Annotated in this window: 42 protein-coding genes (1 of these 42 cut by a window edge); 20 read left to right on the forward strand and 22 right to left on the reverse strand. The window is 63.6% G+C overall.

Annotation, left to right across the window (positions count from 1 at the left end):
- Both ACWTU7_RS25840 and ACWTU7_RS25845 read right to left on the reverse strand, forming a co-directional pair.
- A protein-coding gene (locus ACWTU7_RS25840) for an ABC transporter substrate-binding protein (protein ID WP_455840839.1) crosses the window boundary here: on the reverse strand, positions 1 to 1104 show its 5' portion. The gene continues 60 nt to the left of window position 1, outside the view; only the first 1104 of its 1164 coding nucleotides appear in the window; its start codon is at positions 1102 to 1104; its stop codon lies off the left edge, out of view.
- Positions 1085 to 2221, reverse strand: a complete 1137-nt coding sequence (locus tag ACWTU7_RS25845; RefSeq protein WP_095520116.1) for an ABC transporter ATP-binding protein — start codon at positions 2219 to 2221, stop codon at positions 1085 to 1087. Before ACWTU7_RS25845 ends, ACWTU7_RS25840 begins: the two co-directional genes overlap by 20 nt.
- Positions 2222 to 2334: 113 nt before the next feature.
- Here ACWTU7_RS25845 and ACWTU7_RS25850 point away from each other — a divergent pair, with 113 nt between their 5' ends.
- The gene (locus ACWTU7_RS25850) at positions 2335 to 3147 is read left to right on the forward strand and encodes a LuxR C-terminal-related transcriptional regulator (protein ID WP_455840840.1); all 813 of its coding nucleotides are present in this window, start codon (positions 2335 to 2337) and stop codon (positions 3145 to 3147) included.
- Positions 3148 to 3180: 33 nt separating this feature from the next.
- On the opposite strand, the gene ACWTU7_RS25855 is transcribed toward ACWTU7_RS25850, so the two are convergent.
- From ACWTU7_RS25855 to ACWTU7_RS25875, 5 genes are all read right to left on the reverse strand, one after another.
- Complete coding sequence (locus ACWTU7_RS25855; protein WP_455840841.1) at positions 3181 to 5250, reverse strand: 3-hydroxyacyl-CoA dehydrogenase NAD-binding domain-containing protein; 2070 nt, start codon at positions 5248 to 5250, stop codon at positions 3181 to 3183.
- Between the two features lie 151 nt (positions 5251 to 5401).
- Positions 5402 to 6349, reverse strand: a complete 948-nt coding sequence (locus ACWTU7_RS25860; protein WP_455840842.1) for an ABC transporter permease — start codon at positions 6347 to 6349, stop codon at positions 5402 to 5404.
- A gap of 3 nt (positions 6350 to 6352) precedes the next feature.
- On the reverse strand, positions 6353 to 7333 hold the full coding sequence (locus ACWTU7_RS25865) for an ABC transporter permease (protein WP_455840843.1): 981 nt from the start codon (positions 7331 to 7333) through the stop codon (positions 6353 to 6355).
- 1 nt (position 7334) lies between these two features.
- Entirely contained in the window at positions 7335 to 8855 is a 1521-nt protein-coding gene (locus tag ACWTU7_RS25870) for a sugar ABC transporter ATP-binding protein (RefSeq protein ID WP_455840844.1), read from the reverse strand.
- Between the two features lie 45 nt (positions 8856 to 8900).
- On the reverse strand, positions 8901 to 9914 hold the full coding sequence (locus ACWTU7_RS25875; protein ID WP_455840845.1) for a substrate-binding domain-containing protein: 1014 nt from the start codon (positions 9912 to 9914) through the stop codon (positions 8901 to 8903).
- Between the two features lie 193 nt (positions 9915 to 10107).
- Here ACWTU7_RS25875 and ACWTU7_RS25880 point away from each other — a divergent pair, with 193 nt between their 5' ends.
- From ACWTU7_RS25880 to ACWTU7_RS25905, 6 genes are all read left to right on the forward strand, one after another.
- On the forward strand, positions 10108 to 12510 hold the full coding sequence (locus ACWTU7_RS25880) for a glucan 1,4-alpha-glucosidase (RefSeq protein WP_455840846.1): 2403 nt from the start codon (positions 10108 to 10110) through the stop codon (positions 12508 to 12510).
- Positions 12511 to 12628: 118 nt separating this feature from the next.
- Complete coding sequence (gene gnd / locus ACWTU7_RS25885; protein ID WP_455840847.1) at positions 12629 to 13645, forward strand: phosphogluconate dehydrogenase (NAD(+)-dependent, decarboxylating); 1017 nt, start codon at positions 12629 to 12631, stop codon at positions 13643 to 13645.
- A 16-nt stretch (positions 13646 to 13661) separates the two neighbouring features.
- Positions 13662 to 15038, forward strand: coding sequence for a glucose-6-phosphate dehydrogenase (gene zwf / locus ACWTU7_RS25890; RefSeq protein ID WP_455840848.1), 1377 nt, complete (start codon positions 13662 to 13664; stop codon positions 15036 to 15038).
- A gap of 17 nt (positions 15039 to 15055) precedes the next feature.
- Complete coding sequence (locus ACWTU7_RS25895; RefSeq protein WP_455840849.1) at positions 15056 to 15760, forward strand: ROK family protein; 705 nt, start codon at positions 15056 to 15058, stop codon at positions 15758 to 15760.
- 147 nt (positions 15761 to 15907) lie between these two features.
- Positions 15908 to 16369, forward strand: coding sequence for a MucR family transcriptional regulator (locus tag ACWTU7_RS25900; protein ID WP_029349266.1), 462 nt, complete (start codon positions 15908 to 15910; stop codon positions 16367 to 16369).
- A 207-nt stretch (positions 16370 to 16576) separates the two neighbouring features.
- Positions 16577 to 17809 (forward strand): MFS transporter, encoded by a 1233-nt coding sequence (locus tag ACWTU7_RS25905; RefSeq protein ID WP_455840850.1) that lies wholly within the window; start codon positions 16577 to 16579, stop codon positions 17807 to 17809.
- Positions 17810 to 17907: 98 nt separating this feature from the next.
- On the opposite strand, the gene ACWTU7_RS25910 is transcribed toward ACWTU7_RS25905, so the two are convergent.
- Positions 17908 to 18510, reverse strand: a complete 603-nt coding sequence (locus ACWTU7_RS25910) for a TetR/AcrR family transcriptional regulator (protein WP_455840851.1) — start codon at positions 18508 to 18510, stop codon at positions 17908 to 17910.
- 220 nt (positions 18511 to 18730) lie between these two features.
- Between ACWTU7_RS25910 and ACWTU7_RS25915 the strand changes: the two genes are divergently transcribed.
- Positions 18731 to 19087, forward strand: coding sequence for a hypothetical protein (locus tag ACWTU7_RS25915; protein WP_455840852.1), 357 nt, complete (start codon positions 18731 to 18733; stop codon positions 19085 to 19087).
- An 89-nt stretch (positions 19088 to 19176) separates the two neighbouring features.
- Positions 19177 to 19992: an oxidoreductase gene (locus ACWTU7_RS25920; protein WP_455840853.1), complete on the forward strand. Its 816-nt coding sequence runs from the start codon at positions 19177 to 19179 to the stop codon at positions 19990 to 19992.
- A 250-nt stretch (positions 19993 to 20242) separates the two neighbouring features.
- Here ACWTU7_RS25920 and ACWTU7_RS25925 read toward each other — a convergent pair whose 3' ends face one another.
- The 6 genes from ACWTU7_RS25925 to hemC all read right to left on the reverse strand — a co-directional run bounded on the left by ACWTU7_RS25925 (position 20243) and on the right by hemC (position 26560).
- Positions 20243 to 20959: a glutamine amidotransferase gene (locus ACWTU7_RS25925; RefSeq protein WP_455840854.1), complete on the reverse strand. Its 717-nt coding sequence runs from the start codon at positions 20957 to 20959 to the stop codon at positions 20243 to 20245.
- Between the two features lie 11 nt (positions 20960 to 20970).
- Positions 20971 to 21450 carry a tellurite resistance TerB family protein gene (locus tag ACWTU7_RS25930; protein WP_455840855.1) on the reverse strand — a complete coding sequence of 160 codons (480 nt, stop codon included), beginning with the start codon at positions 21448 to 21450 and terminating at the stop codon, positions 20971 to 20973.
- Between the two features lie 45 nt (positions 21451 to 21495).
- Positions 21496 to 23097 (reverse strand): heme biosynthesis HemY N-terminal domain-containing protein, encoded by a 1602-nt coding sequence (locus ACWTU7_RS25935; RefSeq protein WP_455840856.1) that lies wholly within the window; start codon positions 23095 to 23097, stop codon positions 21496 to 21498.
- Between the two features lie 10 nt (positions 23098 to 23107).
- Positions 23108 to 24604, reverse strand: a complete 1497-nt coding sequence (locus ACWTU7_RS25940; protein ID WP_455840857.1) for a COG4223 family protein — start codon at positions 24602 to 24604, stop codon at positions 23108 to 23110.
- Between the two features lie 311 nt (positions 24605 to 24915).
- Positions 24916 to 25632, reverse strand: coding sequence for a uroporphyrinogen-III synthase (locus ACWTU7_RS25945; RefSeq protein ID WP_455840858.1), 717 nt, complete (start codon positions 25630 to 25632; stop codon positions 24916 to 24918).
- 1 nt (position 25633) lies between these two features.
- Positions 25634 to 26560 carry a hydroxymethylbilane synthase gene (hemC, locus tag ACWTU7_RS25950; protein ID WP_455840859.1) on the reverse strand — a complete coding sequence of 309 codons (927 nt, stop codon included), beginning with the start codon at positions 26558 to 26560 and terminating at the stop codon, positions 25634 to 25636.
- A 105-nt stretch (positions 26561 to 26665) separates the two neighbouring features.
- On the opposite strand from hemC, the gene tsaD reads away from it, so the two are divergent.
- The 6 genes from tsaD to ACWTU7_RS25980 all read left to right on the forward strand — a co-directional run bounded on the left by tsaD (position 26666) and on the right by ACWTU7_RS25980 (position 30717).
- The gene (gene tsaD / locus ACWTU7_RS25955; protein ID WP_455840870.1) at positions 26666 to 27751 is read left to right on the forward strand and encodes a tRNA (adenosine(37)-N6)-threonylcarbamoyltransferase complex transferase subunit TsaD; all 1086 of its coding nucleotides are present in this window, start codon (positions 26666 to 26668) and stop codon (positions 27749 to 27751) included.
- Positions 27748 to 28758 (forward strand): NAD(P)H-dependent glycerol-3-phosphate dehydrogenase, encoded by a 1011-nt coding sequence (locus tag ACWTU7_RS25960; protein ID WP_095520100.1) that lies wholly within the window; start codon positions 27748 to 27750, stop codon positions 28756 to 28758. Before tsaD ends, ACWTU7_RS25960 begins: the two co-directional genes overlap by 4 nt.
- 24 nt (positions 28759 to 28782) lie before the next feature.
- The gene (locus ACWTU7_RS25965; RefSeq protein WP_065007224.1) at positions 28783 to 29079 is read left to right on the forward strand and encodes a YciI-like protein; all 297 of its coding nucleotides are present in this window, start codon (positions 28783 to 28785) and stop codon (positions 29077 to 29079) included.
- Between the two features lie 27 nt (positions 29080 to 29106).
- A complete protein-coding gene (locus tag ACWTU7_RS25970; protein WP_029349291.1) occupies positions 29107 to 29532 on the forward strand; it encodes an EVE domain-containing protein in 426 nt (141 codons plus the stop codon).
- Positions 29533 to 29585: 53 nt separating this feature from the next.
- Complete coding sequence (locus tag ACWTU7_RS25975) at positions 29586 to 30185, forward strand: class I SAM-dependent methyltransferase (protein WP_206073394.1); 600 nt, start codon at positions 29586 to 29588, stop codon at positions 30183 to 30185.
- 109 nt (positions 30186 to 30294) lie between these two features.
- Positions 30295 to 30717, forward strand: a complete 423-nt coding sequence (locus ACWTU7_RS25980) for a DUF1761 domain-containing protein (RefSeq protein ID WP_095520098.1) — start codon at positions 30295 to 30297, stop codon at positions 30715 to 30717.
- A 52-nt stretch (positions 30718 to 30769) separates the two neighbouring features.
- On the opposite strand, the gene ACWTU7_RS25985 is transcribed toward ACWTU7_RS25980, so the two are convergent.
- Positions 30770 to 31711, reverse strand: coding sequence for a LysR substrate-binding domain-containing protein (locus ACWTU7_RS25985; RefSeq protein ID WP_455840860.1), 942 nt, complete (start codon positions 31709 to 31711; stop codon positions 30770 to 30772).
- A gap of 165 nt (positions 31712 to 31876) precedes the next feature.
- Here ACWTU7_RS25985 and ACWTU7_RS25990 point away from each other — a divergent pair, with 165 nt between their 5' ends.
- Positions 31877 to 32113, forward strand: a complete 237-nt coding sequence (locus tag ACWTU7_RS25990; RefSeq protein WP_029349299.1) for a hypothetical protein — start codon at positions 31877 to 31879, stop codon at positions 32111 to 32113.
- 110 nt (positions 32114 to 32223) lie between these two features.
- Here the strand turns inward: ACWTU7_RS25990 and ACWTU7_RS25995 are convergent, their stop codons facing one another.
- The gene (locus ACWTU7_RS25995; protein ID WP_455840861.1) at positions 32224 to 32820 is read right to left on the reverse strand and encodes a L,D-transpeptidase family protein; all 597 of its coding nucleotides are present in this window, start codon (positions 32818 to 32820) and stop codon (positions 32224 to 32226) included.
- Between the two features lie 84 nt (positions 32821 to 32904).
- On the opposite strand from ACWTU7_RS25995, the gene ACWTU7_RS26000 reads away from it, so the two are divergent.
- Positions 32905 to 33588, forward strand: a complete 684-nt coding sequence (locus tag ACWTU7_RS26000) for a response regulator transcription factor (protein ID WP_029349304.1) — start codon at positions 32905 to 32907, stop codon at positions 33586 to 33588.
- A 230-nt stretch (positions 33589 to 33818) separates the two neighbouring features.
- On the forward strand, positions 33819 to 34274 hold the full coding sequence (locus ACWTU7_RS26005) for a cyclic nucleotide-binding domain-containing protein (protein ID WP_127319503.1): 456 nt from the start codon (positions 33819 to 33821) through the stop codon (positions 34272 to 34274).
- Positions 34275 to 34487: 213 nt separating this feature from the next.
- Here ACWTU7_RS26005 and ACWTU7_RS26010 read toward each other — a convergent pair whose 3' ends face one another.
- Positions 34488 to 35294 carry an exodeoxyribonuclease III gene (locus tag ACWTU7_RS26010; protein WP_128343145.1) on the reverse strand — a complete coding sequence of 269 codons (807 nt, stop codon included), beginning with the start codon at positions 35292 to 35294 and terminating at the stop codon, positions 34488 to 34490.
- 127 nt (positions 35295 to 35421) lie between these two features.
- On the opposite strand from ACWTU7_RS26010, the gene ACWTU7_RS26015 reads away from it, so the two are divergent.
- A complete protein-coding gene (locus ACWTU7_RS26015; RefSeq protein WP_455840862.1) occupies positions 35422 to 35586 on the forward strand; it encodes a hypothetical protein in 165 nt (54 codons plus the stop codon).
- A gap of 90 nt (positions 35587 to 35676) precedes the next feature.
- Here the strand turns inward: ACWTU7_RS26015 and ACWTU7_RS26020 are convergent, their stop codons facing one another.
- From ACWTU7_RS26020 to tesB, 5 genes are all read right to left on the reverse strand, one after another.
- Complete coding sequence (locus tag ACWTU7_RS26020; protein WP_455840863.1) at positions 35677 to 36360, reverse strand: outer-membrane lipoprotein carrier protein LolA; 684 nt, start codon at positions 36358 to 36360, stop codon at positions 35677 to 35679.
- Positions 36361 to 36527: 167 nt separating this feature from the next.
- Positions 36528 to 39182 (reverse strand): DNA translocase FtsK 4TM domain-containing protein, encoded by a 2655-nt coding sequence (locus ACWTU7_RS26025; RefSeq protein WP_455840864.1) that lies wholly within the window; start codon positions 39180 to 39182, stop codon positions 36528 to 36530.
- A gap of 274 nt (positions 39183 to 39456) precedes the next feature.
- Positions 39457 to 40884: an ammonium transporter gene (locus ACWTU7_RS26030; RefSeq protein WP_455840865.1), complete on the reverse strand. Its 1428-nt coding sequence runs from the start codon at positions 40882 to 40884 to the stop codon at positions 39457 to 39459.
- Between the two features lie 31 nt (positions 40885 to 40915).
- Complete coding sequence (locus ACWTU7_RS26035) at positions 40916 to 41254, reverse strand: P-II family nitrogen regulator (RefSeq protein WP_023800571.1); 339 nt, start codon at positions 41252 to 41254, stop codon at positions 40916 to 40918.
- Between the two features lie 219 nt (positions 41255 to 41473).
- On the reverse strand, positions 41474 to 42349 hold the full coding sequence (gene tesB / locus ACWTU7_RS26040; RefSeq protein ID WP_029349314.1) for an acyl-CoA thioesterase II: 876 nt from the start codon (positions 42347 to 42349) through the stop codon (positions 41474 to 41476).
- A 95-nt stretch (positions 42350 to 42444) separates the two neighbouring features.
- Between tesB and ACWTU7_RS26045 the strand changes: the two genes are divergently transcribed.
- Positions 42445 to 43707: a ubiquinone biosynthesis hydroxylase gene (locus ACWTU7_RS26045; RefSeq protein ID WP_455840866.1), complete on the forward strand. Its 1263-nt coding sequence runs from the start codon at positions 42445 to 42447 to the stop codon at positions 43705 to 43707.
- The last annotated feature ends 112 nt before the right edge of the window (positions 43708 to 43819 follow it).

Here is a 43819-nt window from a genome sequence, read left to right on the forward strand (position 1 = left end):
CGCACCGAATTCCAGCGGCTTCAGCAGATCCGCCGCCGGGTAGAGGATCGGATTAGCCAGCACTTCCTTTGGCAGCAGCGCATTGACCCGGGCATCGGTGGAGGGCGCACCGTTGGCCAGGTGCTCCTTGACCGCGACTTTTGGGTCCATCAGGTAGTTGAGCAGGGCATAGCCGGCGGGCTTGTTGGGCGCATCCTTCGGAATGGCGTAGAAGTCGGTCCAGATCTCGCCGCCCTCCTTGCCAAGCACATAAGCGATCTCGGGAATGTCGCGGTGAAGCTGCGCCCCGTCATTGGTCCAGCACATCGTCATCCAGGCGTCGCCGGCACGCATGGACGGCTGATAATCGCTGGAAACCGCAAACAGATGCGGCTTGACCTTCAGCAGCAGTTCCTCCGCCTTGGCGAGTTCGTCCTGCTTCAGCGAATTGAACGAGAAACCGAAATATTTCAGCGCATTGCCGATCGTGGTGAGCTGGTAGTCATGAACCATTGTCCGGCCGTCGCCTTCGGCCATGGCCGTGTCCCAGAATTCCTTCCAGCTCGTCATCGGCTTGGTGAGCTTCTTGGTGTTGACGGCAAAGCCGGTGGTGCCCCAATTCTTCGGCACTGCGTAGGCCACGCCGTCGATCGTGCCTTCCCCAGTGAAGCGTGGGTCCTGTTGCGAGCCGTCGAAATTGGCGAGCTTGGCCATGTCGAGCGCTTCGATGATGTCGAGTTTCTTATAGGTGGAGATCGTGTAGTTGGTCGGCACGAAAAGGCTCCAGCCAGAAGCGCCGGCCTGCAGCTTGGCCAGCATCTCCTCGTTTGACCCGAACACATTGACTTCGACGGCGACGCCCGTCTCGGCCTTGAAATTCTCGAACGTCGCCGGATCGTGGTAATTGGGCCAGGTGGCGATCGACATGCGGTCGCCAAGACCCTCTTGGGCGAAGGCCGGCAAGGGCATAATGCCGAGCTCGCGGGCCATCACTGCCGTTGCGATGCCAAGACCGGTGAGGCCAAGGAATTCGCGGCGGCCGATGGAACCGCGCTTGAGGCGCATCAATTGATCGACGAATTTTTCGGGGCTTATCGGCAGTCCGTCACGATATGATTTCGACATGTTTGTTTTCCCTCTGGTTGGTCCCGTTGTTCTTGGGGTCCGGAAACGCGAGCGGCGTTCCGGCTGTAAAGCCGATGGCGACGGGTTCACCCGGCTTGAAGAGATTTTTACTGCCGATCAGGTGATCGGCCTTGGCGAGCAGCGTTCCGATACCCCCGACCTCGATCGCATATTCCGCGGTCGAGCCCAGAAAGATCCGGTTGCGGATAATGCCGTTGAGCCGGCCGCTTCCCGGCGCGCCGAGGCTTAAAGATTCAGGACGCAGGCTGACCGCAACGGCTTCGTCCTGCCGCAGCGAAGTCCGCTTGCGCGCGGCTATGACGGTACCGTCGGCAAGCGCTACCTCGACGAGGTTGCCCGAGTGCCCGGCGACCTTGCCGCTCAAGAGATTGGTCTTGCCGACGAAGTCGGCGACGAACAGGTCGGCGGGCTCGTCATAGATTTCGCTGGGCTGTCCGAGCTGGACGATGCGCCCGCCATTCATGACGCAGACGAAATCGCTCATCGACAGGGCTTCTTCCTGGTCGTGCGTGACAAGGACGAAGGTGATGCCGATCTCGCGCTGCAGGTTCTGCAACTCTATCTGCATGTCTGTGCGCAACTTCTTGTCGAGCGCCGCCAGCGGCTCGTCGAGCAGCAGCACCGCCGGCTTGTTGACCAGCGCCCGCGCCAGGGCGACACGCTGCTGTTGGCCGCCGGAAAGCTCGTGGATCTTGCGGCGGCCGTAGCCGGCAAGCCGCACCATGGCGAGCGCCTCGCCTGCCCTCAGGCTGATCTCCCGCGACGCCAACCGCGGCCGCGCCTGGCGCAGCCCATAGGCGATGTTGTCCTCGACATCCAGATGCGGGAACAGCGCATATTGCTGGAACACCATGTTGACCGGCCGCCGGTAGGGCGGCGTGCCGGCCATATCGCGGCCGCGGATGAACACCGCACCTTCGCTCGGCTGTTCGAAGCCGCCGATCATGCGCAGGCAGGTTGTCTTGCCGCAGCCGGACGGCCCGAGCAGAGCGACAAAGGCAGACGGCGGGATGGCAAGATCGATGCCGCTGACCGCAGTCACGCTGCCGTAGCGTTTGGTGACCCCGCGAAACTCGATATCTGGCACTGCGGTCAAAGCTGCGGGCTCCAGCGAAGGCGATTTTCACGACGCTATCAGAGCCAACGGTGACTAGTATATACCTCGCAGGTGGTATATCCAGTCTATTTTCTCGTTTAAAGGGGTATAAATTGAGCGGATCGCGCGGCGACGAATACAATCAGCTCGCTGCGCTCATCGCCGCGACACGGGAGACGAGCGGCGAGCTTTTCGGCAAGGCGATGGTCGCCTGGCTGCGGCAGCATGTCAGCTTCGATCACTGTGTGGTCTTCGGGTATCGCGGCGCCTCGCGGCCGCCGCTGCTGTTCGAGACGTTCTCGCCTACCGAAAGCCACGTCTTCGTCGCGCTCTATCAGGAGGGGCCTTATCTGCTCGACCCGTTCCACCATGCGGCGGTCGAGCGCAAGGAAGGTTTTTGGCGCATGCGCGAGCTGGCGCCGGACCGCTTCTATGCCAGCGAATATTACCGCTCCTACTATAGCCAGACCAAACTGGCCGAAGAGGTCGGCTTCTTCGTGCCGCTGCCGGGAAAGGACGCGCTGGTGGTCTCGCTGATGCGACTGCATGCTTCGGGACCCTTCGGAACCGCCGATGCCAGATTGCTGCGCGACATGGCGCCGGCGGTGATCGGTTTCGCAAGGCTGCGCTGGCCGGCCCTTCCGGCCGACGAACCGGCAGAGACGAAGCAGGACGAGGCGATTGCGCCGGTCAACGAGTTCGAACGTGCTCATATCTGGAAGAGCCTTTCGCTCACACCGCGCGAAAAGCATGTCGTCGATCTGGTGCTTCAGGGGCATTCGACGGAATCGATAGCCAGGGCGATGCGCATCGTACCGGGAACCGTAAAGGTCCACCGCCGCAACATCTATCGCAAGCTCAAGATCAAATCGCAGGCTGGTCTTTTCGCGCGTTTTGTCGAGATCATGGACGCGCGGATTCGGTAGTCCACGATTTTCTAAAATGGCCTCGCTCAGAGTTTAGCTGGCGACGCCTTCCCAGGCGCCGGTTTCAGCCATCTGTCTGAGCAGCGGCGCCGGCTTAAAAAAATCCTTGCCGGTCCGCTCGTGCCAGTGGTCCAGCCGTCCGATGATCTTGTCGAGTCCTTCGAGGCCCGCCCAGAACATCGGCCCGCCCTTGTCCAGCGGAAAGCCGTAGCCGTTTACCCAGACGACATCGATATCGGAGGCGCGGGCAGCTATCCCTTCCTCGAGGATCTTCGCCCCCTCATTGATCATCGGATAGAGCGTCCGCTCGATGATCTCGTCAGCGCCGATCGCGCGCGGCGCGATGCCCTTCTCGGCAGCCTTGTCGCGGATTAGCGCTTCGACCTCGGGATTGGGAGCCGGCGTACGCGAGCCGTTCTCGTAGAGATAAAAGCCTCTGCCGGTCTTTTGGCCGAAATGCCCCTGTTCGCACAGCGTGTCGGCGATCATTGCCGTCTGGCCGCGTGCCTTGCGGTTGCGCCAGCCTATGTCGAGGCCGGCGAGATCACCCATCTGGAACGGCCCCATCGGCCAGCCGAAATCGGTGAACACGCGGTCGATCTGCTGTGGCGTTGCACCTTCCAGCAAAAGCGCCTCGGATTCCGTGCCCCGCGCAGCCAGCATGCGGTTGCCGACGAAGCCATGACAGACGCCGACCACGACCGGCACCTTGCCGATCCGACGCGCCAGTTCGACGATTGTCGCCAGCACATCGGGCGCGGTCTTCTCGGCGCGCACGATTTCCAACAGCTTCATGACGTTGGCCGGCGAAAAGAAATGCATGCCGACGACATCCTGCGGGCGCGAGGTCGAGGCGGCGATTTCGTTGACGTCGAGATAGGAGGTGTTGGTGGCCAGGATCGCGCCTGGTTTGGCCACCGCGTCGAGCCTGCCGAACACCTCCTTCTTGACCGCCATCTCCTCGAACACCGCCTCGACGATCAGGTCGCAATCGGCGAGGTCGTCATAGGCGGTGGAACCCTTGAACAGGCCGAGCCGCTGACGCTTGTTGTCTTCGCTGAGCGAGCCGCGGCTGACCGACACGGCGTAGTTCTTGTCGATCATCGCCAGCCCGCGTTGCAGCGCTTCCTGCGTCGCCTCCAGCACGGTGACGGAGAAACCGCTATTGGCGAACGCCATGGCAATGCCGCCGCCCATGGTGCCGGCGCCGATGACGCCGACCCGCGCGATCTTGCGCCTGACAATATCCTTGCCGGCAACCTTCGCCGCCTCCCGCTCGGCGAAGAACAGATGACGCTGCGCGCGCGACTGGTCGCCTGCAACGAGCTTGGCGAACAGTTCGCGTTCCGCCGCAAGCGCTTCTTCGAACGGCAGCGTCATGGCGTTGCGAACCGACTGCGCGCAGGCGATCGGCGCGTCGAGGCCGCGCGCCTTTTTGGCGAGTCCCGCCGCCGCCTTGTCGAATGCAGCCAAGTCAGCCTTGTCGAGACGGCCATCACGGTCGCGCACCGGCGTGAACGGTCCACCTTTGCCAGCCATTTCGCTGGCGAAACGAACCGCCTGCCCGGTCAGGGCGCCGTCGAAGACAGCGTCGATCAGGCCGGCGGCAAGCGCCTCGGCCGCGCCGATCGGCGTTCCCGAAACGATCATGCTGAGCGCCTTGAGCGGCCCGACGAGGCGCGGCAGCCGAACAGTGCCGCCTCCGCCAGGCAGCAGGCCGAGCTTGACCTCCGGCAAGCCGAGCGTGGCCTGGCTGTCGGCAATGCGAAAATGGCAGCCGAGTGCCAGTTCCAGGCCGCCGCCGAGCGCGGTGCCGTGAATGGCGGCAACCGTCGGCTTGGCAATGGTTTCCAGCATGGCAATGATGGCGCGCAGATCCGGGTGCTGCACCGGCTTGCCGAACTCGGTGATGTCGGCGCCGGCGACGAAGGTCCGCCCGGCACAGGCGATGACGATGGCCGCGACATCGGGCTCGTCGCGCAAGGAAACAAGCGCCTGCATCAGCGGCTCACGAACATGGAAGCTCAGCGCGTTGACCGGCGGATTGTCGATGGTCACGACCGCGACGCCGCCGTCCCTTGTAACGCTCACGAAATTGGACACGCAAATCTCTCGCAATGATGACGGCCGAACCGCGCCGACCGATTTACAGGGCCGATGCCCGGACCGATTTACAGGGCCGATGCCCGGATGGGAACCGGGATGTTTTGCAGCAGGCTCTCGTCAGGACCGGCCGACAGGGACTGACGCTACTTCAGCGCAGCGCCTTCTGGCCGCCCGCGGCGGTGATGACGCCGACGATGATCAGCCCCGTCAGCAGCAGCCGGACGCCGGCGCTGACGCCGAAAGTGTTGAGCATCGTCAGGAGCAGCACTAGGAATAGGGCCGCGCCCCAGACACCCGGCACGTTGGCCTTGCCGCCGGCCACCGACGTGCCGCCGATGACGACGACGGCGATCGAGGCCAGCAGGTACTCGTTGCCGATGTCGACATTGGCGCCGCGGAAATAGCCGGCAAGCAGCGCCCCGTCGAGGCCGCCGAGCGCGCCCGACAGCGTGTAGGTAAGGAAGCGGATGCGGCCGACATTGACGCCGGCCAGCCATGCGGCGCGGATGTTTTGGCCGATCGCCAGCACCGAACGGCCATAGATCATGCGCTGCAGCGCGATTGCAGCGCCGATGGTGAACAGCACGGTGAGGATCGCCAGCACCGGAATGCCCAGAATCTGCCGGTTGGTGAAATCGGCGAAGCCCGGCGGCGGCTTGATCTGCAAACCGCGGCCATAGCTGATGTCGATCGACTGGATGATGAAGCTCGCCGACAATGTGGCGATGATCGGCGGAATGCGCAGCGCCCAGATCAAGAAATAATTGGCGGCGCCGACGGCCATGCCGCAGGCCACCGCCGCCAGCAGCCCGACAGCGATCATCGCATCATTCCCGTCCATCACCTTCATGGCGACGGCGCTGGCGAGGCCGATATTGGCCGGCAGCGACAGGTCGACATTGCCTGGTCCGAGCGTGATGACGAACATCTGGCCGACACCGACAATGACGGTGAAGACGGCCAGAGAAAGTGCCGCCGTGATCATGCCGCCGCCGCCATATCCGCCGGTGAAGGCAATCGTCGCCAGCCACACCAGCAGCGCGCCGATGAAGGACCAGATCCAGGGTTTGGCGAGCAGCAATCGCAATGATGCCATCGCTCACCTCTCCCTGCGGCTGATGAGCACCCGGGCCGCCAGCACGATGATGAGGATGGCGCCATTGGCGGCAACCTGCCAGTCGGGCGGGATGTGCATGAAGGTGAGCAACGGCGACGCGGCGAGCGCCAGCGTCAGCGCCCCGATGACCGCGCCGATCGGCGATACCCGGCCGCCGACGAATTCGCCGCCGCCGAGGATGACGCCGGCGATCGCAAGCAGCGTGTAGCCATTGCCGATATTGGCGTCGGCCGAGGTGGTGATGCCGATCAGGGCCATGCCGGACAGCACCCCGAACAGGCCAGCGAGTGCGAACAGCACGACCTTGGTCTTGAGCAGCGACCAGCCGGCGCGTTCGAGTGCGGCGGCATTGCCGCCCGATCCGCGCAGGATCACGCCATAGGAGGTGCGCATCAGCCCGAAATGGACGACCGCCGCGATCAACAGCGCCGCAATGATCGGAAAGGGGATGAGAGGCGGCTTGAAGGCCATGAGCGACAGCAGCCAGTCCGGCGCTTTGCCGCCGGGCTTCGGCAGGATGAGGATGGCCAGACCCTGCCAGACAAAGCTCATGCCGAGCGTCACGACGATAGAAGGCAAATTGCGCAGATAGATCAGCGCGCCGAGCAGTGCATAGACGCCGATCGACCCGAGCAGGATCAAGACGCCGACCAGCGGCGCATCCTTCAGCCACGTCGCCGTGACGCAGCCGACGAAACCGACAAAAGTGCCGATCGACAGATCGAGTTCGTTGCCGGCGATGACGAACATCTGCGCGATCGTCGCCAGGGCGATCGGGATCGCCAAATTGAGCATCAGGCTGAAGCCGAAATAGCTGATGGCGCGCGGGTTGAGCCAGGCGATCGCCAGCAGCACCAGTACCAGCGACAATGCCGGCAGCAAGCCGCGCAGCAGGCGCGCCCGCGCCAGCCTGTCACGCTCGGAGGAACCTTTGAGGCCGGTCTCGATGGGTGTTGCCGTCATCTCAGGCAGCGTCGCCGAACGAGGACTGGATGATCTTTTTCTCCGTCAGCTCGTCGCGACGAAGGTTGGCGACAATCCGGCCGTTCTTGAAGACGTAGATTCGGTGGCAATTGTCGAGCTCTTCGGTTTCCGTGGTGTACCAGAGGAAGGTGCGGCCGCGGCCGGCCTCTTCGCGCACGAGGTCGTAGACCTCGAGCTTGGTGCCGATATCGACGCCGCGCATCGGGTCATCCATCAGCACAATCTTTGCGTCGGAACCGAGCGCCCGGGCAAACAGGGCCTTCTGCTGGTTGCCGCCGGACAGCGAGAAGATGTTATTGTTCATGTCGGGGGTGCGGATGCCGATTTTCTTTTGCCAAAAGTCGGCGAGTTCGGCTTCGCGCTGCGGCGAGATCAGCAGGCCGTTGCGCAATCGCTTCAGCGAGCGGATGCCGATGTTTTGCGCAATCGACCATTGCGGGAAAATCCCGTCCGACTGCCGGTCCCCGGCCACCAGGGCCACCGGCGCGGTGACCTCGATGCCGGTTTTGGAGCGCGCGGCGGCGGCGAAAATCGCCAGCAGCAGATCGGTCTGTCCATGGCCGGCCAACCCGGCAAGGCCGATGATCTCGCCAGCATGCGCCACAAGTTCGTTGCCGTCCTCTTGGCGCGCTGGGCGGGCCCGGACCCGCAACGGGCCGGTCTCCGGCTTTTGGGTCGCGATCTCGGCCGCTATCTTCTCACGCGCTTCCGCTCCACCCATGGTCGTCACCAGCCTGTCGCGATCGAAAGCCTTCGCCGCATCTGACGCAACGACCTTGCCGTCGCGCATCACCACGATGCGGTCGGCATGCTGCAGCACCTCGCCCAGAACATGCGAGATCAGGATGCAGCTCCGGCCAGTTGCGACAAAGCGCCGGACGAAGGCCAGCAACTGGCCGGCCGTATGCGCGTCGAGCGAGGACGTCGGCTCGTCGAGGATCACCAGCTCGAGCGGATCCTGCGTCACCGTGAAGGCACGCGCCACCTCGACCATCTGCCGCCTGCCGATGGAAAGGTCGCTGGCGATGTCGGAGGCGGAGATGCTGTGGCCCGGAAATATCTCGTCGAGCTTGGCCGCGATCAGATCGGCAGCCTTGCGCCGCCAACCGAGGCCGCGCAGCGCCGGGTGGTTGATACGCGTGTTCTCGGCGACGCTGAGGTTCGGGCAGAGCGAGAGTTCCTGGAACACGCAGCGTATGCCGAGCTGTTGCGAGCGCGGCACCGAATAATTGTCCTCGACATGGCCGCGCACCGCGATCCGCCCGCTGTCGGGCACGAGTGTGCCCGCCACCATATGCATGAGCGTCGACTTGCCCGCGCCATTATGGCCGACGAGGCCGACGCACTCGCCGGCGCCAACGTGGAAATCGACGCCGGCGAGCGCCCTGACGGCGCCGAAATGTTTTTCGGCTCCGTCCAGTCTGATGATGTCCATATTGGCGGCGCCGAAACGTTTTTCGGCGCCGTTCAGTCCGACGATGTCTGCGTTACCCCTAGGCATCCCTAGCGACATCCAGTTAGCAATGCAGCTGACAACGTGCCACGCTCACTTGATGTTGGCTTTGATCGCCGCGATGGCGTCTTCCTGCGTGTATTCGTGGCTGGCCACACCACCCTTGGGGATTTTCGGCAGCGCGGCCTCGAAAGTATCCTGGGTGAAGGCGAGGTATGGTACCAGGAGATCATGTGGCACATCCGTGCGGCCGTCGAGCACCTGTTGCGCCACCCAGAAGGCCAGCGACGATACGCCTGGCGCAATGGATGCCGACCAGGTCTGGTAGCCGTCCTTGTCCTTCTGTTCCTTCCACCATTGCAGCTCATCCTGACGATTGCCCATGATGATGGTCGGGCGCGGTTTGCCGGCGGCGGCAAAGGCTTGTGCCGCGCCATAGCCGTCGCCGCCCTGATCGACGACGCCGACGATTTCAGGCAGCGACGGCAGGATTGTCGCGACAGCCTTCTGTGCTGTGGTCTGATCCCAGTCGCCGGTCACCGAACCGACGATCTTGAACTTGGGATGAGCGGCGACGCCTTCCAGAATCCCGGCATGGATGGCGTCATCGATCGATGTGCCGGCAAGGCCGCGGATTTCCAGCAGATTGCCGCCCTCGGGATGGAACTTGGCCATCTGCTCGACTTCCTGCCTGCCCATGTCCTTGAAGTCGACGACCACTCGATAAGCGCAGGGCTCGGTAACGATGCCGTCAAAGGAGACGACGACGATGCCGGCATCGCAGGCCTGCTTGATGGCGCCGTTGAGCGCGTCCGGCGAGGCGGCGTTGATGACGATGGCGTCATAGCCTTGCAGGATCAGGTTCTGCACCTGGGCCGCCTGGGTCGGCACCTCCTTGTCGGCCGTCGTGAAGATGTCCGCGGCCGCGACCACCCCGTCGGCGACCGCCTTCTTGGTGACGATGGCATAGCTGTCGAGCATTGCCTGCCTCCACGAATTGCCGGCATAGTTGTTGGAAAAGGCGATCTTCTTGTCGCTTGTGTCGGCCAGCGCGGTGCCGGACGCTAGCATCGCCGCGAAGGCGGCCAAAACGAATATTCTCTTCATGTCATACTCCTCCCATAGATTGATGGTCTTACTGATGGCTGATACGTTCACGACGTTGTTTTTTATCTATTATCAGACAAATGCAGATAGGCAGCAAGCTGTCAACAGCAATCCGTCCCGACGATCAACTTGCGGTGCAATGATTGAAACGGGTTCGGCTCCTGGTCTAGGGATGGCGCTGGAGTCCGATTGAATGGCAGCGACGCCAAACCTTGCCCCGGGTGCACCCGGCATTCCGGCGCGCTGGACGTCGAGCGCCAAGAGCGGCGTCGGAACCGCGCTTTCTCGGGCCTGCCCTATCTGGTTCACGATCAGCCACGGCATTCTCAACGAGGTCTATTATCCCAGCCTCGACAGCGCCTGCACCCGCGACATGGGGCTGGTCGTCACCGGCCCCGGCGGCTATTTCTCGGAAGAAAAGCGCGATGCCGTGCACAGCGTCGAGCCGTTCGAGGATGGAGTGCCCGCCTACAGGCTGGTCAACACCGCCGCCGACGGCACCTACCGGATCGAAAAGCGTATCATCACGGATACGGAACGCCCCGTTTTGCTGCAGGAAATCAGCTTCACGCTGCTGAGAGGCCCGGTTGCCGACCACCGCGTCTACGCACTGCTGGCACCGCACCTGGTCAACGCCGGCATGGGCAACAGCGCCTGGGTCGGCGACTACGAGGGAAGGCCTGTCCTGTTTGCGTCCGGGCGTCGCGTCTGCCTGGCGCTGGCCTCGTCGCTGCCCTGGGGAGCATGCTCGGCCGGCTATGTCGGTGTCTCCGACGGCTGGCAGCAACTGCGTCGTGACGGCCGGCTCGACCCGGCCTGCCGCAGGGCCGAAGACGGCAATGTCGCGCTGACCGGAGAGATCGGCTTTTCGGCTGTGAACCCAAAGGCCTTGCTGGCCCTGGGTTTCGGAACGACGCCGCAAGAGGCGGCGGAAAATGCCTCGGCCAGCCTGAAGCGGGGTTTTGAGCCCGCAGCCAAATCCTATGTCGAGAAATGGCGGGATTGGCAGGCTGGCTTGCTGCCGCTGGACCGGCATGTAGCAGGGATCAACACCTATCGCGTCAGCACAGCGGTTCTGGCGACGCACCGGTCGTCCGACGGAGCAGCCGTCGCCAGCCTGTCGATCCCATGGGGCTTCAGCATGGGCGACGACGATCTCGGCGGCTATCATCTGGTCTGGCCGCGCGATCTGGTCGAAACCGCGGGCGGCTTCCTGGCCGCCGGCGATCCGGCGCAAGCGCTTGAGATCCTCGCCTATCTCCGCGCTATCCAGCAGCCGGATGGGCATTGGCCGCAGAACGCCTGGCTCGACGGATCAGCCTATTGGCCCGGCATCCAGATGGACGAATGCGCCTTTCCATTGCTGCTCGCCGACGCGCTCCGCCGCGCAGGGCACCTGGCAGACGCCGCGTTGCTCTCCTTCATGCCGATGATCGAGCGCGCCGCTTCCTATGTCGTGCGCAACGGTCCCGTCACCGGCGAAGACCGCTGGGAAGAGGATGCCGGGTACAGTCCGTTCACGCTCGCGGTCGAGATCGCAGCACTGCTCGCCGCGGCCGACATATTCGACGTTTGCGGCAAAGAAGAGCCGGCAAACTATTTGCGTGAAACCGCCGATGTCTGGAACGACCAGATCGAGCGCTGGACCTATGTCACCGGCACTCCACTCGGGGAAGACGTCGGCGTCGCGGGCTACTACGTCCGCATCGCACCGCCCGACACCGCCGGTGCGGCGTCGCCGAAGGACGGCTATGTGCCGATCAAGAACCGGCCGCCCGGCGATACCGACCGGCCGGCCGAGGCGATCGTCAGCCCGGATGCGCTGGCGCTTGTCCGCTTCGGCCTCAGGGCTGCCGGCGATCCGCGCATCGTCGACACCGTCAAGGTTATCGATGCGCGGCTGCGTTGCGACCTGCCGCAGGGGCCCGTCTGGTATCGCTATATCGGCGACGGCTATGGCGAACATGCCGACGGCGCGCCGTTCGACGGGACCGGCCAGGGCCGGCCCTGGCCGCTGCTGGTCGGCGAGCGCGCCCATTACGAACTGGCGGCGGGCCGCAATGACAAAGCAGCGAGCCTGCTGAAGTCGTTTGAAGGCTCGGCCGGGGCTGGCGGCCTGCTGCCGGAGCAGGTCTGGGATGGTCCCGACATGCCGGAACGCGAGCTGTGGCACGGCCGACCATCGGGCAGCGCTATGCCGCTGGTCTGGGCGCATTCGGAGCACATCAAGCTGGTGCGTTCGCTCAGTGACGGCGCGGTCTTCGACATACCGCCGCAAGGCGTGAAGCGCTACATTGATGACAGTAGCGTGGCGCCGCGCCGGACATGGCGCTTCAACAACAAGGCCCGCACTATGCCCGCCGGCAAGATGCTGCGCGTCGAGCTGCTGGCGCGGGCGGTGGTGCATTGGAGCAGCGACGATTGGGCGACCGCCCATGATGCCGCGACGATCGAGAATGCCTTCGGCATCCATTTTACGGACCTGCCCGTTGCCGATGTTTCGCCGGGCAATACGATCGTCTTTACTTTTTTCTGGTCCGATGCCGGCCGTTGGGAGAATGTCGACTTTTCCGTCGGCATCGGCGAGCCGGACTAGAGCATGATCCCGAACCGAAGGTCAGCGTAGCAACAAGTGGAAACCGGTTTCGGAAAAGATCATGCTCCAACGACAGAGCCAGTAGATCTTCTATCCCTCAAGAACCAGGACGAGAAACATGCAGATCGGAATGATGGGACTGGGCAGGATGGGCGCCAACATGGTGCGGCGCCTGCTGCGCGATGGCCACGAATGCGTGGTCTACGACATCAACCCGGCCAGCGTCGCCGCCCTTGTGACGGCTGGTGCGATCGGAGCGGCCTCGATGGAGGAGTTCGTCGGCAAGCTGACCAAGCCGCGCACCGCCTGGCTGATGCTGCCGGCGGCGATCACCAGCCGGATCGTCGACCAGGTCGCCGACCTTATGGAGCCGGGCGACATCATCGTCGACGGCGGCAATTCCTATTATCACGAGGCTGTCGACCATGCAGCCCGCCTGGCATTGAAAGGCCTGAACTATGTCGATGTCGGCACCAGCGGCGGCGTCTGGGGCCTCGAACGCGGCTATTGCCTGATGATCGGCGGCCCTGACGGCGCGGTCCAGCATCTCGACCCGGTCTTCGCCACCCTGGCGCCGGGTGCCGACGCCGGAGGGCCCGCCCCCGGCAAGGATGCAGGAACGGCCCCCTTCGGCTATCTCCATTGCGGACCGAGCGGCGCCGGCCATTTCGTCAAGATGGTCCACAACGGCATCGAGTACGGCGTCATGGCCGCCTATGCCGAGGGCATGAACATCCTGAAGTCGGCAAATGCGGGCAAGAGACAGCGGACGGCCGACGCTGAGACCAGTCCATTGGAAAACCCGCAATACTACCAGTTCGACATCGATATCGCAGAGGTGGCCGAGGTCTGGCGGCATGGCAGCGTCATCGGCTCCTGGCTGCTCGACCTTACGGCCGGCGCCTTGAAGGCCGACTCGGCGCTGACGCAGTTCGGCGGACGAGTCTCGGATTCAGGCGAAGGCCGCTGGACCTTGAAGGCGGCGATCGACACCGGCGTGCCGGCGCCGGTTCTGTCCTCGGCCCTGTTCGACCGCTTCTCCTCGCAAGGCGAATCCGAATTCGCCGACAAGCTGCTGTCCGCCATGCGCTATGCCTTTGGCGGCCATGTCGAAAAGCCGAAGACCGGCTCGTGACAGGGAAGGCACGCTCATGAACCAGGAACGGTCCGACACGCTGGTGCTTTTCGGGGCGACCGGCGACCTCGCCCACAAGAAGATATTCCCGGCACTTTACACCATGGTCGCCAAGGGAACGTTGACCGAGCCGGTGATCGGCGTCGCTTTCGACGCCTGGGACGTGAAGCAGTTGCAGGCGCGCGCCCGCGACGGCATCGTCAAGGCCATCGGCAAGGTCGACGAAAAGATCTTCGCGAAACTTGCGTCGCTGCTTCGTTATGTCAGCGGCGACTACCGTAGCGCCGCGACCTTCGAGAAGCTGAAAAGCGCGCTGGGAACCGCACAGCACCCGCTGCATTATCTGGCGGTGCCGCCGACCATGTTCGAGACGGTCATCCAGGGGCTGGAACAGTCGAGCGCGGCCCAGGGCGCGCGCCTGATGGTGGAAAAGCCTTTCGGCCACGATCTGCAATCGGCGCGCTGGTTGAACCGGGTCCTGCACCTGGTATTCGAAGAGCAGTCGATCTTTCGCATCGACCATTATCTCGGCAAGGAGGCGATCCAGAACCTGCTCTATTTTCGCTTCGCCAATTCTTTTCTCGAGCCGATCTGGAACCGCAATTTCGTCGAGAGCGTGCAGATCACCATGGCCGAGGATTTCGGCGTCGAAGGCCGCGGCCGCTTCTATGACGAGGTCGGCTGCATCCGCGACGTCATCGAGAACCATCTGCTCAACATCCTGCTGCTGCTTGCCATGGAGCCGCCCGTTGGCCGCTCGGCCGACGATCTGATCGACGAGAAGGTGCAGGTGCTGCGGGCGATCCGGACGCTGACCAAGGACGATGTCGTGCGCGGCCAATTCAGGGGCTATCTCCGCGAGCCGGGCGTCGCGCCGAATTCGCCGGTCGAGACCTTTGCGGCGGTGCGGTTTTTCGTCGACACCTGGCGCTGGCAGGACGTGCCCTTTTTCATCCGCGCCGGCAAATCAATGCCGGTGCACGCCACTGAGGTCATCGTCCGGCTGAAGCGGCCGCCGCTTAATGTCTTCGACCCTATCAAGCCCGACGATGCCAACTACGTGCGCTTCCGCATCGACCCGCAGGTGGCGATCTCGATCGGCGCCCAGCGCAAGGCTGCCGGTGACGACATGATCGGCGAGCAGGTCGAACTCACCGCGCTCGACGACAGCAAGGGCGACATGCCGCCCTATGAGCGGCTGATCGGCGACGCGATGAACGGCAACGGCCAGTTGTTCACCCGCCAGGACGCCAGCGAACTCGCCTGGCGAATCGTCGGCCCGGTGCTCGGCGACACCACGCCGCCTCATCTCTATGAGCCGGGGACATGGGGGCCCGCCGATGCGATGGCCGGGTTCGGACCGCCGAACGGCTGGATCAATCCGGCGAAATGAACTCGAGAGGCGACGCAATGGCCAAAGCGGCGAAAAGGCCTGCACCGGACAGCGAGAAGATCGTACTTGCGATCGATATTGGCGGCTCCCATGTCAAGATCCTCACCAGCGCCGGCGGCGAGGAGCGCAGAACCGATTCCGGGCCGGGTCTGACGCCGCAGCAGATGATCGCGGCCGTGCAGACGCTCGCCGACGGTTTGCCCTACGACGTCATCTCGATGGGTTATCCCGGCCCGGTGCACCACAACAGGCCGCTGACCGACCCCGCCAATCTCGGCAAGGGCTGGGTCGGATGCGACTTCGCAACGCAGTTCGGCAAGCCGGTAAAGGTGGTCAACGACGCGCTGATGCAGGCCGTCGGCAGTTACGAAGGCCGGCGGATGCTGTTCCTCGGCCTCGGGACGGGGCTCGGTGCTGCGATGATTGTGGACAATGTCGCCCAGCCGATGGAACTCGCGCATCTTCCCTACAAGAAGGGCGGCAGTTTTGAGGATTATGTCGGCGAACGCGGCCTTGAAAAGCGCGGCAAGAAGAAATGGCGCAAACACGTGTTCGACGTCGTCGAGCGGCTGCGCGCCGCCATGCAGCCTGACTATGTGGTCATCGGCGGCGGCAATGTCGACAAACTGGACGAATTGCCTGCCGGTTGCAGGCGGGGCGACAACACACGCGCCTTCGAAGGTGGATTTCGACTGTGGCGCGACAAATCCCTGATCGTCTGATATTATGGGGGTTTAGGGCCAGACCTGTTGATCTGGCCCAGCCGTTAGTATTGTTATTCAAAATAATGTGTGGCGTGGTGCGCCGTCATTGCGTTACGCAGATTTGCCGACTAGGAACTCTGCGACCCCACTAACGGAGAAAATAGATTGACCGACGACAGCAACAAAGCCCGCAAGGACATTGACCTTCTCGAGTTGACCGCTCACATCGTGTCCGCTTACGTCGAGAAGAACCGCTTGCCCGCTTCCGGCCTCGGCGATCTCATCGCCAGCGTCAGCGCGTCGATAGGTGGGCTCGGACAACCCGCCGCTCCGGTGGCAGCGCCGCTGATTCCGGCGGTCAATCCCAAGAAATCGGTGACGCCGGACTACATCATCTGCCTCGAAGACGGCAAGAAGTTCAAATCCCTGAAGCGCCATATTGGCGTTCATTTCGGGCTGACGCCGGATGCCTACCGCGCCAAATGGGGCTTGCCGGCCGACTATCCGATGGTTGCCCCCACCTACGCGGCCTCGCGCTCGCAGTTGGCGAAGGCGATCGGCCTTGGCCGCAAGGCCGCCCCGCCGGCGCCGGTCAAGAAGACCAGGAAGCCCAAGGCGACGGTCTGACACGTCATTCGAAGCCCGGCAAATGGAAGCCTCGAAGATTGGCGCAAAGGACCTCGACCTGTGCGCCAAAATAACCTCTCCACCTCCGCCATTTACAATTAGCATGGTAGCGCGAAATCCTTGATCCAGAGCCGATTTTTGCGCGCGCCCCACACCGAACTGCGCTAAAAGCGCTGTGGTCGGACCAGCGCCCGGGGCCATTCACAAATGACATCGGAACCCGATGCATCGCGCTATGCCGCCTTCCGCCACAAACCCTTCCTGAGCTATTGGGCGGCGCGCTTCCTCTCCACATTCGCCACCCAGATCGTATCCGTCGCCGTCGGCTGGCAGGTGTACGACCTGACCCGCGATCCGTTCGATCTCGGACTTGTCGGCATTGTCCAGTTCCTGCCTTCGCTGCTGCTGGTGCTCGTCACCGGGGTGGTCGCCGACCGTTTCGGCCGCCGGCTGATCATGGCGCTGACGGCGCTGCTGGAGGCGATCTGCGCGTTGGCGCTGCTGCTGCTGACGCTGCGCGGCCTTAGCGGGCCGGGGTTGATCTTCGGCGTGCTCGCCATGTTCGGCATCGCGCGCGCCTTCTTCGGACCGGCCGCGGCGTCGCTGTTCGCCAACCTCGTGCCGCCAAAGGATTTCGGCAACGCGATCGCCTGGAATTCGTCAGCCTGGCAGACGGCGACCATCGTCGGACCGGTCGCCGGCGGCCTGCTCTACGGGCTTTCGGCGGAAGCGGCATACGGCACCGCAGCCGTCCTGATGTTTGTCGCCGCAGTGCTGGTCTTCAGCATCCCGAAGCCTGCCCAGCGCAGCGAGACCGATAGGCCGACGATGCAGACCCTGTTTGCCGGCTTCGGCTATATCTGGAACGAAAAGATCGTGCTCGGCGCCATTTCGCTCGATTTGTTCGCCGTGCTTTTGTCCGGCGCCACGGCACTGCTGCCGGTCTACGCGCGCGACATCCTAGAACTCGGCCCCTGGGGTCTCGGGTTGTTGCGTTCGGCGCCGGGGATCGGCGCCATCTGCGTTGCCATCTGGCTGGCCGGACATCCGATCCGCAATCATGCCGGCGTGGTCATGCTCGGCTTCGTCGCGCTGTTCGGCGCCTTTACCGTGCTGTTCGGCCTCTCCACCATCACCTGGTTGTCGATCGCAGCGCTCGCCTTGCTCGGCGCCACCGATATGTTCAGCGTCTACATCAGAGAGACGCTGATCCAGCTGTGGACGCCGGACAAGGTGCGCGGCCGCGTCAACGCCGTCAATCAGGTTTTCGTCGGCGCCTCCAACGAGCTCGGCGAATTCCGCGCGGGCACCATGGCGGCATTGATCGGCACCGTGCCCGCGGTGGTGATTGGCGGCGTCGGCGCAGTCGTTGTCGCCGGGCTGTGGGCGGTGCTGTTCCCGCAACTGCGCAAGGTGCGGCACCTGAATGGCCGAAACTGATCCGGGGCACACTGATCCGAGATACGGGACCGCGAGTCCCGAATGACCCCGCGCTCGCCACGTAGCGCCTCTTTCCAGCAGCTCCCAACCATAAATAGTCAGTTCTCCAGACCTTCGAGCAGCGTGAGGAGGGCGGCGTCCAGGGGATTTGGGCCGACTTTTTCGAGTTGGAACAAACCTTCCATGGTCAACATGGTGATGCCATGGACTTGCGCCCAACAGGCTGCCGCGCGACCCCGCACGTCGCGCTTGCGCAGCACGCCCTCGGCCTCGCCCCGCTCCAGCAATGCGATCACCACGCCAAACACAGCGAGCGCCCTCTCGCTCAGATGCACGTCCGCTGCCTTGCCGGCCTCCGCGCTGAACATGAGCCGGTAGAGACCCGGATTTGAGGTTCCAAACCGAACATAGGCCCGGCCGACGGCGAGAAATTCGTCCCGCCAGGAATTTGCCCCTCTTGGCTTTGCCGTCGTCATCGCCTCATGCAGCCTGTCGAATCCCAGCAGCGCCATTTCGGCAAGCAGGGCGGCCTTGTCCGGAAAGTGCTTGTAGGGAGCGGCATGGCTGACGCCGGCACGGCGCGCCACTTCCCTCAGAGTGAACTGCCAGCCCTTTTCCTCGTGCAGCATGGCCATGGCGGTCTCGATGATCGCGTACCTCAGATTTCCGTGGTGGTAGGGACGATCGGTGGCTTCTTGCATGCTGGCTCACAAAGTTATCATCAGAAACATTGTTGACATTGCCTACTTTCGGGCTTATGTCAATGCCTGAAAGTTAACGCTGTCAACATTGGAGCCTGCTATGAACACCGTTGCAAATGAAGTCGGAACCCGCCTCGCCCTTGCTCATCAGCGCGCGCAATCGGCGCATCCTGCCCTCCCGGACCGGCCGAGAGCGGCACAGTCCAAACGGAGCCTCGCGATGATCAATCTCATCGGTGGTGTGGTGGCATTCGGCCTGGCCGCGTCTCCGCTGCATGCCGGTGAGCTGCCGGCCATGGCGGGGGAGAGTATCCGTATCGGCGGCCTTCATGGCGTCCTCTACTACACCAACGACAATGACGGCTATCGGGTGATCGCAACGATGGCGGATGGTGAGGCCGGGGCTCCGGTGCGCTTCTCGGCCACCCTCGCCGAAGGGCAGTCAGCCACCATATCGGTGCCGGGAAAATTGGGCGAACCTGACCAAAGCCTCGAGATGTCGCGCTCGGGCGACAAGCTTACCGTCACCGAGGTGGGATCGGTGTCCGACCAGAAAACTGGGGCCATTGCCGAGTAATGGCTTCACTAGGTCGCCGGGGCGTGCGCCACATCTCCATTTGTGCGCACGCCTGCAGCCGGTAATCCAGCACAAGGAAAGTGATTTCCATGAACAAGACCAATCTTGGCGTCGCCCTGGTGACGGGCGCATCCACCGGCATCGGCCACGCAACGGCCAAAGCCCTGCAGAATGCCGGCTTTCGCGTGTTCGGAACCAGCCGTCGCGCGGTCGCCGAACGATCCGACGGCATTACCATGCTGACCTGCGACGTCACCGATGACGCGTCCGTGGCGAAACTGGTCGATGACGTTCTGGCCGAGGCCGGGCGTATTGATCTGCTCGTCAACAATGCCGGCATGGGTCTGCTTGGCGGCGCGGAAGAGTCCTCGATGGCCCAGGCTCAGTCGTTGTTCGACGTGAACGTCTTCGGCGTTTTCCGCGTGACCAACGCGGTGTTGCCGACAATGCGCCGCCAAGGAAAGGGCAGGATCGTCAATTTGAGCTCGGTGCAGGGTTTCATCCCAGCGCCCTATTTCGCGCTTTATGCGTCGACCAAACATGCCATTGAAGGCTATTCCGAATCGCTCGACCACGAACTGCGCCCGTTCGGAGTTCGCGTCGTGCTGGTCGAGCCCGCCTATACCCGTACGTTATTCGAAGACAATCTCGCCAAGCCGGATCAGTTGCTTGATATCTATGACTCTGCGCGCGCTGGCATGAATGTAGCCGTGCGGAAGGCGATGGAAAAAGGCGATGCGCCCGAAGTGGTAGCCAAGACCGTATTGGCGGCTGCGACCGATCCCGCTCCTAAGAGGCGCTATCCGGCGGGAAAAATGGCGCGCCAGGTCAGTTTCCTGCGCCGTTTCGTCCCGGCATCCGCATTCGACAAAAGCCTGCGTAAGCAGAACGGGCTGCCGGTCTGACGTCCATGTCAACGACTGCTGCTTCCGTCGAACCGGCAAGCCAGGCTGCTGTCGCTCGGTTCACCGCTTCGGCAGGCAGACCTTGCCGTCCGGTGGGCTGACGAAACTCTTGGCGCATTGTCGGCTCCGGCGGTGGCGGGACTTGGAATCGGTGGCACGACTCCGGACACCTGAAGCCGCAGCGCCTCGTCCCCAAAAACGGCGATACAAAATTAGATCAATAGTTTGCGTTTATAGACGCAAAACTAGATCAGGACAGCGCGGGCTTACCGAAGATCGTCTGCAGGAATTCGCCGAGCCAGCGCTTCAGATGCATGTCCCAGATTAGCCGGCCGCCGAGATGGTCGCGGCCGGGCTGCGCGCCGGGCAGTTCGAAGCGATGCGCGCCGCGAACGACCCAGCGCTGCATCATCGCCCTGGTCAATTCGCCATGGAACTGGATGCCCCAGGCATTGTCGCCATAACGAAAGGCCTGGTTGGGATAGGTTTCGGCCGTCGCCAGCAGCGTCGCATCCTTCGGCAGCGAGAAGCCCTCGCGGTGAAACTGGTAGACCATCTCAGGCCAGCGCATCAGCTTCCTGCCATCCTCCGTCGCTTTCAGCGGATACCAGCCGATCTCGACCAGCCCCTCGCCATGCCCCTCGACCTTGCCGCCAAGATGTTTGACCAGCATCTGCGCGCCGAGGCAGATGCCGAGCAACGGCCGGTTCTCCCGGAGCGGAACTTTCAGCCAGTCGGTCTCGCGGCGGACGAAGTCGTCCTCGTCATTGGCGCTCATCGGTCCGCCGAACACCACGGTTCCGGCATGACCGTCCAGTGTTTCCGGCAAGGCGTCGCCGAGCGGCGGGCAGCGGAGATCGAGGTCGAACCCCTCTTCGATAAGCATGTGGCCGACGCGCCCGGGGCTCGAACTCTCCTGATGCAGCACGATCAGGATTTTTGGTCTCGGCCTCGGCGTGGATGGCATGGGTATCCTGTCTATTCGTCGCTCGACGTTCCAGTAGCACCCGGCGCTTCGGCGGCCGCCTTGCGGCGAGCCTCGACGCGGTCGTGGCGTTCGACATCCATCAGCTCGGCGACCCGCCAGACGATATTGTCCTCGAGTTCGTGCAATTCGCCATCGGCATAGACGATCTCCCACATCAGGCCAATGAAGGCTTTTCGCGCGTCCGGATCGAGCTGACGCTTCAAAACACTGGTGAAGGCGTAGAGGTCGATCGCCTCATTGTCGGCCCGCTCGCCGGCAGCGGCAAGCGCGTCGAGCTCGTCGCCGCTGATCGAATAGCTTTCCGCCAGCACCGCCTTGAACCGCTCCCATTCGGCATCCTGACGCACGCCGTCGGCACTCATCACATGGTAGAGAAGGGCGGAAGCGGCAATGCGCGGATCATCGGCGTTGTTGCGGGCGCTGCCAGCTGCCGGCAGGTCCTTCAGAAACGACAGAACGCGTTCGAACATGTGATTCCTACTTCCCATCGGCCAAAACTATCAAGCTCAGCCGAATCAAAACAATCGAAACTTGCGTGGTGATTTTTGGTCTTGGTCGTCCGGATCGACGCCGGGATCGTCGGGCAGCCGGGCCAGTTCCTCCGCCGGTTCGACAGCTTCGGCATCCGGCGGCACCGCGGCAAACGCCGTGGCGTTGACCGGCGCAACATCGTCTTCGCCACTTTCCGAGGCCGCCGCGGTGGTCGGTCTTTCGGCCGAACCAGCGGGGTTCAGCTCGATCACATTTTCTTTTGCCGGCTCGATGGGCGCCGCAATCGTCGGCACTGCGGCGTCCGGCGCGTCCTCATCACTGTCGATGAGCTGGCCGAGCCGCTCCATCGGCGCCCGCCACTCAAAGGCGTCAAGCTTGCCGGTGATCGGCGACACCGGCGCCCAGCGTTCGGAGACGACGCCGTCGGCAACCCAGGCCGGATCGCGCGGTGCACGCACTGCCTTGGACAAAAGTTGCCGAATCTTGCCCTGATCGCCGGTCTCGGCCTCCTCAATGTCGGCCAGAAGCAGATAGGCGCCTTCGCGGCGATCCATGCGTATGGCTGCCTCGGCCTCTTTGCGGGCGGTTGAAAAGTCCTGCGCGTCGAGTGCGGCGCGTGCCACCGCCAGCGATGATTCGGCGTGGTTCTTCTTCATCTCCTGCAGCTTCTTCGCCCGGTTCAGGCGGTCGAGCACGGCATCGCCCGGCCGGGCGTGGGTGTAAAGCTCCGCGATCTCCGGATGCGGCTCGGCTTTCCACGCCGCTTCCAGTATCTTCGCGCCCTTGCGCACATCATTCTGTCTGAACAGCAGTTTGGCTGCGATCACCGCCGCCGGCGCGAAATCCGGCCGCAGCCGGTTGGCCTCGAGAGCAGCGGTTTTGGCGGCATTGGGATCGCTGTCGATCAGCGCCTGCGCCTTGGCAGTGAGCAGCACGGCGCGACGCCGGTTGGCGGCGTCGCGTTCGATCTGGCGCGTCGATTTCTGCGCCTCAACCAGTTTCAGCGCGCCGTCCCAGTCGCCGCGCCCGGTCAGATCTTCCAGCGTCGATTCGGCGGCCCAGGCCAGCTGCGGCGCCATCGCCGCTGCGCGGCCGGCATAGTGCCGCGCCGCGTTGCGATCGCCGAGGCGCTCGGCCTCGAGGTAGAGCCCGCGCAGGCCGAGCAGCCGCATTTCGCGATCGTCGAGCATGGTCTCGAACTTTTCGCGGGCACCCTCATGGTCGCCTTCGAGCAGCGAGGCTTGCGCCTCGAGCAGGTGGATCAGCGGCTCCTGGTCGGAGCGAATGAGCTTTGCCGCTTCCTTGGTCTTCTTGCGGGCGAGCGCTCCGTCACCGGCGCCGGCGGCGATCATGCCGGTCGACAGCGCCTGATAGCCACGGTCGCGACGGCGTACGCGGAAATAGCGCGATATGGTGTAGGGGCTGTTCCACAGCGCCTTGAGCAACCACCAGACGATCATCACCGCGGCGACCACGGCGACAACTGCCACCGCCGCCACCATCAGGCTGACCTGGTATTGATAGCCGCTGAAGGTGACGACCATCTCGCCCGGCCGGTCGGCCAGCCAAGCGAAACCCAGCCCGAGCACGAAAACGACGGCGAGGAAAAGCAGAATGCGAATCATCGGGTTTTCCTCACGCCTTCATCGCACTGGCGATCAGCGCCTCGATCTGCGTCTCGACTTCGGTCCGCGCCTTCAGTTTGCCGGCAAATTCGGCGCCGGCGGCCTTGGCCGCCTCGGGCAGTGTGTCGTATTCGCTGAGCGCCTTGGCGTAGTCGCCCTGGTTGACCGCCACCTCCATACGCGCGACGGTTTCCGGCGCCCCGGCGCCTTCGACGGCGCCGATCGGCCGGACCTTGACCAGCGATTCGGCGCTCGACAACAGGTTTTGCAGGAAGCCGGCATTCTGGTCGACGGGCTCCGAGGCAGCGACCATGGCATTGGCCGCGGCGGGCATTTCGGCGGCGATCTCAGCCCGGGTCGGAACGCCGTTCTCGGCGTAGCTACGCAAGGTCGCGAGCTCCGGCGCATCGGGTGAAATCGCCGCAAAGGTTTCGAGTTCGGCCGCGAAAGGCGCACCGCGGTCGAGTGCTGCCTTCAGCGCCGATGCGGCAATGGCGAGCGCGATCTTCGGTTGCGCTGCCTGTGCCTCGAGCTTGCCGGAAAGCTGCGACACGGATTGTTCCAGCGCCGCAAGCCGACCTTCCTGCGCTTTCGCCGTCTCGCCGGCGGATTTCACCAGTGCGTCGAGCCCGACCAGCTTTTCGTTGAGCGGGCCGAGATCGACCGGCGTCGTATTGCCGGTCTGGCCAAGAGCCGCAATCTCCGTCTCGATCTGCCTGACCTTGTCGCCAAGGGCTGCAAGCCCGGCACTGTCGCCTGCTCCACCCTGCTCGACCGCCGATTTCAGCGCAGCGACATCCGTCTTGACCTGATCCAGGGCCGACGACAGCCCGTCCACCTTGGCCGATGCATCATTGTTGCCGCCTGTGTCCTTGAGCCCGGCGATCTCGCTCTTTAGCGAAGCGATTTCGCCATTGATGCCATCGAGCGATACGCCGCCCGAGGAGACATCGCCAGCCCCTGGCGCGCCGAGCAAGCCGGCAAACTGCAGCCCTCCGGCGGCGGCGAGTGCGATGACGCCGCCGATAATGCCGGCAGCGATGCCGTTGATGCCGCCACGCTTCGGCTGCGCCATGTATTCATTCCCTGTCTGGGCTTCCCTCGGCGCTTCATCGGTCCCGCTGCTGGTCCCCGTCCCGCTGGCTTTGGCGGATGCATCGTCGAAACTGTAGTCGAAGGCCCGGTTCGCCGACGCCTCCGAGCCGGCCGGATAAGTCGGTTTGGGTCCTTCGGCACCTTTGGCGCCACCCTCTGCCGACTCTTCCGAGCCGGCCGGCGGGGCCGCGTCGGCATGTTCCCACGGCTCGATATCGGTCTGATCGGCATGCACGGGTTCATCAGGCGCTTCCGGCTGCGACGCGTTTGCCGCTTCCTCCGCCTTCGCCTCGTCGGTCCGCCCGTTGGCGGCATCCTCGTCGGCAACGCGCGAGACGGCGCCGGGTTCGAGCTCGATGGTCACCGGCTCACGACGGCTTTTCGAATGCCGCATCTTCGGCGTCTTGACCATGCTTGGGCTCCACAAAATTCGCTTCGGGATGGTTCAGAAAGGGTCTAGCACATCACCAAGCGATGAAAAGGGCGGCGTGATGACGCCGTGGCTTCGGGGTCGGTTTTGGCGAGACGCCAGGGCGCGTGTCTGCGCTTCAGGGAGATCAGAAACAAAAAAAACCGCCTTGGCGGCGGGTCGTCGGCGCGAATGGGCACGACAAGCATTTGTTAGCACAGCTGCCGGCACAAAGCAAGAACAAACATGCCGATCCAGGCAGTCGCCCCCGCGCTGACGCCCGGGACGGGCAGGCAAGCAACGGCAGGCGCCGGTCAGCGCCGCGCCTGCAAAAGGCCCAGCAGCGCATCTTCGCTGGGCTCAGGCGCTATCCGGAACCTGTCGCCGGCGACATCGTCCAACGCCGCGGCAATGCGCGCCGACAAAGCGAAAAAAACCGTCCTCTCAAAAACGCCAAGCAGCGCCGGCCGGCCGGCCAGTGCCTGCATCGCTGTGGCCGCGTTGGCCGAATAGAGCAGCACCGCCTCGACCGGCAGGCCGGACAAGCGCGCAAGAACGGCTTCGTCGGAATAGTCCAGCGCGACGGTGTCATAGGTCTCGACGGCGCGGACGTGAACGCCTGCCGCCTGCAGCCGCTGCTCGAAACCCGGAAACCGCACGCGCCCGCACAGATAGACGATGGTCTGTCCGGCGTAATCGCCGGCAAGCGCATCCGCCAGCGCCTGGGCATCGCCGGGGCCTTCGCTGACGGAGAAGAATCCCGCAGTGTGGGCCGCTTCCGCGGTCCTTTTACCGACGGCATGGCAGGGCAAGCCGGCGAGCGCTGCGATGATTTCCTTCGGCGCGTGACGCACGGCATTGGCGCTGGTGACGGCAACGGCCACGGCATTGTCTGCGACCCCGTCCGCATCGACCGGCAGAGCGACCGTTTCGGTCAATGGCAGCAGGATCGGCTGAAAACCCTGGTCCAAAAGCCGCAGCGCCGTGCGCGAGGCGCCCGGTTCCGGCCTCGTCACCAGGACACGAACCATGTCAGGCCCAGCCGTCGAAGAATTTTTCGCCGGCCTTGGCCCGTACGGTCCTGGCGGCATCCTCGCCGATGTGGGCGGCGTCCTGCACCGGACCTTCCGCCTTCACCTCATGGGACTGCGTACCGTCCGGCGAGATTATCAGGCCGGCAAAGACAACCGTTCCGCCCGATATCGTCGCATGGCCGGCGATCGGCGTGCGGCACGACCCGTCGAGCGCTGCCAGGAAAGCGCGTTCGCAGGTCAGCGCCTGTCCGGTCGGCACGTCATGGATTGCCGTCAGCATCTTTTCTACATCGAGGTCGCCGATGCGACTTTCGATGCAGATCGCGCCCTGCCCCGGCGCCGGCGGAAAGGTGTCGAGCGGCATCAGGTCGGTGATGACATTTTCGAGCCCGAGTCGCTTCAGCCCGGCATAGGCAAGGATGGTGCCGTCGGCGACGCCCTCGTCGAGCTTGCGCAGCCGCGTCTGCACATTGCCGCGGAACATCACCACGTCGAGGTCCGGCCGCATCCGCCGGATCAGCGCCTGGCGCCGCAGCGACGACGAACCAACCTTTGCGCCGTGCGGCAATCCGGCGATCGTTTTCGCCGCCTTGCCGACGAAAGCGTCCCGGGCGTCCTCGCGTGGCAGGAAGGCGGACAGTTCCAGCCCGTCGGGCAACACCGTCGGCATGTCCTTCGACGAATGCACGGCGATGTCGATACGGCGCGCCAGCAGCGCTTCCTCGATCTCCTTGGTGAACAGGCCCTTGCCGCCGGCTTCCGACAGCGGCCGGTCCTGGATGCGGTCGCCGCTGGTCGAGATGACGACCACTTCAAATGCCTCAACCGGCATGCCGTGCGCGGCCATCAGTCGCGCCTGCGTTTCATGCGCCTGCGCCAGCGCCAGCGGGCTGCCGCGTGTTCCGATTTTCAAGGTTGTTTGCATGGCGCGCCGTCCGTGATAACCCCCGGCAGATTGAGGCCGTTTTCCGGCCTTCCTCCTAACGGGGAAAGACTGGTTGCACAATCTCTAGGGGATAGCGACGAATTGATCCGCGTTCTGGGCATTGAGACGAGTTGCGACGAGACCGCCGCGAGCGTGGTGGCGCTGGACGGCGGCGGCGCGCCGAAAATCCTGTCCGATATCGTGCTCAGCCAGATCGAGGAGCATGCCGCCTTCGGCGGCGTCGTGCCGGAAATCGCCGCGCGCGCCCATGTCGAGGCGCTGGACGGCATCATCGAGGCAGCGCTCGCCGATTCGAGCGTCGATCTCGCCGACATCGACGCGATCGCCGCGACCGCCGGGCCCGGCCTGGTCGGCGGGCTGATCGTCGGGCTGATGACGGCCAAGGCGATCGCCGCCGCGGCGAACAAGCCGCTGATCGCCATCAACCATCTCGAAGGCCACGCGCTGACCGCGCGGCTGACCGACGGGCTCGATTTTCCCTACCTGTTGCTGCTGGTGTCCGGCGGCCACACGCAGATCGTCGCGGTGCGTGGCGTTGGCGACTATCAGCGCTGGGCGACAACCATCGACGATGCGCTCGGCGAAGCCTTCGACAAGACGGCCAAGATGCTCGGCCTGCCCTACCCTGGCGGGCCGAATGTCGAGAAGGCGGCGGCGACCGGCGACGTCGCACGCTTCGCCTTCCCGCGGCCGATGAAGGGATCGGCGCAGCCCGATTTCTCCTTTTCCGGGCTGAAGACCGCCGTGCGTCAGGCAGCAACGGCCATTGCCCCGTTGAGCGACCAGGACGTCGCCGACATCTGCGCCTCGTTCCAGGCGGCGGTGGCGGATGCGCTGGACGATCGTGTTTCGAGGGCGCTGAACCGATTCCGTCAGGAGTTTCCAGGCGAGATGGAGCCTGCGCTCGTCGTCGCCGGCGGCGTCGCTGCCAACCGGACGATCAAGGCGACACTCGAAGCCCTATGCGAGAAAGCCGGCTTTGCTTTCGTCGCACCGCCGCTCAAACTCTGCACCGACAATGCGGCGATGATCGCCTGGGCCGGCATCGAACGGCTGCGCGTCGGCATCGCGGGTGAGAACGCCGCCGATTTCGTGCCGCGCTCGCGCTGGCCGCTGGACAGTATCTCTGCCCCGATGGTCGGCTCGGGCCGGCGCGGAGCCAAGGCATGACCGGTAGCGGGCACAAGGCGCCAAGCGGTTGGCGCATTGCCGTGCTCGGCGGCGGTGCCTGGGGCACGGCGCTGGCGCTGGCCATGCTGCGAGCCGGTCATTTCGTCCGCCTCTATGCGCGCGACCCGGAGACCGTCGCCGCGATCGACCGTGGCGAAAATCCGCGCTATCTGCCGGGCATCGCGCTCCAGGCCGGCATCGTGGCAACGAGCGACATCGAGGCCGCGCTCGACGGCGCCGACTGCGTTCTGGCGGTGGCGCCGGCGCAGTCGCTTCGCGCCATGCTGGCCACCGCGAAAACCCATATGCCGAAAGGCGTCCCGCTGGTTCTCTGCGCCAAGGGCATCGAGCGCGACACCGGCGCGCTGCTGTCGGCCATCGCTAGAGAGATCCTGCCTGAAAATCCGGTCGCCGCCCTGTCCGGCCCAAGCTTCGCCACCGACGTCGCCAGGGGCCTGCCGACGGCCGTGGTGGTCGCCGCCCGCGACGAGGATCTGGCGGCCGACCTGGCCGCCCGCTTCTCGGCGCAAAACCTGCGCTGCTATTCGAGCGACGATCTCATCGGCGTCGAGATCGGCGGCGCGCTGAAGAACGTCTTCGCCATTGCCGCCGGTGCCGTCACCGGCGCCGCGCTCGGCGCCAGCGCCCAGGCCGCCATGGTGACCCGCGGCTTCGTCGAATTGCGCCGCATCGGTGCTGCCTTCGGCGCCAGGCCGGAAACGCTGATGGGACTTTCCGGCCTCGGCGATCTTTTGCTCACCTGCTCGTCCGCCCAGTCGCGCAATTTCGCCTACGGGCTGGCGCTGGGACAAGGCAAGCCACTTGCCGGCCTGCCATTGGCCGAAGGCGTGCCGACGGCGGCGATCGCCGCCCGCATTGCCGCCGAGCGCAAGATCGATGCGCCGATCATCACCGCCGTTGCCGCCATACTAGACGGCACGATCACCATCCGCCAGGCTGTCGCGGCGCTGATGACAAGGCCGCTGAAGACCGAAACCGACGTGTAATTTCGAACAATCCGGAGATGGAAGATGCTGTTTGCGTTGATTTGCAAGGACAAGCCTGGAAGCCTGCAGGTGCGGCTCGATACCCGGCCCGAGCATGTTGCCTTCCTGGAAGGATTGAACGGCGAGAAGAAGCTGGCCTTCGCCGGTCCGTTCCTCGAGGCCGACGGCAAGCCGAACGGCAGCCTCGTCGTGGTCGAGGCGCCCGATCTGGCCGCGGCACAAGCGCTGTCGGCGGCAGACCCCTATGCCAAGGCCGGGCTGTTCGAAAGCGTCGAAATCCGGCAATGGAATTGGACCTTCAACAAGCCGGCGGCTGCCTGATCGCCAGCTGCTAGGAGGAGCAAAAAAATGAACTACTGGCTGTTCAAATCTGAACCCTCGGTCTTCTCCTTCGAGGACCTCAAGGCGAAGGGCAAAGCCGGCACGCAATGGGACGGCGTGCGCAATTATGCGGCGCGCAACAATATGAAGGCGATGCAGATCGGCGACCTCGGCTTCTTCTACCACTCCAATGACGGGCTCGATGTGGTCGGCATCGCCGAGGTCTGCGCGCTGGCTCATCAGGACACGACTACCGACGATCCGCGCTGGGAATGCGTCGATATCCGCGCCGTAAAGGATATGCCGAAGCCGGTGACGCTGGAACAGGTCAAGGCCAATCCCAAGCTTGCCGAGATGGCACTGGTCCGGCTCGGACGGCTTTCCGTGCAGCCGGTGACGCCGGCCGAATGGAAAGAGGTCTGCCGCATGGGCGGCCTGACGCCGGCTCCGTGACGGCGCTGACGCCGAACAGCGCGGAAAGCTTCATCCTCGACAACACGGCGCTGATGGCGCCGCCGCATGTGCCGGAGATCCTGCTGCATCTGGCCGACGAAGCGCATGATCTGTGGCAGCGGACCGAGGACGAACTGGCCGAAATCGGCCTGCCGCCGCCGTTCTGGGCTTTCGCCTGGGCCGGCGGCCAAGGCCTTGCCCGCTATATCCTCGACAATCCGTCTGATGTGCAGGGCAAGCGCGTGCTCGACTTTGCCTCCGGTTCCGGCCTTGTCGCCATTGCCGCGGCGAAGGCGGGCGCGGCAGAGGTGATCGCCGCCGACATCGACCCGTTCTGCGCGACCGCGATCCGCCTCAACGCTGAGGCCAATGATGTCGGGATAAAGTTCCTCGGCTCGGACTGCATCGGAGCCGATGCGGGCTGGGATGTGGTTCTGGCCGGCGACGTCTTCTACGACAAATCCTTCGCCGACCGGCTAATGCCATGGTTCGCGACGCTGAAGGCGCGCGGCGCCGACATTATCGTCGGCGATCCCGGCCGTTCTTATATGCCGCAAGCAGGACTGGAGCCGCTTGCCGTCTATGAAGTGGCGGTAACCCGGGCACTGGAAGACGCCTTGGTTAAGCGCACGACCGTCTGGCGGTTTGCTTGACGGTATCGCCGAACGGGCGTTCCATCACGCATCGATTTTGAGAGTACGCATATCGTTGTCCCAAAACCGCTGGGCACTTTTGGGCGACATGCTTCCGGGGAGGGAAATCATGGATTTTTCAGCAGTGAACTGGCTGGCGGTGATTGTCGCCGCCGTGGTGGCGTGGTTGTTCGGCGCTGCCTGGTACATGGGTCTGAGCAAGCCCTGGCTCAAGGCCGCCAGGCTTGATCCGGCGACCATGAGTAAATCGCCGCTGCCCTTCGTCATCAGCTTCATTGCGGAACTTGTCATGGCGCTCGTCATGTCCCTGATTATCGGAGCGATGACCGGTGGCGAACCGAGCCTCGTTGCCGGGCTCGTCTTCGGCTTCGTTCTCTGGTTCGGATTCGTCGCCACGACGTTATCCGTCAATCATCGCTACGAAGGGTTCGGCTGGGACCTGACCATCATAGACTGCGGTCACTGGCTCGGCGTGCTGCTTATCATCGGCGCGGTGATCGGCTGGTTCGGCGCAGGGGAAGTCGCGGGCTGATCCTGCCGCCACGAAATAGGTCGACGACCGCCGGCTGATCACGCAGAGCGACCTAAAGCTCATCCAAGCGTTGGTCCGGCTGCGGGTTGTGAACTTCGTTCAGGAGCCAATCCCTGAACGCCTCGATCCTGGCGTCGTTGGCCGATCCGATGGGGTAGACCAGATGATAGGCGAAGTCGGGCGGAACCCTGATGCCAAGTTCGAATGGCCGGATCAGCCGGCCCTCGGAAAGATCGTTTGCCACCATGGCAAAATCGGCGAGCGCGACGGCATTGCCGTCGAGCGCGGCCTGAACGGCGTCGGTCGAGGTGCCGAACACGATCGTCCGGCTGTCGTCGAAATCGTCGACGCCGGCCGCCGCCATCCACATGCGCCAATTCGGCCACGTCACGCCTTGTCGCGCCCACTCGATATGAGCGAGCGTGTGATGGAAGAGATCGCGCGGCTCGCGCAGCGGCGGGCCGGAGGCCAGCAGGCTGGGGCTGCACACAGGGATGATGATGTTGTCGAACAGCCGGTGGGTGCAGAGGCCCGGATATTTTCCCGCGCCGAATCGGATGCCGACATCGACGTCGTCCAGGTCGAAATCGCGCAATTCGGAGGCAATGTCGAAGCGGAGCTCGATGCCCGACCGCTGCTTGCGAAAGTCATCGACGCGCCGCATTAGCCATTTTGTCGCGAACTGCGCGTCGAGGGTCACTTTGAGCAGCGCCGTTCCGCGCGCCATCTTGTGCGCCCGTGAGACGGCCCGGCCAAGCAGATCGAGCGCGTCGGTCGACGCCTCGAACAGCACCGCGCCCGCCTCCGTCAGCCGGATCGTGCGGCTGGTGCGCGTGAACAGCACGATGCCGAGCTGATCCTCGATTTCCTTGATCTGGTGGCTGACCGCAGCCGGCGTCAGGCCGAGCTCATCTGCGGCGCGGGTGAAATTGAGGTGCCGGGCCGCCGCCTCCAGCGTCCTCAGTGCACGGGTTCCCGGCAGCAGGCGAGCCATCACAGTAGGACGAGGAGAGGCCGGTCGATCATTTTCCAATCCTCAAATAAAACTTGAAGATGCTGAGAAAACTACTCGTTTCTCATTTTAATTTCAATCCGGCATGATGGGAACATCGAAATAACATCAAACCGGATTTGACATCCGAATGAAGTGGATTGTGCCATGTCCCACATAGTTATGACTCCTGCAATCGCCCGGTCGGCCTGGCTGCGCGCGACGCTTGACTGGTTTCGCCATGCGAAAGTTGCGGTCAATCTCCCGCATCAGAACGTCGACGATCTTGCGGACCGCCAATTGCGCGATATCGGCGCCGAACGCAAGGATGTCGCGCGCGTGATGGACCGGGAACTCGGCCGGTTGGGTCTGCTCGACATCGGCTGGCAGAGGCCGCGGACGTAGGGCAGTAGGGCAGTAGGGCAGCTAAAAGGTAAGCGGCGCGCCTGCGCGATCCTACTGACACTTTCTTATTCCCCTATTCCCCTATTCCCCTCCCCTATTCCCCTATTCCCCTACCTCACCACCTTCATCACCGTGCGATCCGACAGCAGCGGCAGCAGCCGTGCCATCGTGCGCGCCGTCACCGCGACGCAGCCTTGCGTCGGCGTGAAGCCGGGGCGCGCCAGATGAAAGAAGATGGCGCTGCCGCGCCCGCGGCGACGCGGCGAAATGTTCCAGTCGAGCACGAGGCAGGCATCATAGAGCCGGTCGGTGCGCAGCATCCGCTCGTGGCTGGCGCCATAGGGAATCCTGACCGGACGGTTGTAGTTGCGGTCATCAGGCACTTCGCACCAGCCGAGATCTGGACCGATCGGCGCCATCGCCAGCCGGGTTTTGCGGCCTCCGGAAAAATGATCGTTACGAAAGTATCCCGACAGGATCCGCATCGAACCAAGCGGCGTGGCGCCGTCGCCTTCGCGCTTGCCGGCCGATATGCCGCCGCGTCCCAGCGCACATGAAAACACCAGCTTGCCAGCCTGCAGAAGCCCCTGGCTGGCGTGGCCGGGCCTGGCGCGCACGGTGAGAACACGAAGCCCTTTTCGCAAAAATGCGCTCGCCTCATTGCACGCGCGTTTTTTCTTGTATGATCGTGCCACGGAACAAATCATTGTGATCGGCTGTTGTGTCGGTCAGCTTCCGCATAAACAGGCAGCGGTCAACTGAATTTTCTTTTCAAAACAACGGATTGATCCATGACTTCACGCACCATTCTGATCGTCGATGACGATGACGACCTGCGCGGCACGCTCGTCGAGCAATTGTCTCTCTATGAGGAATTCGACGTCCTGCAGGAATCAACCGCCGCCAAAGGTGTCGCCACGGCCCGCGGCGGCCTCATCGATCTGCTCATCATGGATGTCGGCCTCCCCGATATGGATGGCCGCGAAGCAGTGAAGATACTGCGCAAGGGCGGCTATAAGTCGCCCATCATCATGCTGACGGGACACGACACCGATTCCGACACGATTCTCGGCCTCGAAGCCGGCGCCAACGACTATGTGACCAAGCCGTTCCGCTTCGCGGTTCTCCTGGCCCGCATCCGTGCCCAGCTTCGCCAGCATGAGCAGAGCGAAGATGCCACCTTTTCGGTCGGCCCCTACACTTTCAAGCCCAGCCAGAAGCTTCTGATCGACCAGCGCGGCGCCAAGGTGCGGCTGACCGAAAAGGAAGCCTCGATCATCAAGTATCTCTACCGCGCCGACCAGAAGGTGGTGACGCGCGACGTGCTGCTCGAGGAAGTCTGGGGCTACAATTCCGGCGTTACCACGCACACGCTGGAAACCCATGTCTATCGGCTGCGCCAGAAGATCGAGCGCGATCCTTCTAACGCAGAAATTCTTGTGACAGAAAGCGGCGGCTACAAGCTGGTTCCTTAAACATTTAATCATTCAATCAGCGGTCGGGGCAGGGGCCGCTTTCGGGTACGATCCTGAGACTGGAGGTGGTTCTGGATCGAACTCGCTGACGCATCGAACCAAAAATCGGAATCTTTTTTGGAAAGCACGGTGCGTCGATTTCAAAGCGTTTAGCGCGTCCTTTGCGCGTTCAAAGGGATGCTCGGCGCTGTAAGGGAGGGATTGGACTGGCCGTTCGGGGACCTAGCTAGATGGCGTTGGATGACGACATCCGCATCCTGTCCGCCGTGAGGCTCTTCGAGGGCTTCACGGAGGAACAGTTGCGTCTGCTCGCCTTTGGCGCGGAAACCACCAAGCTGCAGGCCGACCACAAGCTTTACCGCGAGGACGACGAGGCCGATTGTGCCTATATCGTCGTCAGCGGGCGCATCGTGCTGTATCGCGAGCAGGATGGCCCCCGCGTCCCGATAGGCACGGCCGGTCCCGGTACGATGCTGAGCGAACTGGCGCTGATCGCCGACACCAACCGGCTGACCAGCGCATCCGCCGAGATCGATTCGGAAGTGCTGCGGCTCAGCCGCAAGATGTTCCACCGCATCCTGGAGGAATATCCGGATATCGCGGTCCATCTGCACCAGCGCATCTCCGAGGATTTTCTGGCAATGATCCGCCGCATCGAGGAGCTGGCGCCGCGTTTCGACAACTGAACCCGGATGCTTTTCGACTCGTTCTCGCAACCAATGACCCGTGAAAGCCATCGAATCAGGGCGGCAAGGCTGAGGTGTATCGAGATTCAGATCAGGCCGAGCCGAGACTGGTGGGATCCGAGAACCGGAGCGGAGCGTACTTTTGGGGTACGTGAGCACCGGGAGCGCAGGAAACCACATTCGCAGGCCGGCCTCATCTGAATATCGATACACCTAATCCAGGTCGAACCGCGCTATGACCGGCACATGATCCGACGGCCGTTCCCAGCCGCGCGCCGGCCGCAGGATCTCGTAGCCGGCAAAGCTCGGCACCAGGTTTGGCGACGACCAGACATGGTCGAGCCGCCGGCCGCGATCCGACGCTTCCCAATCCTGCGCGCGATAGCTCCACCAGGTGTAGAGCTTCTGCTCATAAGGCACGTTGAGCCGCATCAGGTCGACCCAGTCGCCGGCGAGCCGCATCGCCTCGAAATTTTCCGTCTCGACCGGCGTATGGCTGACCACCTTCAGGAGCTGCTTGTGCGACCAGACATCGTGCTCGAGCGGCGCGATGTTGAGGTCGCCGACCAGGATCGAACCGGACACTTCGTCGTGCTCGGCGCGGATGGCGTTCATTTCGGCGACGAAATCGAGCTTGTGCTTGAACTTGCGGTTGATGATCGGATCGGGTTCGTCGCCGCCGGCCGGGACGTAGAAATTGTGCAGCAGGATCGCCTTTCCGCCGGCCCGCAGGGTGACCGACAGATGCCGGCAGTCCTCGATCTCGCAGAAGCGGCGCTTTTCGACAATCGCGATCGGCCGGCGCGCCACCGTCGCCACGCCGTGATAGCCCTTCTGGCCGTGGAAGGCGATATGCTCGTAGCCGAGCTTGCGAAAGGCCTTCTCGGGAAACAGTTCGTCGGGAACTTTGGTTTCCTGCAGGCAGAGCACGTCCGGTGCCTGTTCGACAAGCAGGCGTTCGACGATCGGCATGCGCAAGCGGACGGAATTGATGTTCCAGGTGGCGATGGAAAAGGGCATACGGAGGTCCGGACGGCACGGGACCGCAGGAACCTGGATAGCTCCGACGGGCTGGTGCCTTTTTTGGCAAGGCAGTTCCGGAAACTACTGCCAGCCATACGCTGCAAAAACAAGCCGGGCGCAATCGTTGACCCTCGCGCCGCCCCTCATTGCCCTGCCGGGCATTTCTCCCCGGAGAAAGACGCTCGGCTCCAGCCGCCGCGCCTTTCTTTCAACCATGGTGGATGGCGAAATCGTCGATTACAGCGTCCTTCTCCCCGTTTACGGGGAGAAGATGGCGGTAGCCAGATGAGGGGCAGCGCTGACGTCCAGAAAGGCTTCCCACGACGAAACGCAGGAAACTACCGTTCGCAGGCCGGCATTATCTGAACATCACCATGCCTCAGCGCGACTTGGTGTTCAGCTCGCGGTTCGCCGTATAGTCGATGGCAAAGGTGTCGGGGGCGAAGCTCACGCCTTCCCTGACGTTGAAGATCATCACCGTCGTGTCCTTGCCTTGCGCATCGGTGATCGTCCATTGGCGCAATTCGTAGGTTTTCGGATCGAACATCATGGTGATCTTCGAACTGCCGAACACCGATTTGTCGGCGAGTTGAATGGTGGTGACGTCGTTCTCTTCCTTGACGCTTTTGACGCGGCCGCCGGAGAGGTCGATCTTGGTGTCGAGCAGCAGCTTGAGCGGCGTTTTCGACAGTGGGTAGAGATCGGAGGTTTTCAGCCGCTTGTTGAGGATGACCACCGACTTGCCGTCGGAGATCACCCTGAAATTCGACGTCCCGTCATAGTTGAAGCGAATCTTGCCCGGCCGTTCCAGAAAGAACTTGCCGCCGGTCTGCTCGCCCTTGGGTCCGAACTGCACGAATTCGCCGGTCATTGATTTGACCGAGGAAAAATGGTCGGCGATCTTCTGCGCGGTGGGTGGCACCGCCGCTTGCGCCGACGCCAGCAACTGGACCCCGGGCACGACGTTGATGGCCGCAGCACCTGCCAGGACCAGGCCGAGGCCAAGCAGCTGGCGGCGGGTCGGGGCAAAATCGCTGATCGTAGCGAAAGAGGAGTTTTTCATGCCGGTCACTCTCGTCTGGTTTATCTGTTGTCGCAGTGTTTGGCGCCCCAGTTGGGCTTAAGTTTGGCGGCCTAACAGCGCTTGGTCGTTGCAAACGCGCCAGAAGGGTCATAGTTGCAGCCGTCGACCTTGCAGCCGGGCAAATCCCATGGTTCTTGCCGGTCGGATCAGAACTTGTCGTCCTCCGTCGGCACCAGAATCTCGCGTTTTCCGGCATGGTTGGCCGGGCCGACAATACCTTCCTTCTCCATCTTCTCGATGATCGAGGCGGCGCGGTTGTAGCCGATGCCGAGCCGGCGCTGGATGTAGCTGGTCGAGGCCTTGCCGTCGCGCAGTACTACCGCAACCGCCTGGTCGTAGGGATCGTCGGAATCCTCGAAATTGCCGCCGCCACCGCCCGAGCCACCCTTGCCCGACGGCTCGTCGTCGTCCTCATCGTCATCCTCGGTAATCGCATCGAGATATTCCGGCACGCCCTGCAGCTTCAGATGCGCGACGATCTTCTCGACCTCGTCATCGGAAACGAAGGGGCCGTGTACGCGCTGGATGCGGCCGCCGCCGGCCATGTAGAGCATGTCGCCCATTCCAAGCAGCTGTTCGGCGCCCTGCTCGCCCAGGATGGTGCGGCTGTCGATCTTCGACGTCACCTGGAAGGAGATGCGGGTCGGGAAGTTGGCCTTGATCGTGCCGGTGATGACGTCGACCGACGGCCGCTGCGTCGCCATGATGACGTGGATGCCAGCGGCGCGCGCCATCTGCGCAAGGCGCTGCACCGCGCCTTCGATGTCCTTGCCAGCGACCATCATCAAATCGGCCATCTCGTCGATGATGACGACGATGTAGGGCATCGGCTCGAGATCGAGGTTTTCGGTCTCGTAGATCGCTTCGCCGGTCTGGCGGTCGAAGCCGGTCTGCACGGTGCGCGAGATTTTCTCGCCTTTCTTCTCCGCCTGCTGCACCCGCGCGTTGAAACCGTCGATGTTGCGGACGCCGACCTTGGACATTTTGCGGTAGCGGTCCTCCATCTCGCGCACGGTCCATTTCAGCGCCACCACCGCCTTCTTCGGATCGGTGACAACAGGCGTCAAAAGATGCGGGATGCCGTCATAGACAGAGAGCTCCAGCATTTTCGGGTCGATCATGATCAGCCGGCAGTCCTGCGGCGTCAGCCGGTAGAGCAGGGACAGGATCATAGTGTTGATGGCGACCGACTTGCCCGAACCGGTGGTGCCGGCGACCAGCACGTGCGGCATCTTGGCGATGTCGACGATGACCGCCTCGCCATTGATGGTCTTGCCTAGCGCCAGCGCCAGCTTGGCTTTGGTGGTCTCGAAATCGCGGCTGGCCATGATTTCCCTGAGATAGACGGTCTCGCGCTTGGCGTTCGGCAGCTCGATGCCGATGGCGTTGCGGCCCGGCACCACGGCGACGCGGCAGGCGATCGCGCTCATCGAGCGGGCGATGTCGTCGGACAGGCCGATGACCCGCGACGATTTGATGCCGGGCGCCGGCTCCAGCTCATAAAGCGTGACGACGGGGCCCGGGCGGACATGGATGATCTCGCCCTTGACGCCGAAATCCTCCAGCACGCCCTCGAGCAGGCGGGCATTCTGCTCCAGCGCGTCCTTGGACAGGCTGGCATCGCGCACGACGTTCTTCGGCTCGGACAGGAAATGCAGTGACGGCATTTCGAATTGTTCGGAGCCGATCAGCGAGGTCTGGGCTTCGCGCTGGACACGGGCGCCCGGAACGGGCCGGGGCGCCGGTGCCGCGACGCGGGTGGCCGCGTCGGAGCGGAACGGCTGCACCTTCGCATTTGGCGCAGTGCTGCGCTGGCCCACGGGCTCCGGCGCAAAATCCATGTCGTCGTCATCGTCAAAAACATCGGCGTCGTCGGGATCGAGCGAGGCGCTGCGGTCGTTGACCATGGCGGCGAAGAATTCCGGCTCGACGCGGGCCCGGCCATCGGCACTCATCCGCGATTCGGCAAATTCGGCCGATTCGACCCGCTCGGCAGCGCGCCGCCAGGCGCTGGCGCGCGGTTCCATCTCCGGTTCGAAGTCATCGTGCTCCCGGCGGCGCGCGGCACGGCGGCGGAGATAGGCACGCAACGACAGCCACCAGTGCGTGATCGCGCCAAGCGCCAGAATGCCCTCGTCGCCCTCGTCCTCGTCATTGTCGAAAAGCAGGTCGTCCTGGTCCCGGGGATCGGGCGCAGCCGGTTGCTCTAGGACCGCGAAACCGTTCTGGCGTGCAATCAGCGCCGAGCCGTAGGCAAACAGCCACAGTGCCGGCGCGGCGAGAAGCACGGCGAGCACGCTGGCGATGAGACCGGTCGGGTAGCCGCCGACGACGAAGCCGGGAATCTTGAGCACCATGTCGCCGAACACGCCGCCGAGACCGGTCGGCAACGGCCAGGTCTTGGGGGGCACCACGCAGCCAGCGATGGCCGCGGCAAGCACCGCGTAGCCAAACCAGGCGAGCCCGCGCTTCGGCAGCCTGTCGACGCCGCGCGCCGAAAACAGCAGAAATCCCCAGACCACCGCCGGCACCAGCGCCGCGACGGCAGCAAGGCCGAAGAACTGCATGGCAAGGTCGGAGAAGACAGCGCCCACATAGCCCATGGCGTTGCTGACGATATTATCGGTGGCGTGGGAGAAGCTTGGGTCGGCGACGTTCCAGGTGGCGAGGCTGGCGATACCGAAGGCGACCAGCGCAAACAGGCCGGCACCGACCAGCCGGCCGACCTGACGCCGCGCGAACGCCCGGATGCCGTACCCCGTATCGGCCAGCGCGAGCGGTGCTGAAGCCCCTGAACGCATGCTCTTCCCCGTCTGTCGTTGCCTGGCCGATAGCGTGCGCGCAGTTCGGCAGATTCGGGCTCCAGACTATCGGCGGGAAGGTTAAGGCAGCATTAACTATAAGGGGTTGGGGGAAGTATCTTGCGGCTAGTATCTGGCCTGGCCATCTGCGCGCAAAAAAGAGGCCCGGAACGGGTCCGGGCCTCAATGCGTGAGCCCTTGCAGGAGCGTCACGACGGGATGGGAGGATGCAGGGCGGCCGAGGCCGCCCAGACAAGACTTACGGGTGCAAGGCTTACGGGTGATAGGCCGCTTCGCCATGCGCGGTGAGGTCGAGCCCTTCACGCTCTGCATCGGCTGTCGGACGCAAGCCTACGATCATATCGACGATCTTGTAGAGGATGGCGCTGCCGATGCCCGACCACAGGACGGTTACCAGGACACCCTTGAACTGCGACCACAGCTGGGTCGCCGTGCCGGCATAGCCGGCGGCGAAGTCGGCTGTCGAATAATCGACGATGCCAGCGCCGCCGAGGGCGGGGTTGACCAGGATGCCGGTGCCGAGCGCGCCGATGATGCCGCCGACGCAGTGGATGCCGAAGACATCGAGGCTGTCGTCGTAGCCGAACTTGTTCTTCACGACCGAGACGAAGAAGTAGCAGACGCAGGTGGCGACGATGCCGAGCACGATGGCGCCCATCGGTCCGGCAAAGCCGGCAGCGGGTGTGACGGCGACAAGGCCGGTGACCGCGCCCGAAACCGCGCCAAGCATCGACGCTTTGCCGCGCAGCAGCGTTTCGAGCACGATCCAGGTCACTGCCGCCGCCGCCGTGGCGACGAAGGTGTTGAGCATGGCCAGCACCGCGTAGGCGTTGGCTTCGAGGTTCGAACCGGCGTTGAAGCCGAACCAGCCGACCCACAGTAGCGAAGCGCCGACCATGGTCAGCGTCATCGAGTGCGGCGCCATAATGTCCTTGTTGTAGCCGATGCGCTTGCCTATCATCAGCGCGCCGACAAGGCCGGCGATGCCCGCATTGATGTGAACGACCGTGCCGCCGGCGAAGTCGATGGCGCCGAAGCCGAAGATGAGCCCCGACGGGTCGCTGTAAGCGCTCGGGCCACCCCAGAACCAGACCATATGCGCGATCGGGAAGTAGACGAATGTGACCCACAGGATGGTGAAAAGGATCACGGCGGAGAACTTGACGCGTTCGGCGAAGGCGCCGACGATCAGGGCGGGCGTGATGCAGGCGAAGCTCATCTGGAAGATGACGAACACCAACTCAGGAATGGCGACGCCCTTGGTGAAGGTTTCCGACACCGTCGTCACGTCGACACCGGCAAGAAACATCTTGGAAAGGCCGCCGACGAAGGCATTGCCGGGGGTGAAGGCAAGGCTGTAGCCGTAGAAAACCCAGACGATCATGACCACGCTGGTGATGGTGAAGACCTGCATCAGCACCGACAGCATATTTTTGGCGCGAACCAGACCGCCGTAGAAAAGGGCAAGGCCGGGAATGGTCATCAACAGCACCAGGATGGTGGAAATCATCATCCAGGTCGTGTCGCCCTTGTCGACGGTGAAGGCCGGCGCCGCTGGCGCTGCCGGTGCGGCCGGAGCCGCTTCCTGCGCGAGTGCGGCGACCGTGCCCAGTGCTGCGATAGCGAGCGAGCCCAGCAGCGCGGTGCGCGCCGCCGACTTCAAAGTAGAAGGAATATTCATTGAACTCTCCATTGGAATACGTGTCCGCAGCTCAAAGCGCGTCGGTGTCTGTTTCGCCGGTGCGAATGCGCACCGCCTGGTCGATGCCGAAAACGAAGATCTTGCCGTCGCCGATCTGACCGGTCTTCGCCGCCGCGGTGATGGCTTCGACGGCCTTGTCGACCATGTCCAGGCCGACCGCGACTTCGATCTTGATCTTCGGCAGGAAGCTGACCGCGTATTCCGCCCCGCGATAGATTTCCGTGTGTCCCTTCTGACGCCCGTAGCCTTTGACTTCGGTGACGGTCAGGCCCTGGATGCCGACTGCGGTGAGCGCTTCGCGCACCTCGTCGAGCTTGAACGGCTTGATGATTGCCATCACGATTTTCATAAGGTTTCACCCTTTGCTGTTGCGGTCCCCCGCGTTTGTACGACGTCGCCGATCCCCATGAGAGCCGGAGAGTGCCCGCTAGGATTCAAGCTCCGTGCCAGTTGCCGAAGCAGGGCGTTAACCTGTTGTTAAATAAGGGATTGGGGAAGGTCTGTCGGCTGACTGTGCATAGTCGCGACAACGCAGTTGATTAAAAAATAGGCAATTTTGCAAAAATGCCTATTCGGCGGGCGGCCGCTTCAGCCTGATCAGGCCCTCCTGAGCAACCGAGGCGATCAACGTGCCGTCGCGGGCAAACAGCGACCCGCGAGTGAACCCCCGCGACCCTTGCGTCGACGGGCTGTCCTGCGTGTAGAGCATCCAGTCGTCGAGCGGATGGCTGCGGTGGAACCACATGGCGTGATCGAGGCTCGCCGCCTGGATGTCGCTATCGAAAATGGCGCGGCCATGCGCAAAGGTCGAGGTATCGAGCAGCGTCATGTCGGAGAGATAGGCAAGCACTGCAGCCTGCGTGGCGCGATCGGCCGGAACCGGGCCGGTCGTGCGGATCCAGATGTTCTGCTTCGGCTCCAGCTTTTCCCGGCTGGTGTAATGCTCAAGCATCACCGGTTTCATCTCGATCGGCCGGTCACGCTCCCAGTAGCGCCTGATGCCGTCGGGCACGGCCTCGCCGAACTTGCCAATCAGTTCGCGCTGCGACAGCAATGTGTCGGGCGCCGGCACGTCCTGCGGCATCGGCACCTGATGCTCGAGCCCGGCCTCATCCTGCTGGAACGAGGCTTCCAGCGAAAAGATCGCCTGGCCGTGCTGGACAGCCACGACACGGCGCGTGGTGAAGGAGCCGCCGTCGCGGATGCGGTCGACCTGGTAGATGATCGGCACCTTGGTGTCGCCGGGCCGCATGAAATAGCCGTGCAGCGAATGTACGTGGCGTTCGGGCTCCACCGTTCGCTGGGCGGCGACCAGCGCCTGGGCGATGGTCTGGCCGCCGAAGACGCGCTGCCAGTCAAGTTTGGGGCTGCGACCACGGTACAGGTTGTGTTCCAGCTGCTCGAGGTCGAGAATGCCGAGAAGCTCGTCCATGGCCGCCGTCATGTTTCGCGCCCTCACCGCAAAGTGTTATGGCGGTTTCCGACAGGAATGGCGGGCAGTCAAGGCCGGAAGGGAATTTGGCCGGAAAGGAATTTGCCATGGTGGATCGCAAGGAGGATGCAAAAAACCGAACCGCGCTCGACATTCTGGTCGCCGGCGCCGGCTATGTCGGGCTTGCCGCCGCAGTATCGCTGAAACAGGCGCGACCGAGCCTGGCGGTCGCTGTCGTCGACGCCGCGCCCGCCGGCGTCTGGCAAAAGGACGGCCGCGCCTCGGCCATCGCCGCTGCCGCTTGCCGCATGCTCGACCAGCTCGGCGTCTGGGCCGAAATCGCGCCCGAAGCACAGGCGATCACCGAAATGATCGTCACCGATTCGCGCGCTTCCGATCCGGTGCGCCCGGTGTTTCTCACCTTCGATGGCGAGGTCGCGCCCGGCGAAGCCTTTGCGCATATGGTCGCCAACCGGGATTTGAACGGCGCCTTGCGCCGGCGCGCTGAAAAACTAGGCATCGACATCATCGAAGGCGTCGCCGTCAGTGCCTTCGACGTGAACGGCGCCGGCATCACCGTGCATCTTGTCGACGGCGCGACGCTGAAGGCGCGGCTGCTGGTCGCCGCCGACGGCGTGAACTCGAAGCTGCGCGACATGGCCGGCATCAGGACGGTGAAATGGCAGTACGGCCAGTCCGGCATCGTCTGCACCGTGGCGCATGAACGGCCGCACAATGGCCGCGCCGAAGAGCATTTTCTGCCAGCCGGTCCCTTTGCCACGCTGCCGCTCAAGCCGGATAAGGACGGGACCAACCGCTCGTCGATCGTCTGGGTCGAGCGGTCGGAAGATGCCGAAAAACTGGTCGACGGCGACGACCTCGTCTTCGAGCACGAGCTCGAACAGCGGTTTGGCCTGAAGCTCGGCGAAATCCGCGTCGCCGACAAGCCGCGCGCCTGGCCGCTCGGCCTGACGCTTGCCCGCGCCTTCGTCGCGCCGCGCATTGCGCTCGCCGGCGACGCCGCCCACGGCATCCACCCGATCGCCGGCCAGGGCCTCAATCTCGGCTTCAAGGATGTGGCGGCACTGGCTGAAGTGGTGGTCGAGGCCGACCGGCTCGGCCAGGATATCGGTGCGCTCGACGTGCTCGAACGCTATCAGCAGTGGCGGCGTTTCGACACGCTGCAGATGGGCATCACCACCGATGTCCTGAACCGGCTGTTTTCCAACGACATCAGCCCGTTGCGCGCCGTCCGCGACATCGGCCTAGGCCTGGTCGAACGCATGCCGCGGCTGAAGGATTTCTTCATCCGCCAGGCGTCCGGTCTGTCCGGCGACACGCCGAAGCTGCTCAAGGGCGAGGCGATCTGAGCCCGGAAGGGCAGCAAACCAATATTGAGCGCCAGGCAATTTCGTTCAATTGACCTCGAAGCCCAGCTTCTGCCGCAGCCGCAGTATCCGCTGGTCGGATATCTTCAGGGGT

It is taken from the genome of Mesorhizobium sp. BHscii, from assembly GCF_053848065.1.

Bases quoted from the DNA above. Each gene is read 5' to 3' on its own strand.
- ACWTU7_RS25860 (WP_455840842.1), bottom strand. From the start codon at position 6,349: ATGGCATCATTGCGATTGCTGCTCGCCAAACCCTGGATCTGGTCCTTC.
- ACWTU7_RS25865 (WP_455840843.1), bottom strand. From the start codon at position 7,333: ATGACGGCAACACCCATCGAGACCGGCCTCAAAGGTTCCTCCGAGCGT.
- ACWTU7_RS25870 (WP_455840844.1), bottom strand. From the start codon at position 8,855: ATGCCTAGGGGTAACGCAGACATCGTCGGACTGAACGGCGCCGAAAAA.
- ACWTU7_RS25875 (WP_455840845.1), bottom strand. From the start codon at position 9,914: ATGAAGAGAATATTCGTTTTGGCCGCCTTCGCGGCGATGCTAGCGTCC.
- ACWTU7_RS25880 (WP_455840846.1), top strand. From the start codon at position 10,108: ATGGCAGCGACGCCAAACCTTGCCCCGGGTGCACCCGGCATTCCGGCG.
- gnd (WP_455840847.1), top strand. From the start codon at position 12,629: ATGCAGATCGGAATGATGGGACTGGGCAGGATGGGCGCCAACATGGTG.
- zwf (WP_455840848.1), top strand. From the start codon at position 13,662: ATGAACCAGGAACGGTCCGACACGCTGGTGCTTTTCGGGGCGACCGGC.
- ACWTU7_RS25895 (WP_455840849.1), top strand. From the start codon at position 15,056: ATGGCCAAAGCGGCGAAAAGGCCTGCACCGGACAGCGAGAAGATCGTA.
- ACWTU7_RS25905 (WP_455840850.1), top strand. From the start codon at position 16,577: ATGACATCGGAACCCGATGCATCGCGCTATGCCGCCTTCCGCCACAAA.
- ACWTU7_RS25910 (WP_455840851.1), bottom strand. From the start codon at position 18,510: ATGCAAGAAGCCACCGATCGTCCCTACCACCACGGAAATCTGAGGTAC.
- ACWTU7_RS25915 (WP_455840852.1), top strand. From the start codon at position 18,731: ATGATCAATCTCATCGGTGGTGTGGTGGCATTCGGCCTGGCCGCGTCT.
- ACWTU7_RS25920 (WP_455840853.1), top strand. From the start codon at position 19,177: ATGAACAAGACCAATCTTGGCGTCGCCCTGGTGACGGGCGCATCCACC.
- ACWTU7_RS25925 (WP_455840854.1), bottom strand. From the start codon at position 20,959: ATGCCATCCACGCCGAGGCCGAGACCAAAAATCCTGATCGTGCTGCAT.
- ACWTU7_RS25930 (WP_455840855.1), bottom strand. From the start codon at position 21,450: ATGTTCGAACGCGTTCTGTCGTTTCTGAAGGACCTGCCGGCAGCTGGC.
- ACWTU7_RS25935 (WP_455840856.1), bottom strand. From the start codon at position 23,097: ATGATTCGCATTCTGCTTTTCCTCGCCGTCGTTTTCGTGCTCGGGCTG.
- ACWTU7_RS25940 (WP_455840857.1), bottom strand. From the start codon at position 24,604: ATGGTCAAGACGCCGAAGATGCGGCATTCGAAAAGCCGTCGTGAGCCG.
- ACWTU7_RS25945 (WP_455840858.1), bottom strand. From the start codon at position 25,632: ATGGTTCGTGTCCTGGTGACGAGGCCGGAACCGGGCGCCTCGCGCACG.
- hemC (WP_455840859.1), bottom strand. From the start codon at position 26,560: ATGCAAACAACCTTGAAAATCGGAACACGCGGCAGCCCGCTGGCGCTG.
- ACWTU7_RS25960 (WP_095520100.1), top strand. From the start codon at position 27,748: ATGACCGGTAGCGGGCACAAGGCGCCAAGCGGTTGGCGCATTGCCGTG.
- ACWTU7_RS25965 (WP_065007224.1), top strand. From the start codon at position 28,783: ATGCTGTTTGCGTTGATTTGCAAGGACAAGCCTGGAAGCCTGCAGGTG.
- ACWTU7_RS25970 (WP_029349291.1), top strand. From the start codon at position 29,107: ATGAACTACTGGCTGTTCAAATCTGAACCCTCGGTCTTCTCCTTCGAG.
- ACWTU7_RS25975 (WP_206073394.1), top strand. From the start codon at position 29,586: ATGGCGCCGCCGCATGTGCCGGAGATCCTGCTGCATCTGGCCGACGAA.
- ACWTU7_RS25980 (WP_095520098.1), top strand. From the start codon at position 30,295: ATGGATTTTTCAGCAGTGAACTGGCTGGCGGTGATTGTCGCCGCCGTG.
- ACWTU7_RS25985 (WP_455840860.1), bottom strand. From the start codon at position 31,711: ATGGCTCGCCTGCTGCCGGGAACCCGTGCACTGAGGACGCTGGAGGCG.
- ACWTU7_RS25990 (WP_029349299.1), top strand. From the start codon at position 31,877: ATGTCCCACATAGTTATGACTCCTGCAATCGCCCGGTCGGCCTGGCTG.
- ACWTU7_RS25995 (WP_455840861.1), bottom strand. From the start codon at position 32,820: ATGATTTGTTCCGTGGCACGATCATACAAGAAAAAACGCGCGTGCAAT.
- ACWTU7_RS26000 (WP_029349304.1), top strand. From the start codon at position 32,905: ATGACTTCACGCACCATTCTGATCGTCGATGACGATGACGACCTGCGC.
- ACWTU7_RS26005 (WP_127319503.1), top strand. From the start codon at position 33,819: ATGGCGTTGGATGACGACATCCGCATCCTGTCCGCCGTGAGGCTCTTC.
- ACWTU7_RS26010 (WP_128343145.1), bottom strand. From the start codon at position 35,294: ATGCCCTTTTCCATCGCCACCTGGAACATCAATTCCGTCCGCTTGCGC.
- ACWTU7_RS26020 (WP_455840863.1), bottom strand. From the start codon at position 36,360: ATGAAAAACTCCTCTTTCGCTACGATCAGCGATTTTGCCCCGACCCGC.
- ACWTU7_RS26025 (WP_455840864.1), bottom strand. From the start codon at position 39,182: ATGCGTTCAGGGGCTTCAGCACCGCTCGCGCTGGCCGATACGGGGTAC.
- ACWTU7_RS26030 (WP_455840865.1), bottom strand. From the start codon at position 40,884: ATGAATATTCCTTCTACTTTGAAGTCGGCGGCGCGCACCGCGCTGCTG.
- ACWTU7_RS26035 (WP_023800571.1), bottom strand. From the start codon at position 41,254: ATGAAAATCGTGATGGCAATCATCAAGCCGTTCAAGCTCGACGAGGTG.
- tesB (WP_029349314.1), bottom strand. From the start codon at position 42,349: ATGACGGCGGCCATGGACGAGCTTCTCGGCATTCTCGACCTCGAGCAG.
- ACWTU7_RS26045 (WP_455840866.1), top strand. From the start codon at position 42,445: ATGGTGGATCGCAAGGAGGATGCAAAAAACCGAACCGCGCTCGACATT.